At 58.7% G+C, this 56297-nt stretch carries 56 protein-coding genes and 1 pseudogene (2 of these 57 running past the window's edge); 41 read left to right on the forward strand and 16 right to left on the reverse strand.

The features are described from left to right. The 9 genes from ACR3E7_RS20505 to ACR3E7_RS20545 all read left to right on the forward strand — a co-directional run. A protein-coding gene (locus tag ACR3E7_RS20505; RefSeq protein WP_480503869.1) for a trypsin-like serine peptidase crosses the window boundary here: on the forward strand, positions 1 to 413 show its final stretch. 715 nt of this gene lie to the left of the window's left edge; only the last 413 of its 1128 coding nucleotides appear in the window; its start codon lies beyond the left edge, outside the window; it ends in the stop codon at positions 411 to 413. Positions 414 to 534: 121 nt separating this feature from the next. Next, positions 535 to 1221 (forward strand): GntR family transcriptional regulator, encoded by a 687-nt coding sequence (locus ACR3E7_RS20510; protein WP_170771973.1) that lies wholly within the window; start codon positions 535 to 537, stop codon positions 1219 to 1221. Then, positions 1218 to 1520 (forward strand): DUF1330 domain-containing protein, encoded by a 303-nt coding sequence (locus ACR3E7_RS20515; RefSeq protein WP_480503871.1) that lies wholly within the window; start codon positions 1218 to 1220, stop codon positions 1518 to 1520. The genes ACR3E7_RS20510 and ACR3E7_RS20515 overlap by 4 nt, the downstream gene beginning before the upstream one ends. Positions 1521 to 1816: 296 nt before the next feature. Then, positions 1817 to 2419, forward strand: coding sequence for an amino acid synthesis family protein (locus ACR3E7_RS20520; protein ID WP_170771969.1), 603 nt, complete (start codon positions 1817 to 1819; stop codon positions 2417 to 2419). Further along, positions 2391 to 3203, forward strand: a complete 813-nt coding sequence (locus ACR3E7_RS20525; protein WP_170771967.1) for an alpha/beta fold hydrolase — start codon at positions 2391 to 2393, stop codon at positions 3201 to 3203. Before ACR3E7_RS20520 ends, ACR3E7_RS20525 begins: the two co-directional genes overlap by 29 nt. Continuing rightward, the gene (locus ACR3E7_RS20530; RefSeq protein WP_170771965.1) at positions 3200 to 4120 is read left to right on the forward strand and encodes a flavin reductase; all 921 of its coding nucleotides are present in this window, start codon (positions 3200 to 3202) and stop codon (positions 4118 to 4120) included. The genes ACR3E7_RS20525 and ACR3E7_RS20530 overlap by 4 nt, the downstream gene beginning before the upstream one ends. A gap of 4 nt (positions 4121 to 4124) precedes the next feature. Next, positions 4125 to 5162: an LLM class flavin-dependent oxidoreductase gene (locus tag ACR3E7_RS20535; RefSeq protein ID WP_480503872.1), complete on the forward strand. Its 1038-nt coding sequence runs from the start codon at positions 4125 to 4127 to the stop codon at positions 5160 to 5162. 9 nt (positions 5163 to 5171) lie between these two features. Further along, positions 5172 to 6638, forward strand: coding sequence for an aldehyde dehydrogenase (locus ACR3E7_RS20540; RefSeq protein ID WP_480503873.1), 1467 nt, complete (start codon positions 5172 to 5174; stop codon positions 6636 to 6638). Positions 6639 to 6846: 208 nt separating this feature from the next. Next, entirely contained in the window at positions 6847 to 8061 is a 1215-nt protein-coding gene (locus ACR3E7_RS20545; RefSeq protein WP_480503875.1) for a 4Fe-4S double cluster binding domain-containing protein, read from the forward strand. A gap of 22 nt (positions 8062 to 8083) precedes the next feature. On the opposite strand, the gene ACR3E7_RS20550 is transcribed toward ACR3E7_RS20545, so the two are convergent. Further along, positions 8084 to 8746 carry a glutathione S-transferase family protein gene (locus tag ACR3E7_RS20550; RefSeq protein WP_170789277.1) on the reverse strand — a complete coding sequence of 221 codons (663 nt, stop codon included), beginning with the start codon at positions 8744 to 8746 and terminating at the stop codon, positions 8084 to 8086. 468 nt (positions 8747 to 9214) lie between these two features. Here ACR3E7_RS20550 and ACR3E7_RS20555 point away from each other — a divergent pair, with 468 nt between their 5' ends. The 4 genes from ACR3E7_RS20555 to ACR3E7_RS20570 all read left to right on the forward strand — a co-directional run bounded on the left by ACR3E7_RS20555 (position 9215) and on the right by ACR3E7_RS20570 (position 13892). After that, entirely contained in the window at positions 9215 to 10165 is a 951-nt protein-coding gene (locus ACR3E7_RS20555) for an ABC transporter substrate-binding protein (protein ID WP_170771954.1), read from the forward strand. 81 nt (positions 10166 to 10246) lie between these two features. Continuing rightward, a complete protein-coding gene (locus tag ACR3E7_RS20560) occupies positions 10247 to 11284 on the forward strand; it encodes a quaternary amine ABC transporter ATP-binding protein (RefSeq protein ID WP_170771952.1) in 1038 nt (345 codons plus the stop codon). Then, positions 11277 to 12866 (forward strand): ABC transporter permease, encoded by a 1590-nt coding sequence (locus ACR3E7_RS20565; protein WP_170771950.1) that lies wholly within the window; start codon positions 11277 to 11279, stop codon positions 12864 to 12866. The genes ACR3E7_RS20560 and ACR3E7_RS20565 overlap by 8 nt, the downstream gene beginning before the upstream one ends. Positions 12867 to 12917: 51 nt before the next feature. Continuing rightward, a complete protein-coding gene (locus ACR3E7_RS20570; protein WP_170789279.1) occupies positions 12918 to 13892 on the forward strand; it encodes an arginase family protein in 975 nt (324 codons plus the stop codon). On the opposite strand, the gene ACR3E7_RS20575 is transcribed toward ACR3E7_RS20570, so the two are convergent. Both ACR3E7_RS20575 and ACR3E7_RS20580 read right to left on the reverse strand, forming a co-directional pair. Further along, positions 13889 to 14857: an agmatinase gene (locus tag ACR3E7_RS20575; RefSeq protein WP_480503876.1), complete on the reverse strand. Its 969-nt coding sequence runs from the start codon at positions 14855 to 14857 to the stop codon at positions 13889 to 13891. The genes ACR3E7_RS20570 and ACR3E7_RS20575 overlap by 4 nt on opposite strands. Before the next feature lie 69 nt (positions 14858 to 14926). Continuing rightward, complete coding sequence (locus ACR3E7_RS20580; protein ID WP_170771944.1) at positions 14927 to 16447, reverse strand: trimethylamine methyltransferase family protein; 1521 nt, start codon at positions 16445 to 16447, stop codon at positions 14927 to 14929. Positions 16448 to 16629: 182 nt separating this feature from the next. Between ACR3E7_RS20580 and ACR3E7_RS20585 the strand changes: the two genes are divergently transcribed. Together ACR3E7_RS20585 and ACR3E7_RS20590 are read left to right on the forward strand one after the other, a co-directional pair. Then, positions 16630 to 19065, forward strand: a complete 2436-nt coding sequence (locus tag ACR3E7_RS20585; RefSeq protein WP_480503877.1) for a GcvT family protein — start codon at positions 16630 to 16632, stop codon at positions 19063 to 19065. Between the two features lie 90 nt (positions 19066 to 19155). Beyond that, positions 19156 to 20127, forward strand: coding sequence for a LysR family transcriptional regulator (locus ACR3E7_RS20590; RefSeq protein ID WP_170771940.1), 972 nt, complete (start codon positions 19156 to 19158; stop codon positions 20125 to 20127). On the opposite strand, the gene ACR3E7_RS20595 is transcribed toward ACR3E7_RS20590, so the two are convergent. Next, positions 20124 to 21149, reverse strand: a complete 1026-nt coding sequence (locus tag ACR3E7_RS20595; RefSeq protein ID WP_480503878.1) for a LacI family DNA-binding transcriptional regulator — start codon at positions 21147 to 21149, stop codon at positions 20124 to 20126. The two genes, ACR3E7_RS20590 and ACR3E7_RS20595, sit on opposite strands and share 4 nt — an antisense overlap. Positions 21150 to 21286: 137 nt before the next feature. Between ACR3E7_RS20595 and ACR3E7_RS20600 the strand changes: the two genes are divergently transcribed. The 11 genes from ACR3E7_RS20600 (at position 21287) to ACR3E7_RS20650 (ending at position 30297) form a co-directional block, all read left to right on the forward strand. Continuing rightward, complete coding sequence (locus ACR3E7_RS20600) at positions 21287 to 21472, forward strand: hypothetical protein (RefSeq protein ID WP_480503879.1); 186 nt, start codon at positions 21287 to 21289, stop codon at positions 21470 to 21472. 24 nt (positions 21473 to 21496) lie between these two features. Next, complete coding sequence (locus tag ACR3E7_RS20605; protein ID WP_480503881.1) at positions 21497 to 22642, forward strand: TRAP transporter substrate-binding protein; 1146 nt, start codon at positions 21497 to 21499, stop codon at positions 22640 to 22642. Positions 22643 to 22754: 112 nt separating this feature from the next. Beyond that, positions 22755 to 23267, forward strand: coding sequence for a TRAP transporter small permease (locus ACR3E7_RS20610; RefSeq protein ID WP_170771932.1), 513 nt, complete (start codon positions 22755 to 22757; stop codon positions 23265 to 23267). A gap of 11 nt (positions 23268 to 23278) precedes the next feature. Continuing rightward, on the forward strand, positions 23279 to 24607 hold the full coding sequence (locus ACR3E7_RS20615) for a TRAP transporter large permease (RefSeq protein ID WP_170771930.1): 1329 nt from the start codon (positions 23279 to 23281) through the stop codon (positions 24605 to 24607). A gap of 12 nt (positions 24608 to 24619) precedes the next feature. After that, positions 24620 to 25927, forward strand: coding sequence for a histidinol dehydrogenase (hisD, locus tag ACR3E7_RS20620; RefSeq protein WP_480503882.1), 1308 nt, complete (start codon positions 24620 to 24622; stop codon positions 25925 to 25927). Beyond that, a complete protein-coding gene (locus tag ACR3E7_RS20625) occupies positions 25920 to 26681 on the forward strand; it encodes an SDR family NAD(P)-dependent oxidoreductase (RefSeq protein ID WP_480504076.1) in 762 nt (253 codons plus the stop codon). Before hisD ends, ACR3E7_RS20625 begins: the two co-directional genes overlap by 8 nt. After that, positions 26678 to 27658 (forward strand): alcohol dehydrogenase catalytic domain-containing protein, encoded by a 981-nt coding sequence (locus tag ACR3E7_RS20630; protein ID WP_480503883.1) that lies wholly within the window; start codon positions 26678 to 26680, stop codon positions 27656 to 27658. Before ACR3E7_RS20625 ends, ACR3E7_RS20630 begins: the two co-directional genes overlap by 4 nt. 23 nt (positions 27659 to 27681) lie before the next feature. Then, positions 27682 to 28092, forward strand: coding sequence for a universal stress protein (locus ACR3E7_RS20635; RefSeq protein WP_170771922.1), 411 nt, complete (start codon positions 27682 to 27684; stop codon positions 28090 to 28092). Between the two features lie 50 nt (positions 28093 to 28142). Then, positions 28143 to 28649 (forward strand): sulfopyruvate decarboxylase subunit alpha, encoded by a 507-nt coding sequence (comD, locus tag ACR3E7_RS20640; protein ID WP_170771920.1) that lies wholly within the window; start codon positions 28143 to 28145, stop codon positions 28647 to 28649. Next, on the forward strand, positions 28646 to 29200 hold the full coding sequence (comE, locus tag ACR3E7_RS20645) for a sulfopyruvate decarboxylase subunit beta (RefSeq protein ID WP_170771917.1): 555 nt from the start codon (positions 28646 to 28648) through the stop codon (positions 29198 to 29200). The genes comD and comE overlap by 4 nt, the downstream gene beginning before the upstream one ends. Then, the gene (locus ACR3E7_RS20650; RefSeq protein WP_170789290.1) at positions 29200 to 30297 is read left to right on the forward strand and encodes an alpha-hydroxy acid oxidase; all 1098 of its coding nucleotides are present in this window, start codon (positions 29200 to 29202) and stop codon (positions 30295 to 30297) included. Before comE ends, ACR3E7_RS20650 begins: the two co-directional genes overlap by 1 nt. Before the next feature lie 45 nt (positions 30298 to 30342). On the opposite strand, the gene ACR3E7_RS20655 is transcribed toward ACR3E7_RS20650, so the two are convergent. Continuing rightward, positions 30343 to 31053 (reverse strand): glutathione S-transferase family protein, encoded by a 711-nt coding sequence (locus ACR3E7_RS20655; RefSeq protein WP_480503884.1) that lies wholly within the window; start codon positions 31051 to 31053, stop codon positions 30343 to 30345. Then, a complete protein-coding gene (locus ACR3E7_RS20660) occupies positions 31050 to 32222 on the reverse strand; it encodes a CaiB/BaiF CoA transferase family protein (protein ID WP_480503886.1) in 1173 nt (390 codons plus the stop codon). Before ACR3E7_RS20660 ends, ACR3E7_RS20655 begins: the two co-directional genes overlap by 4 nt. A 320-nt stretch (positions 32223 to 32542) precedes the next feature. Between ACR3E7_RS20660 and ACR3E7_RS20665 the strand changes: the two genes are divergently transcribed. From ACR3E7_RS20665 to ACR3E7_RS20675, 3 genes are read left to right on the forward strand one after another with little or no spacing between them, the layout of a single operon-like run. Beyond that, the gene (locus ACR3E7_RS20665; protein WP_480503887.1) at positions 32543 to 33370 is read left to right on the forward strand and encodes an ABC transporter substrate-binding protein; all 828 of its coding nucleotides are present in this window, start codon (positions 32543 to 32545) and stop codon (positions 33368 to 33370) included. Beyond that, entirely contained in the window at positions 33371 to 34231 is an 861-nt protein-coding gene (locus ACR3E7_RS20670; RefSeq protein WP_170771907.1) for an amino acid ABC transporter permease, read from the forward strand. Continuing rightward, the gene (locus tag ACR3E7_RS20675; protein WP_170771905.1) at positions 34228 to 34959 is read left to right on the forward strand and encodes an amino acid ABC transporter ATP-binding protein; all 732 of its coding nucleotides are present in this window, start codon (positions 34228 to 34230) and stop codon (positions 34957 to 34959) included. The genes ACR3E7_RS20670 and ACR3E7_RS20675 overlap by 4 nt, the downstream gene beginning before the upstream one ends. An 82-nt stretch (positions 34960 to 35041) precedes the next feature. Here ACR3E7_RS20675 and ACR3E7_RS20680 read toward each other — a convergent pair whose 3' ends face one another. The 3 genes from ACR3E7_RS20680 to ACR3E7_RS20690 form a co-directional block, all read right to left on the reverse strand. Then, positions 35042 to 35680, reverse strand: a complete 639-nt coding sequence (locus ACR3E7_RS20680; RefSeq protein ID WP_480503888.1) for an RES family NAD+ phosphorylase — start codon at positions 35678 to 35680, stop codon at positions 35042 to 35044. Next, positions 35680 to 36507, reverse strand: coding sequence for a hypothetical protein (locus ACR3E7_RS20685; protein ID WP_170783292.1), 828 nt, complete (start codon positions 36505 to 36507; stop codon positions 35680 to 35682). Before ACR3E7_RS20685 ends, ACR3E7_RS20680 begins: the two co-directional genes overlap by 1 nt. A gap of 242 nt (positions 36508 to 36749) precedes the next feature. Continuing rightward, positions 36750 to 37451, reverse strand: coding sequence for a Crp/Fnr family transcriptional regulator (locus ACR3E7_RS20690; protein ID WP_170783291.1), 702 nt, complete (start codon positions 37449 to 37451; stop codon positions 36750 to 36752). 187 nt (positions 37452 to 37638) lie between these two features. Here ACR3E7_RS20690 and hemA point away from each other — a divergent pair, with 187 nt between their 5' ends. Next, positions 37639 to 38862: a 5-aminolevulinate synthase gene (hemA, locus tag ACR3E7_RS20695; protein ID WP_480503890.1), complete on the forward strand. Its 1224-nt coding sequence runs from the start codon at positions 37639 to 37641 to the stop codon at positions 38860 to 38862. 51 nt (positions 38863 to 38913) lie between these two features. Here hemA and ACR3E7_RS20700 read toward each other — a convergent pair whose 3' ends face one another. From ACR3E7_RS20700 to ACR3E7_RS20730, 7 genes are all read right to left on the reverse strand, one after another. After that, positions 38914 to 39201 (reverse strand): cytochrome C oxidase subunit IV family protein, encoded by a 288-nt coding sequence (locus tag ACR3E7_RS20700; RefSeq protein WP_170789297.1) that lies wholly within the window; start codon positions 39199 to 39201, stop codon positions 38914 to 38916. A gap of 5 nt (positions 39202 to 39206) precedes the next feature. Next, positions 39207 to 39755: a cytochrome c oxidase subunit 3 gene (locus ACR3E7_RS20705; protein WP_480503891.1), complete on the reverse strand. Its 549-nt coding sequence runs from the start codon at positions 39753 to 39755 to the stop codon at positions 39207 to 39209. Further along, the gene (locus tag ACR3E7_RS20710) at positions 39752 to 41668 is read right to left on the reverse strand and encodes a nitric oxide reductase activation protein NorD (RefSeq protein WP_480503892.1); all 1917 of its coding nucleotides are present in this window, start codon (positions 41666 to 41668) and stop codon (positions 39752 to 39754) included. Before ACR3E7_RS20710 ends, ACR3E7_RS20705 begins: the two co-directional genes overlap by 4 nt. Positions 41669 to 41677: 9 nt before the next feature. Continuing rightward, positions 41678 to 42487, reverse strand: a complete 810-nt coding sequence (locus tag ACR3E7_RS20715; RefSeq protein ID WP_480503893.1) for an AAA family ATPase — start codon at positions 42485 to 42487, stop codon at positions 41678 to 41680. Positions 42488 to 42492: 5 nt separating this feature from the next. Beyond that, complete coding sequence (locus ACR3E7_RS20720; protein WP_480503894.1) at positions 42493 to 43860, reverse strand: cbb3-type cytochrome c oxidase subunit I; 1368 nt, start codon at positions 43858 to 43860, stop codon at positions 42493 to 42495. 16 nt (positions 43861 to 43876) lie between these two features. Further along, entirely contained in the window at positions 43877 to 44326 is a 450-nt protein-coding gene (locus tag ACR3E7_RS20725) for a c-type cytochrome (protein WP_480503895.1), read from the reverse strand. A gap of 89 nt (positions 44327 to 44415) precedes the next feature. Continuing rightward, on the reverse strand, positions 44416 to 45597 hold the full coding sequence (locus ACR3E7_RS20730; protein WP_480503896.1) for an NnrS family protein: 1182 nt from the start codon (positions 45595 to 45597) through the stop codon (positions 44416 to 44418). 231 nt (positions 45598 to 45828) lie between these two features. Here ACR3E7_RS20730 and ACR3E7_RS20735 point away from each other — a divergent pair, with 231 nt between their 5' ends. From ACR3E7_RS20735 to ACR3E7_RS20785, 11 genes and pseudogenes are all read left to right on the forward strand, one after another. Beyond that, positions 45829 to 47505, forward strand: coding sequence for a cytochrome D1 domain-containing protein (locus tag ACR3E7_RS20735; protein WP_170771888.1), 1677 nt, complete (start codon positions 45829 to 45831; stop codon positions 47503 to 47505). A 125-nt stretch (positions 47506 to 47630) separates the two neighbouring features. Then, complete coding sequence (locus tag ACR3E7_RS20740) at positions 47631 to 49403, forward strand: NapC/NirT family cytochrome c (protein ID WP_480503898.1); 1773 nt, start codon at positions 47631 to 47633, stop codon at positions 49401 to 49403. Between the two features lie 54 nt (positions 49404 to 49457). Then, complete coding sequence (locus ACR3E7_RS20745; protein ID WP_480503899.1) at positions 49458 to 49859, forward strand: cupredoxin domain-containing protein; 402 nt, start codon at positions 49458 to 49460, stop codon at positions 49857 to 49859. A gap of 189 nt (positions 49860 to 50048) precedes the next feature. After that, positions 50049 to 50810 carry a uroporphyrinogen-III C-methyltransferase gene (gene cobA, locus ACR3E7_RS20750; RefSeq protein ID WP_170771884.1) on the forward strand — a complete coding sequence of 254 codons (762 nt, stop codon included), beginning with the start codon at positions 50049 to 50051 and terminating at the stop codon, positions 50808 to 50810. Next, the gene (locus ACR3E7_RS20755) at positions 50803 to 51177 is read left to right on the forward strand and encodes a c-type cytochrome (RefSeq protein ID WP_480503900.1); all 375 of its coding nucleotides are present in this window, start codon (positions 50803 to 50805) and stop codon (positions 51175 to 51177) included. Before cobA ends, ACR3E7_RS20755 begins: the two co-directional genes overlap by 8 nt. Beyond that, positions 51174 to 52319, forward strand: coding sequence for a cytochrome D1 domain-containing protein (locus ACR3E7_RS20760; protein WP_480503901.1), 1146 nt, complete (start codon positions 51174 to 51176; stop codon positions 52317 to 52319). The genes ACR3E7_RS20755 and ACR3E7_RS20760 overlap by 4 nt, the downstream gene beginning before the upstream one ends. Before the next feature lie 3 nt (positions 52320 to 52322). Beyond that, positions 52323 to 53312 (forward strand): siroheme decarboxylase subunit beta, encoded by a 990-nt coding sequence (gene ahbB / locus ACR3E7_RS20765; protein WP_480503902.1) that lies wholly within the window; start codon positions 52323 to 52325, stop codon positions 53310 to 53312. Next, complete coding sequence (locus ACR3E7_RS20770; protein ID WP_480503903.1) at positions 53309 to 53758, forward strand: Lrp/AsnC family transcriptional regulator; 450 nt, start codon at positions 53309 to 53311, stop codon at positions 53756 to 53758. Before ahbB (ACR3E7_RS20765) ends, ACR3E7_RS20770 begins: the two co-directional genes overlap by 4 nt. Beyond that, positions 53755 to 54237 carry a siroheme decarboxylase subunit beta gene (ahbB, locus tag ACR3E7_RS20775; RefSeq protein ID WP_480503904.1) on the forward strand — a complete coding sequence of 161 codons (483 nt, stop codon included), beginning with the start codon at positions 53755 to 53757 and terminating at the stop codon, positions 54235 to 54237. Before ACR3E7_RS20770 ends, ahbB (ACR3E7_RS20775) begins: the two co-directional genes overlap by 4 nt. A 5-nt stretch (positions 54238 to 54242) precedes the next feature. Continuing rightward, the gene (gene nirJ / locus ACR3E7_RS20780) at positions 54243 to 55457 is read left to right on the forward strand and encodes a heme d1 biosynthesis radical SAM protein NirJ (RefSeq protein ID WP_480503905.1); all 1215 of its coding nucleotides are present in this window, start codon (positions 54243 to 54245) and stop codon (positions 55455 to 55457) included. After that, positions 55432 to 56297, forward strand: a pseudogene (locus ACR3E7_RS20785) (cytochrome D1 domain-containing protein); it runs 687 nt beyond the window's last position. The gene nirJ and the pseudogene ACR3E7_RS20785 overlap by 26 nt, the downstream one beginning before the upstream one ends.

Genomic DNA, 56297 nt, shown 5'->3' on the forward strand with positions numbered 1-56297 from the left:
AGAACGTCAACGGACGGATGATGCGGATCGGTGACATCGTGGGATGGGCGGGGTTTCGTACTTTCGCGCTTTCGCCCAATCACACTAAACAAGTAGGCTACCCGCAGAACCATGACAGCGGTGAGATCATGCATCAGGTCGATAGTGCATGGCATGCCGACGGTCAGGAAGGTGTTTCATTCTATGGGTCAGACATGCGCAATGCGTCTTCCGGCGCTGCCTGGTATGAGAATTTCGGTGTACAGGCGACCGGCCAGGTTGGAGCTCTTTTCGCCAGCCCAAACCGCATCGTAGGAGTGACATCCTTTGGTTTTGCAGAACAGGGAAAAATGATTCAGGCGAGCTCGCAACTCAACGATGAATTTCTGGACCTGCTATCCGTAGCCTGCCAACGCAAGATCGGAAATTGCTGACGATCCCTTTTCAAAGCCACTCTTGTGACCTGTTGATTTGCGAGTTGCCGATGGAACACCATCATACGGTCCATCATTTCTAACTTGTCATATTTGAGACCGGTGAATAGACATTCGGCCCATGACAACAGCCAAGCTCGCAAAAATTGATCACCAGCCCGCCACTCTGCGCGATATGGTGCAAGACAGGATGCGCGAGGCCATTGTCGAAGGTGTGTTTCAACCGGGCGAGCGGCTAGTCGAACGCCCGCTATGCGAACAGCTTGGAGTGAGCCGGACAGTCATTCGGGAAACGATCCGCTATCTTGAAGCCGAAGGGCTGGTTGAGATCTTGCCCGGTCACGGGCCTATTGTCGCCTCCATGAGCTGGGATGACGCCCGTCAGATTTATGATATTCGTCGCCTGCTTGAAACGGCTGCGGCCGAGCAATGCGCGCGCAATATCGACGAAGACATCACCCGCAAGCTGGGGGCTGCGCTGAAGCGATTGCAAAAGGAATCCAAGGGCAAGACGCGGGGGGCTTTGTTCCGGGCAACTTCGGATTTCTACCAAGTGGTCTTTCATGGCGCAGGACATCACATTGCCTGGGAGGTCGTGCAACGTTTGAACGGTCGCATCAGCCGGCTTCGCATGTTGACACTGACCTCGGCTGACCGTACCCGACCCGGCATTTCTTATATGGAAGACATTTTTTCCGCGGTCGTATCAGGCGATCCCGCCGCAGCGCGACTTGCCATTCAGCATCATCTGGACGAGGCGACTTCGGTCGCGGAACGTGTGTTTGCATCGCAGGATAATGGGCAATGACAGATCGACCAAAAGGCTATTGGATCGCCAATGTCACCGTGTCAAACGCTGAGGCCTATTCCGACTATCAAGCGCTTGCACCGGAAGCCTTTGAAAAATACGGCGGCCGGTTTTTGGCACGGGGGGCGGCGGAAACGCTAGAGGGCCAAGACTGGCAACGGCGCGTCATTATCGAATTTGACAGCATTGAACAGGCTCGGGGTTGCTACAATTCGCCAGAATATCGCCTTGCACGCGAAAAACGGGCCCATGCTTGTCAGGCGGATATCGCTCTGATCGAGGGGTTGAACGGCGGCTGAGTTGCCTGGCCAAGCGCCATGAAGGCTCGAACACCTTGTATTCGCCGCAGGCGTATCGGGGCGAGTTTGGAATCAAGACGCGTCGCCGCATGGTTCAAGTCCATAAAACTCCAAACTCATCAATGTCTCGCCGTTATACTGAGCGGTATCTAACCTTATTCCGCTTTCCAAACTTCATAACCTGACTTTTCGCACGCCGCGGAGACGCCCGGCCAAGGTGTTTTCAGGATTGACATCTTGGTCGATGGTATACCATCTTACCTTATAAAACCACGACCTGCGATGGAGCCACAGCAATGCCTGCTGAAATTCGAAAAACACTGCTGCATGTCGAAGAGACGCTGATTGAAGGTGGCAAAACCGCCGAGACCCCGCTGAAGATGATCGCGGCGATTGCAGTGATCAGGAACCCCTGGGCCGGTCAGGGCTTTGTCGAAGACCTGCGCCCTGCGATTCATGATTGCGCACCAGGGCTGGGCGAGTTGCTAACCAGGATGATCCTGGATGCATCCGGCGGCGGTGACAAGGTCGAAGGTTATGGTAAATCCGCCATCGTCGGCGTGAATGGCGAGGTCGAGCATGCCTCGGCCCTGATCCACACGCTGCGGTTCGGCAACCACTATCGTGAAGCAGTGGGCGCGAAGTCCTATCTGGCCTTCACCAACACCCGTGGCCCCGCGAGCGCGCCGCTGCAAATCCCGCTGATGGACAAGAATGACGGCGGCAGACGCAGCCACTACCTGACCATTCAGCTTTCAGTCGCCGATGCGCCCGCGCCGGATGAGATCGTAGTTGCTCTGGGGGCATCGATTGGAGGACGTCCGCATCACCGTATCGGTGACCGCTATCAGGACCTCAAGGAATTGGGCCATGACGTTGACAACCCTGCGGCTGTCTAAGCCTTTCGGGCGCGTTACCTATTGCGAGGCGGGGCGAGGTGCCCCGCTGGTCTTGATTCATGGCGTGGGCATGCAGTCGGCTGCATGGCAGCCGCAGATTGAGGCGTTCTCGACGCAATACCATGTCATGGCGCTGGATATGCCGGGACATGGGGGCAGCGACGCGTTGGGCGGCACGCCAAAGTTACCGGACTATGTGGCTTGGTTGCACGCGGTTGTCGCCGCTCTGGATTTGGGGCCGGTCTGTTTGGCCGGGCACTCGATGGGCGCTCTGATCTCGGGCGGGTATGCCGTAACTCACCCGCAGAGGGTGGCGCGTGTTGCTTTGCTGAATGGCGTTTTTCGCCGCACGCAGGCTGCCCGAGATGCAGTAACAGCCCGCGCGCTTGAGATCCGCAAGGGCAGTTTTGATCTGGAAACGCCGCTAAAACGGTGGTTCGGTGACGCCCCGGCTGAACAGGTCGCCAGCGCCAAAGTGGCTGGTTGGCTGTCTTCGGTGAACCTTAAGGGCTACGCTGATGCCTATGGGGCCTTTGCGGATGGGGATGAGGAATATGCGGACGGGTTTGCCAAAATCCCTTGCCCATTGCTGGCGCTAACCGGCGCGCTGGACCCAAATTCGACGCCTGAAATGGCGCAGGCCATGGCAGATGCAGCTCCGCTGGGGCGCGCCGCCACCATCGAAGGTGAGCGCCACATGGTCAATCTGACAGCGCCCGAACAGGTCAATGCGATACTGGCCGACTGGTTGCAGACCCCGATGGACGAAAGGGAAACCGCATGACGAGTTTTGATCCACGCGCGCTGAGGAACGCGTTTGGGGCATTCATGACCGGCGTCACGGTTGTGACGACCCATGATGAAGACGGCAACCCGCTGGGCTTTACCGCGAACTCGTTCAGCTCGGTGTCGCTGGATCCGGCACTGGTGTCGGTCTGTCTGGCCAACAGCTCGCGGAACTATGAGGCGTTTGCCAATTCCAAGGGCTTTGCCGTCAACATCCTGTCGGAATCGCAAAAGGATGTGTCCAACACCTTTGCCCGCCCGGTCGAAGATCGCTTTGCCGCCGTGGACTGGCACCCCGGTCCTGTGGGGTCGCCCGTGTTCGTTGGCGTCTCGGCCTGGTTTGACTGCTCGACTTTCAAAACGGTCGAGGCCGGGGATCACCTGATCCTGATCGGCAAGGTCGAAGCCTTTGACACCTCGACCGCACCGGGGCTGGGCTATGCCCGTGGCGCCTATGTCACCCCGGCCGCCGAAGCGGAAGCGCTGAGCCAGAGTACAAACCTGATCGTCTCGGCCCTGATCGAGCGTGAGGGCAAGGTACTGCTGATCGGAAATGATCAGGGTCGTCTGACGTTGCCCGAAACCAAGACCGGAAAGAACGGGGCCTCAGCCGCCCTGAGTCGTCTGATCGAGCAATGCGGTGTCCGCGCCGAGCCGGGGTTTATCTATTCCGTCTACGAAGACGAAGCGCGCGAACAACAGCACATCTCGTTCTTGTGCCAGGCGGTCGAGGGGGAACCCACCCAAGGCACCTTTACCGAACTGACTCAAACCACTCTGATGGACATTGCCGATGCCGCGATGTGCACCATGTTGGAGCGGTTCGCTCAGGAAAACCGCATGGGCAATTTCGGGGTCTATTTTGGCAATCAGGTCAGCGGCAAAATCCGCCCGATCTCATCTGAAAAAGAGTGACGCAATGAAGTTTTCGCTTTTTGCACATATGGAGCGCATCGATCCGAAGGATGATCAAAAACAGCTGTATGATGAGTTCGTTCAGCTGTGTCAGATCGCGGATGAAGCCGGGTTCAACTCGGTTTGGACGGGTGAACATCATGGGATGAACTTCACTATCGCCCCGAACCCCTTCATCAATCTGGTGGACCTGGCCAACAAGACCAAGAATGTGCGTCTGGGCACGGGCACAATTATCGCACCCTTCTGGCATCCGATCCGTCTGGCCGGTGAGGCCGCGATGACCGATCTGATCACCGATGGCCGGCTGGAACTGGGCATCGCGCGCGGGGCTTACTCGTTCGAATATGAACGCATGATGCCCGGTATGGGCGCGTGGGAGGCTGGCCTGCGCATGCGCGAACAGGTTCCGGCGATCAAAAAGCTCTGGGCCGGGGACTATGCGCATGACGGCGAATTCTGGCAGTTTCCGAAAACCACCTCTGCCCCGCAGCCGGTGCAGAAAGACGGTCCGCCGATCTGGATCGCCGCGCGCGACCCCAACAGCCATGAATTCGCCGTGTCAAACGGTTGCAATGTGCAGGTGACGCCGCTGTGGAATGGAGACCCCGAGATTGAATCACTGATGGGCAAGTTCAACGACGCCTGCGCCAAATTCCCTGATCAGCCGCGCCCCAGCATCATGCTGCTGCTGCACACCTACGTTGCCAGCGACGCGGACGATGCGAAACAGGCCGCAGTCGAGTTAAACCGGTTCTACAACTATTTCGGCGCCTGGTTCATGAACAAGCGCGAGATTAATCAGGGTCTGATCGATCCGCTGTCAGACGACGACATCGCCGCACATCCGTTCTATACGCCGGAAGCGATTCAGCGCGATTTGGCCATCGGAACCGCCGAAGAGCTGGTGGAACGGCTGAAGAAATACGAGGCCCTAGGATATGACGAGTATTCTTTCTGGATCGACAGCTCAATGCCGTTCGAGCGCAAGAAAGCCTCGCTTGAACGGTTCATCTCGGATGTGATGCCAGCCTTTCAGTAAGGACAGAATATGCAACAGTTTCAGCAGTATATCGACGGTGCTTTCTCGGACGGAGCCGCACAGTTCGAAAGCAGGGACCCGGCAACCGGCCAGCCCTGGGCCTTGATGCCCGAGGCCCGCGCCGAAGATGTGAACCGGGCCGTTAATGCTGCTGAGCGGGCATTTTTGGATCCCGAATGGACCAATATGACTGCAACGCAGCGGGGCAAGCTTTTGCTGCGTTTGTCAGATTTGATCGCGGAAAATGCACCGCGTCTGGCCGAGTTTGAGACCCGCGATACCGGTAAGATCATTCGCGAGACGTCCGCCCAGATCGCCTATGTGGCCGAATACTACCGCTACTACGCCGGTCTGGCTGACAAGATCGAAGGGGCTTTTCTGCCCATCGACAAGCCGGACATGCAGGTCTGGTTGCGGCGTGAGCCTGTGGGCGTCGTGGCGGCGGTGGTTCCCTGGAACTCGCAACTGTTCCTGTCGGCGGTCAAGATCGGCCCGGCTTTGGCGGCGGGGTGCACGGTCGTGCTGAAAGCCAGCGAGGAAGGCCCCGCGCCGATGCTGGAATTTGCTCGAATCTTCGATCAGGCGGGTTTTCCCAAGGGCGTTCTGAACATCATCACCGGATTCGGGCCTGATTGCGGATCGGTCCTGACCAGCCATCCGAAAGTGGCCCATGTGGCCTTTACAGGCGGCCCAGAAACCGCGCGCCATATCGTGCGCAATTCTGCCAACAATCTGGCCTCAACCTCGCTGGAACTGGGCGGAAAATCTCCGTTCATCGTGTTTGAAGATGCCGATCTCGACAGCGCCGTGAATGCGCAGGTGTCGGGGATTTTCGCGGCCACCGGGCAAAGCTGCGTGGCCGGATCGCGCCTTGTGATCCAACGTTCGATCAAGGACGAATTTCTGGCACGCTTGAAAGAAAAGGCCGAGAATGTGGTGATCGGATCACCTCAGGACATGGCGACCGAGGTTGGACCGCTGTGCACCCTGCGTCAGCGCGACCGGGCTCTTGACCTGATTGACCGGTCCGTTGCGCAGGGCGCGCGACTAGTCATTGGCGGGCAGGTGCCCGAGGGTGCGGGGTATTTCTTCCCCCCGACCATTCTGGATTGCACCGACGCGCCCGATGCGCCCTGCGTGACCAATGAATTCTTTGGCCCTGTTCTGTCGGTCCTCAGTTTTGAGACCGAGGCCGAGGCGCTGGCCATCGCCAATGACACGCAGTTCGGTCTAGCCTCGGGCCTGTTCACCCGCGACCTGACCCGCGCGCACCGCATGATGCGGGGCATTCGTGCGGGCATCGTCTGGGTAAACACCTATCGCGCCGTCAGCCCGATTGTGCCGTTTGGTGGCTTTGGCTTGTCAGGGCACGGGCGCGAGGGAGGCGTTGAGGCAGCGCTTGAATACACCAAAACCAAAGCAGTGTGGCTGCGCACCAGCGATGACCCGATCCCGGACCCGTTTGTGATGCGGTAGCTGCGGCTATTCGCGTGCCCGACAGCTGCGAGTTTGTGCATAAAACCATGAAAAGCCTGACCAGGACGACAAAGAGGCGCCAGCCTTAACGCTGTTGAAAATTCCTCATTGGGATTGAATGCTTTTTGAGGGGCGTTCACAGTAAACCCTGATTGGAATGTTGGACTTCAAACCCAACGGCACAACCAAGCAGAATTGGAGCGTCAGCATGGCTTGGCCCAGCAGCCACAGGACAACCGAAGAGGATCGCCAGCGATGGCGTGACACATACGCCGATAGCGACGCTGCCGCAGGTATCGTAACCACGGAAGATTTCGAGCCCTTCAAACAGCTCAACGATATGTTCACCCGCGCATTCTGGGACGATACGGTGCGGTCGAAACATACGGATGGCTTCTTTCAAAGCTACCGAATGAAGGCGAACTATCGCAACGGTGACGGGTTTCGGCAAAAAGATTTTGCCCTTCGCAATGCCAGTTGGCTTATCTCCGATATCATCAGCAATCGCTCGGCTGATCAGGGGCGGCGTGAAGGCTTTCAGGCACCGATCTCGGAAGACACGCCCGTCGCCGAAACCAAGGTTGAGATCGATAATCCAATGGCCATGGCGGCAGAGATCAAGCGTATCGCCCGGTTCTTTGGCGCTGATCTGGTTGGGCTTACCGATTTCGATGACCGTTGGATCTATTCCAGTCGCGTTGACACGCGGGATTTCTCGGACGCCGAAAATACGTTGCCCGTGGGGCTGACCAGCGTGATCGTATTGGGCCACAAAATGGATCAGGAACTGGTGGCAACCTATCCTTCGGCTTTGGCCGGAGCAGCCACTGGGCGCGAATACAGCCACGAGGCCGCAATCGTCATACAGTTGGCTGCCTATATCCGCAATTTGGGATATCAGGCGGTACCCTCAATGAATGATACCGGGCTGGTTATTCCCTATGCAATCAAAGCCGGGCTGGGCGAATACGCCCGCAACCAAATGGTCATCACCCCGGAATTTGGCCCTCGGTTGCGGTTCTCCAAGATTTTCACCAACCTGCCTTTGAGCCATGACGCTCCGCGCCCGCTGGGGGTTCGGGCGTTTTGCGACATTTGCACCGAATGCGCTGATGCCTGTCCGGCAAAGGCCCTGCCCTATGGGCTACCTGAAGTTAGCGCGGCATCCGAGGCATCAGCCATCCAAGGTGTGCGCAAATGGACATCGGACGCCAAAGCCTGTTTCCAGTATTGGGCCAAACTGCAAAGCGATTGCGCGATTTGTATGCGCGTCTGCCCATTCAATCGCGACTTTGACAAATTGACCGACCGGCTTTGGCGAAAACTTGCACTTGGCCGCTGGCGCAAACTGGCCTTGTGGCTGGACAAACGCAGCAACCGAGCCAAACGCCTGAAGCCCAAGGATTGGTGGGACGGCGCATGACGGCAACGCGGTTTGCGCAATCTTATCGCCAGTGAGGTGGATAGGCCGCTTCGTACCCAGGAATAGCCTCTATTCGCCGCGCCCAGTCAGCAAGGTTCGGATAGTGTTCGTCCAGGGGCAGCACCTGAAGATCCAGCCCATCAGCGCCATCATAGTTAGCCCCGCGCAAAAGCTGCATCACGGCGGGAAAGACGATTAAATCGGCGGCCGAAATATCGGACCCGCAGACGAAATGCCGATTGGCAAGGTTCGCCTCCAGAGCTGACAGTTCCTGATACACAGGCTCGATTGCCGTCATGATCTCGTCGGCCTTTTCCGCTGAACGTTTGCGGAAAATTGGCCGGACCAAATTGCCAATCGGCGCTCTGAGGCGATCTCCGGCTTCACAGACGGTCTGCCATATTTCCGCAGTCTGCACCTTGTCGGTTCCGAACAGTGGCGGCTCTGGATAGGCCGCATCCAGATAGGCCAAAATCGCGTTGGTCTCTCGCACCGTTACGTCGCCATCCACAAGCACGGGAACATTTCCACGGGGATTGATCGCTAGAAACTCCGCACTCTTCTGCTCACCTGCCGAGTTGCTCAGGCGTCGCGCGTCGTAAGACAATCCTTTGACAGCCAGAGCGAGCATAATGCTCCAACAAGGCGGGCTTCCGCTTATGAAATAGCACGCGCGATCTGTCATGATGTCCTCCGATGCGTATGGCTAACCCGCCGCGGAGCATCTTGGCAATATGTCTGGCGATCAACGGTTTGTGGGCTTTAGAACATACCTTTGGGCAATAACACGGATAGCCGGGAGCGGAGTATCAAGCTGGGATTCGAGCAACGCAAGCCGTAAGACAACGTCGCGAAGTTGCGTTAAAAAAGGCCTTATTCCACATATTGCCCTATCATTTCTGCATCCAAAGTAGAACCAAATTCGCAAAATTCCGAATCTAATTTATGATAATTTCGGATACGCCAGTTTGTCGTCTCTGACACTTGATGGGCGGCACACCGGCGTGTTTCAATTTTCTGGCCACCCGGCGCAGATGGCCTTTGGCCGCAAACCAAGGAAAGGTCAGCTTTCCCAAAAACCTAAAAGGGCGAAACGACCCTGCTAATACTCATAACAACACCAACAGAAAAACGACCAACGTGGAGAAATCAGATGAAGAAACTTACAACGCTTTTGGGGGGCGCATCCGTGGTGATCGCCGGACCGGCAATGGCCGCAGATATTGTTATCGGCGTTCCAAACTGGGCGTCAGTCAATGCCACAGCCCATATCCTTGAGGTTGTTATCGAAGAAAACCTCGGTCTGGATGTTGAACTGCAGAACGGCACCAACCCTATCGTATTTGAGGCGATGGACAGCGGATCGATGCACGTCCATCCCGAAGTCTGGATGCCGAACCAGCAAAACCTGCACGACACCTATGTCAAAGACAATGGAACTGTCGTGATGAACCAGAACCCCGTGCAGGCTGAACAGGGCATGTGTGTGCCCACCGCCACCGCCGAAAAATATGACATCAAGTCCATCGACGACCTCAGTGATCCGGACAAGATGGCCATCTTTGACACGGATGGAAACGGAACCCCCGAGGTGTGGATCGGTGCGCCGGGCTGGGCTTCGACCGTGGTCGAGAAAATCCGGGCCAAGTCTTATGGCTATGACCAGATTTTCGATCTGACCGAATATGAAGAAACCATCGCTTATGCCAATCTGGCAAACGCGGCGAAGGCAGGCGATCCGTGGATCGGGTTCTGCTACAGCCCGCACTATATCTTTGTCACGCAGGATCTGACTGTTCTGGAAGAGCCCGCGCATGATCCGGCAACCTGGACCATCGTGCAGCCGACAGACGACCCGGATTGGCTGGAAAAATCCGAGGCATCCTCGGCCTGGAACGGGGCCACTCTGCATCTGCACTATGCCAAAGAGCTGGAAGAGAACTTCCCTGAGGTGGCAGCTCTATTCAACAATTATCAGATGAGTGGCGATGACCTGAGCGCAATGGGCAAGGCACTGGCCGTTGACAATATCGAAGCCGCAGAATTTGCCCGTCAGTGGGTAAACGACAACGAAGACACCGTCATCGGGTGGCTGACAAACTAAGTCGCAGATATCCGGGCCGCCGAGATCTTCCCGGCGGCCCTTTGCATATCTGCGGGCGAAACTTCGCCGCACGAGGGACATATGGACGAACCTGTCGTAAAACTAGAAAATGTCTGGAAAATATTCGGCGCGCGCGCCGAGGAAGCCATGGCTGCCGTTAGGGCGGAAGGAATTGGAAAACCCGAAGTTCTGGAAAGATTTAATTGCGTGGTCGGCGTCCAAGGTGCGACGTTCGAAGTCCCCAGAGGAGAGATTTTCTGCATTATGGGCCTGTCCGGCTCGGGTAAGTCGACGCTGGTGCGCCATGTCAATCGGCTGATAGAGCCGACCGCCGGAAAGATCGAAATTCTAGGGCAGGACGTTTCGAAGATTTCCGAGTCCGAGCTGCGCCGTATCAGGGCACAGCAGATCGGAATGGTGTTCCAGCACATGGCGCTGATGCCGCATAGGTCCGTGCGCGATAACGTCGCCTACCCGCTTGAGATCAGAAAAATATCTAAATCCAAACGCTGGGCAGTATCGGACCATGCGCTCGGCCTTGTGAACCTCACCGGTTACGAGGATCGTTTGCCCAAAGAGCTGTCTGGCGGGATGCAACAGCGGGTGGGTATTGCCCGGGCGTTAGCCTCGGACCCCGAGATCCTGCTGATGGATGAACCCTTCTCGGCGCTGGATCCATTGATCCGGCTACAATTGCAAGACCAGTTCAAGGCGCTTGTGGCGCAGTTGCAAAAGACCACCCTGTTCATCACCCACGATCTGGACGAAGCCATCCGCATCGGCCACCGGATTGCGATCATGAAGGATGGTGTGATCGTTCAGATCGGCACTCCGGAAGACATCGTGATGAACCCCGCCGACGATTATGTGCGTGAGTTCGTTCAGGGCATTTCGAAACTCAAATTGGTCAAGGCGCACTCGATCATGGAGCCGATCGACAGCTATGCCGGGCCACTTGATGGCGCCCCGCGCGCGGATGAAGGCTCGGATCTGGATCAGTTGATTGATCTGGCAGTGGGAACTGATTTGCCCGTCGTCATCACGGATGCGGGCAATGACATCGGTGTCGTGACCAAGCCGCGCCTGCTGCGCGGCATTCAGGGGGGCAAAAATGACTGATGCAACCGCCGAGGTAAAAGTAACAGCAGCCTCCGACATCGAAGTCGACCGCGAAGCTTTGGACAAGTCCATTCAGGAATTTGCCGGCCCGAACGGAGATTATTATGTAAACGCGTTCCACAAAATTCACGACGCGACCAGCGCAATGCCCAATACCTTCAACAAATGGGCGGCAGCGCTGGGTCCGCTCTGGTCAGCCTCCCGCGCGATCTGGGGGATGTTCTGGGCGTTTTTGATCCTTGAGATCATCGCATGGGTCCAGATCGGGCGCGGCGCATGGGGCAATCCGGGGGCCGAGTTTTCGGACCGGGCAGCCGGACAGTTGGACCGTGCCGCCGAGTTGTTGGAACGCGCAGCAAACGCAACCGAGCAGTCGGATATCGATCGGTTCACGCGTTTGGCTGAAAACATCCAGAAGGCAGCAGATACCAGTCTGGAACGGGCGGCAGCTGCTCAGGCCGAAGCGACGGGAATCCTGCTCACCGGTCTGGTCATGCTCGTTGTATTCAAGCTGATACAGGGCCTTTACGCTGATCGCATCTATGAAAAACAGTATTCCAGATGGCGCATTGATCCCGACAGTACGGAAAGCGGCCGGTCCACGCGCAACACAGTTCTGGGCGCAGTGCTTGTAGCAGCGATCGCGCCGCTGATCGTCTATAAGTTCACGGTCAATGCGTCGATTGCGATGCTGGACGCATTCCCGGAAAAAGAGGTCTCGGCACTGTTTTTGGGTGAAGATGGCGGCACGTTGTTCTCAAGCCTTGCCAGTTGGATGGAGGCCAAGATCGACGCCGCAGCCCTTGCGGGCGGGGATGTGTTCGACGGGATTGTTGCCGGGGTACGCTCTGTCCTGGATGCGCTGACGGTGGCGTTGATCGGATCGCCGTGGCCGGTGGTGATGTTAGTGATCTGCGTCACCGCGTGGCGTGCGGCGGGGCCGCGCGTGGCGATCTTTACTGCCGCGTCTTTGGCTTACATCGCACTTCTGGGTTACTGGGATGTCGCGATGGAGACTGTGGCCCTGGTTGGTGCTGCCGTGTTGCTTTGCGTGGTAATCGGCATTCCGTTGGGTATCTGGTTTGGCAAATCAGCACGGGCCTACCGTGCGGCTGAACCGGTGCTGGACCTGATGCAAACGCTGCCCGCATTCGTCTATTTGATACCAATCATCGCCTTCTTTGGCACTGGCAATCCGCCGGGCATTCTGGCCACGATCATCTTTGGCATGCCGCCGGTGATCCGCCTAACGGCGCTGGGGATGCGAGGCGTGCCCGACAGCATCAAAGAGGCTGCCGTGGCCTTCGGTGCCTCGAAATGGCAGTTGCTCAAGGATGTTGAGATTCCGCTGGCGCTGCCCTCGATCATGACCGGGGTGAACCAGACCATCCTGATGTGCCTGTCGATGGTGGTGATCATTTCGCTGATTGGCGGCGGCGGTCTGGGCAAGGAAATCCTTGAGGCGCTGCAATATGCGGCCAAGGGTCCGGGTCTGCTGGGCGGCTTTGCCATCCTGTTCTGTGCCATGGTCATCGACCGGATCGTGCAGGGGGCCTTCCGGCGAGAAGACGAGAAAATCTAAACACAAAGCGCCCCCGCCAGCCGGGGGCGTTTTCCTTTTAAGGGGACGCAGATGACCGACCGCTATGAACAGTCGATGATGGATAACCTCTATTGGTGGGGCGTACCGACCCTGTTTCGCTGTCCCAATACAGGGGCCGAGGGTCAGGACATCGCCTTGGTCGGCGTCCCCCATTCCACCGGCAACGGCACGACTGAGCGGGATCAGCACCTTGGTCCCCGCGCGTTGCGCCATGTCTCGGCCGTGCAACGCCGGGTGCATTCGCTATTCGAAATTGACCCGTGGAGCAGCGCAAAGATCGCAGATGTGGGCGACGTGCCCTTTCCGCGCGCGAATGACAACGAGGACTGCATCGAGCGTATCACGGCATTTTTCAAGGACATCGACGCAGCAGGCGCGCGGCCCGTATCAGTGGGCGGAGACCACTCGATCACCGGCGGCATCGTGCAGGCGCTGGGGCGTGGTCAACTGGCTAAAGGTGAGCCGATCAGCTTCCTGCATCTGGACGCACATACGGATGTATTTACCAAGGTCGATCACTTTTTGGGCGCAAAGAAATCGGCCGCCCATTGGGGCGCTTACCTGGCCGATCAGGGGCAAGTTGATCCAACGCGGTCTATGCAGATCGGTCTGCGAGGTCACCCGCGCAGTCTAGACTGGCTGCAACCGTCTTATGACTATGGCTACAACATCGTCACCATGCGCGAATTCCGCCAGCGCGGGCTGGAGGACGTGGTGGCGCAGACGCGCGAAGTGTTGGGCGACCGTCCGGTCTATATCACCTTCGATCTGGATTGCCTCGACCCGACCGTCGCGCCCGCGGTGTCCAATCTGGAACCCGGCGAGAAGGGCTTCGACATTGACGAAGCCGTGGGGATTTTGCGGGCCGCGCGCGGGCTGAATATCGTCGGCGGAGACGTCGTCTGCATGATGCCCACCAAGGACAGCCCCAACAACATCACTGCTTTAACGGCAGCGGCAGTGATGTTCGAAATGATCTCGATGATCGCCGAAAATGTCCGCTAGCGGCGGGCGTCCACGGCTTGCGACAGAACACAGAGCAGTTCGAACATCAATGATATCCCCAGCCACGCGGTGCTGCCCGAAGCGTCGAAGGGTGGAGAAACTTCAACCAAATCGGCCCCTACGAGGTTGATCCCAGACATTTCCCGAATAACCTGCTGGGCCTGAAAGCTGTTTGGGCCGCCGATCTCGGGCGTTCCGGTGCCGGGGGCAAAGGTGGGGTCGACGAAGTCGATGTCATAGGTGCAATAGGTCGGCGCATCACCGACAATACTGCGCACCTCGGCCATCACATCGCCGATGCCGCGGTCGAACAGTTCTTCGATACGGATGATGCGGATACCCTGCTCCTCTCCCCACTCGATATCCTCGGTGTTATAGGCGGTGCCACGAACGCCGATCTGGACAAAGCGTTTGGGGTCCACCAACCCTTCTTCAACCGCGCGCCGGAAGGGGGTGCCATGGGTGAACTTGTGTCCACCGAAATAGGTGTCGAACAGGTCCGTGTGGCTGTCAAACTGGACAAGACCCAGCGGACCGGAACTAGCCAGCGCGCGCAGCACCGGCAGAGTGGTCAAGTGATCGCCCCCGGCCGTCAACGGAGTAATGCCGCGCGCGTGCAAGTCGGCGTAAAACATCGTGACGCGGTTCAGCGTATCCTCAATATCCACTGGGTTTGGCGCGACATCCCCAAGATCAGCACAATTGACCAACGAGAATGGCGCAACACCTGTCACCGGGTTCATTGCGCGGATCATCGTCGAATAGTCGCGCAACTGACGCGGCCCATGCCGTGCACCGGGGCGGTTGGTAGTGCCGCCATCCCAGGGGATGCCAATCAGGCCCAGTTCGACCTCGGCGATGCGTTCGTGATCCAACGTCATGCCCGGCAAGCGCATGAACGTCGGAATCCCTGCAAACCGGGCCAGATCCATCGCCGAAACCGGCTGAAAAAAAGAGTTGGTCATGTGGTGCCTCTACCCTGTCATACTGCGACCCTAGCCGCTGACATCAGACTTGGGAATGGCCGGAACGGTTCAGATCAGAATATCAAAGCGCCCTCGGATTTCGGCGTCTTGCTGAGGTGTGAGATATTCAGGATGATGGGTATCCAATATGCCTTTGGCCTTTTCCCGCGCAGCAGCCCAGGCGTCTGTTGCGCCTTCTTCTTGCCAGGTGCGGGGTTCATTCCGGTCGGCCAGCGACGGATAGAAATAATCGCGCTCCATCGCTGCATAAGTCTCGGCGCTGCCCAGAAAATGGCCGTCCCCAAGCACAGATTGGCATATCGCCTCGAAACCCAGATTTTCTTCGGTTACTTCGATTCCGCGTAAAGCCCTGTATGTGTGGGAATGCATTTCATCATCCAGTACAAAACCCTCGAAGCTGGCCCCCAGCAGGGATGCCGTCATGCCCGAACTTTCATAGATCAAGTTCCCTCCCGCCAAAGCGGCGGCCAAAGACGTCATCGCTTTTTCAACACCGTATTGCGCGTCAATGGCCTTGGCGTCGGTCATTGACGCCGCCACCCCGGATGGCAAGCCTAGCCAGTTGGTGATTTGCGCGGAAGCAGCATTCAAAATCGCCGTCTCGCCACTGCCCCCGGCAAACGCTCCGGTGCGCAGATCTACGACAAAGGGCCAGTTCGAGAACACCATCGGAAAACCGGGACGGATTGTATTGACCATCACCAGACTAGCCAATGTTTCGGCCAGTGACTGGGCCAGAAACCCTGCAAGCGTTGCCGGTGCCGTTGCCCCCGCTTGGGCGGCTGTAATACAGGACATCGGGATGTTATGGGCGACGCACTCATAGACTACGTCCACCGCATCCTCGCCGTAGCGCAGCGGTGAGATCACCGGACTGATATGGGCCTTCAGAAAAGGCCGTTTGGAAAATTCGCCTGGCCCACCAGCCGCAATGTCCAGCATTTGAACAATAGGAGCTACGTTTTCGGCCAGTGTGAAAGAGGTCGCCACAGGTTTAGTCGTGTTGCGCAGCAGCGCATAGGCCGTGTTGATGTCCAGATCGCGCATGTCTGGCACATCCGTGGCCACGCAACAGCGCGTAAACCAGCTGACATTGGAAAGCATGTCTTGCAGACGCGTAAAGTCATGCAGATCGGCCAGGGTTGATGGGCGATACAACCCGGTCTCCAAATCCAGCGTCTGGACGGCTGCGCCACCAGTGCCGAAATACACGCTATCACCGCCTACTTCGATCGACCGCACCTTGTCGCGGCCATGAAAGGTAAATGTCTTGGCGGCCGTCTGAATCGACCGCTGCACCATGGCGCGTGGAAAGACCAGCCTCTCTCGATCTCTCGGCTGGGCACCGGCTGCACGCAAATCCGCGGCAAGACGGTCGGGCACATTGCCCATGCCAAGCGTCTCCAGAAGACGCAAAGCTGTCTCAAAGATCTGGTCCAATTCTATCGGAGACAGAGGTTTGAACGCCCCGCCCCTCTGGCCGGGTGGACAGGGGTCGATAACCGGCCTGGCCGCGCGCTGCGCGTGCCGGGCTTTTCGACCGCTTCGCTTACCGCTTTCTGCTGGCATCGTACCTCTTACTGCCTATCTTTCGGCCAGCCTAATCGGCAATCACAGCCATTCGCAAAAGCGAACTGCGAATATCAATATCCTCAATCGCCGTTTCGATTTTTCCACACTGACAACACCTCTGTTGTCGCGCTGCTTCGTTCTTACGCAAAACTGGCTTTGTACCAAAAGGAGCATTGCCGATGAAGTCTCGCACCAAAGCTGTTGTGATCGGCGGCGGGATCGCCGGGTGTTCAACACTTTACCATTTGACACAGGAAGGATGGACCGACGTTGTTCTGGTCGAACGGAATGAGCTGACATCAGGCACGACATGGCATTCGGCTGCCCAGGTGACGAACTTTGGCATGAACCAGACGATGGTAGGGCTTAAGTCACACTCGATCCGGCTGTACAAGGAGTTGGCCGAAGACCCCGACTATCCGATCAACTACCACCACGGCGATGGCGGCATCCGTTTGGCCAATACCGAGGCGCAGATGCAGGGTTATCGCCACTTTGCCTCGATGGCGCGCGGGATGGATGTGCATTTTGAGGTGATCGATGCGCAGGAATGCGCGCGGCGGCATCCGCTGATCTCGACCGAAAACCTGATCGGCGGACTTTGGGACCCGCTTGATGGCGATATCGACCCGGCGCAGCTGTGTCAGGCCTTGGCCCGTCGCGCCCGAAAAGCAGGGGCCGAGGTCTATCGTAACACACCGGTCACGGCCCTGACCCAGCACAGCGACGACACGTGGACCGTGCACACAGAACATGGCGACATTGACTGCGATGTTGTGGTCAATGCCTGCGGATACCGCGTGAATGAGGTCGGTGCGATGATGGGGGTGCATCATCCCGTCGCCTCGATGGAGCATCAGTATTTTCTGACCGAAGAGATCCCCGCCATCCGTGATGCGGGGCACCGCATGCCCCTGCTGCGCTGTCCGATCAGCGACTATTATTGTCGGCAGGAAAAGAACGGGCTGTTGCTGGGGTTCTATGAACAAAACTGCAAGACGTGGGGCATGGACGGGATCGACCCGAATTTCGTCAATGCGCTCTGCCCCGATGATCTGGACCGGGTGACCGATGTGTTGGAGGGCGCTTTTGCCCGCATGCCAGCCCTGATGGAGGCTGGGGTTCACACCGTGGTCAACGGCCCGATCACCTATACCATCGACGGCGCGCCTCTGGTCGGGCCGATCCCCGGCAAGCGCAACGCATTCTGCATCATCGGCCTGCGGGCAGGTCTGGGCGAAGGCGGCGGCCACGGTTGGCTGTTGGCGCAGCAGATCGTGCATGGTGAGGCATGCTATGACACATGGTGCCTCGATCCGCGCCGGTTTACCGGGCATGCGAATTTGGAACTGACCGCTCTGAAAGCCATTGAAGACTACCAGAATGAGTTTCGCTTTCACTTCCCCCACGAACACCGCCCCGCCGGACGACCGGCGAAGACGACGCCATTGACACCGGTGCTAGCGGCCGAAGGGGCTGAGTTCACGGTGATCAACGGATGGGAAAGGGTGGACTATATCAAGCCATCTCCTGAATTCACCCACGCCCTCAGTTTCGATTTTGACGAAACCTTTGATCTGGTCGCCGCCGAGGTTGCCAGCGTGCAGGCCGGCGTCGGGCTGGCCGAGGTTAACGGTTTCAACCGAATTGAGATCACCGGCGCTGACCGGCACAGTTTCCTGGATCGGATGCTATGCGGCACTGTCACGCGGAAGACTGGCCGGGTCGGTTTGGGCTATCTTCTGAACCACCATGGCATGATCAAGGCCGAGGCCACAGTTGCCAACCTGCCCGCCAGTGACCGCGGGCCCGAGAGGGTCTGGTACGGGTCAGCAGCGGCCAGTGAGTTCCATGACATGGATTGGCTGACCCGCCATATCCGGGCCGATGAAGACGTGCAGCTGCGAAGCCTGACCAATGACCAGACTATTCTGATCCTTGCAGGCCCTAAGTCGCGCGATGTTCTGTCGACCTGCGCGCGGGGCGACTGGTCAGCGCAGGCCTTCCCGTGGCTCAGCCTGCGCGAATGTTATGTCGGGTTCGCCCCGGCCACCGTGATGGCGGTTAGCTTTTCCGGTGAACTGGCCTATGAAATTCACGTCCCTAACGCTTCGCTCTATGCAGCCTATCTGGCGCTACGGCAGGCGGGTGAAGCGCACGGGCTGAACCTGTTTGGCGCCCGCGCGGTTGAATCCATGCGGATGGAGAAAAGCTTTCTGCATTGGAAGGCCGATCTGATCACAGAGTTCGATCCTTTTGAAACCGGTCTGGAGCGCTTTGTGAAACTGGACAAAAGCGACTTCATCGGCCGTGATGCACTGCTGAAACGACAATCTGACGGCCCGCGCAAAAAATTAGTCGCCTTGCAGCTTCAGGCTACTGACCGGCCTGCGCATCCGGGCGCGTCACTGATGCAAGACGGTCAGGTCGTCGGCACTGTCACTTCGGGCGCATGGGGGCATCGGGTTGGCCTGAACCTCGCACATGCGTTTGTGAACCCAGCGCTAGCCGAAGTCGGAACCGAGATCGATCTGGATTCCTGCGGACAGATCGTGCGCGCCACGATCATTCCGCCATCCCCATACGATCCGGGGTTTGACCGGGTGAAGGCCTGATTTCATCCTCTCTGGCGAATTTCCCGTTGCCGTGGGTCGAAAACTTTGCTTGGCTTTGTTTTGAGGAAATCGAAACAACGGGTATTACACGTGTCCAAAGCTCTAAGCCTGCGCTGGTTGGAAGTGTTCCGTCTGGTCGCCAAGTCGGGGTCGATCCAACAGGCTGCGTCCGAGACCGGCTTGTCGATCAGCACTGTCTCCAACCACCTGCGCAGCCTTGAAGCCGCACTGGGGGTTGAGCTGGTCGACCATGGTCGGCGACCAATGGGCCTGACCCCAGCTGGTGAGGTCTTTGCCCGCTATGTGCGCGACGGACTGACCGTGCTGAAACGGGGTGAAGCCGAAATTCGATCCGGTAACTGGAAACACGCAACCGATCTGCGCCTAGCTCTGATTGACGATTTCGACAATCAGATCGCGCCGGATTTGTTCCGCTTTCTGGCTCAGGCGCTACCTCGTTGCAGTTTTCGCCACTACACTCGCCCCAGTCACGAGATTCTCGCTAACCTTCAGGAACACAAATTGGACGCCGGGGTGGCCACGCGGCCGTCGGAACGGACCGAGGGGCTGATCGAATACCCTCTGATGCGCGATCCATTCATCGTGATTTTACCAATGTCCTATCAGGGTGCGCCCGAAAACCTGCTGAAGCCGGACGCGGAATTGCCCCTGCTGCGCTATTCTCGGGACTACATGATCGGCAAGCAGATCGAGATTCAGCTAACCCGCAGCAAATACAACCTGCCCAACCGGTTCGAGATGGAGTGTAATCATTCAATCATCGGGCTGGTCGCCGAAGGCAGCGGCTGGGCAATCACGACGGCCGCATGTTTTCACCGGGCTCAACGGTTCCATGACAGCGTAAAAGCGCTTCCGTTTCCGGGTCGGAACTTTGTGCGGACGGTCTCACTGTTCACGACGGAAGTGTACCCTGAAACAACTTCGAAACTGATCCAGAAGGTCATGACTCAACTGATCCGCCAACACTTTACCGAGCCGATGGCGGGAAGCCATGGCTGGCTAAAGAACGACTTCCGGACGATGGAAGGCGAGGCAGCCTAGCCTTTCGCCGGTGGGCCCAACGACTGACGTTCGACAATATGCGTATCCAGCCTTGATCCGGTTCCGTCTGACTGTTGTTCCAACATCGAAACCAGTTCCATAGCCGCCCTGCGCCCCATTTCCCGATGCGGGACGTGAACGGTCGTCAAAGCCGGTGAGACGATGCGGGCCAGTTCAATGTCATCGAACCCGGTGATGGACACATCGCACGGCACGTTCAAACCCATTTCCCGGGCCCGATGCAGGGCACCAACAGCCAGAACATCGTTTCCACATAGTACTGCGGTGGGCCGAACGCTCTGCGACATCAACCTATCGAACGCCGCGGCGCCATTTTCGATTTCATAAGATGTTTCAATGATCGTCAGGTCCGAATGTGAAATACCATGCCGGGTTGCCGCCTGTTCTATTCCTTCGATCCGAAGTCGCGCCCTGTCATTGCCGGACCGAATGCCCGAAATCACGCCAATCCGCCTGTGACCCAGACCGATCACCCGGTCGGCCAGTTCGGCCATGGCGGCGCGGTTGTCAAATCCAACCGACGGCAATTGTGCGTCCGGCAGAAAAGACCACGCAATCAGGGCCGGGATTTTGCGTCGCTCCAGCTCTGTGTAAATCTGCGGCGCACGATCATGCCCGATCAACAACAACGCATCCGCCCCCCGCGCGATAAGGGTACGGATCTGCTCCTCTTCAATTTCGGGTTTGTAGGCCGAGCTTGAGACCAGCAGTGTATAGCCATGTGTGTGCAGCTCTTCCTGAAAGGCCTGCAGACCCCGCGCAAAGATCGCGTTCTCCATAGTCGGAATGATGGCCCCGACGGTCAGGCTGCGCTTCGCTGCCATGACCCTTGCAGCAAAGTTAGGCATGTAACCCAGCGCATCAACGGCCGATTGCACCCGTTCGCGCGTCGCCTTGACCACCCGGTCGGGGGTATTGAGACAGCGCGAAACGGTTGCGGTCGAAACTCCGGCCATTTTGGCGACATCGTCCAGTGTCGGTGCCGTTCGAAGTTTTGACATTCCCAATCCTGCCATTTGTCTTTGCCAATAAGTCTAGACGCAACGGCCGCCGTAGGAAAGCAATTATGTAAGCGCTTGCAATTTACATGTAAGCGCTTACAAATGATGTTGAACCGAATCTCGAGAAAGCCCAAGACATGTTCCTGACCGCATCCGTTATCGTCTTCGTGATCTACTTTGCGAACGTCGCAATGGGCGCTTTTGCGGGTGGCGCATTTCTCGGCGACGTCGGAGAGATGTTGGTTCTGTTCGCGGCGTCGATCCTGTTCGTTGTCGCAATTCTGAAAAAGGAGGCTGATCGCAACGCAGAACGCGACGGCTGACTTTTTTGCTTGGGAGGGCAAACAATGAACAAGGATAAACTGGAACTGGCGTCGGCCGAGCGCCGCAATTTCCTGAAGCTCAGCGCCACGGGGGCATTCACGGCAGCCCTGGTCGCCGGGGCCGGTGGAGTTTTGTGGTCATCCGAGGCCGCCGCGCAGACCGCAAAGGAAGAACGCGAGCGTGAAAACGCGGCCGATCACGTGATGACCATCGCCACGGCCTATGTGCTGGGTGCGTCGCGCAGCTATCCAATCATGCAGCTGGACCTGAAGGAAAACATCCAGAACGCCACAAACGGCAAGGTCTATGTCAAGCTGGCCCCCGGCGGGCAGTTGGGAGCGGGCGGATCGCTGGTGCAGAAGGTTCAGGGTGGTACAATTCAGGCCGCCCAGCACTCGCTGTCGAACTTTGCACCGTTTGCCTCGACCGTAGACCTGATCAACATGCCTTATCTGTGCGGCTCGAACCAGAAATTCACCAACCTCGTGACCTCGGACACCTGGAAGAACGAGGTGCATCCCAAGGTCGAGGCCGCCGGCTTCAAGGCGCTGTTCTACGTTGTGATCGACCCGCGCGTGGTTGCGGTGCGTCAGGGTGGCAATGCAATCATCACGCCGGGCGACATGAGTGGTGTGAAGTTCCGCGTTCCGGGCTCGAAGATGCTGCAGCAATATTACCGTATGGCGGGCGCAAACCCGACGCCGGTTGCCTGGGGTGAGACCCCCTCGGCCATTAAGCAAGGTGTCGCGGATGCGCTGGACCCGTCAGTAGGCGCACTGTTCGTGTTCGGTTTCAAGGATATCCTCAGCCATGTGACCTTCACGCAGGCGGTGCCGGACAGTCAGGTCTATTCCTGTAACCTGGAGTGGTTCAATTCGATGCCGCCTGACGTTCAGGAGGGTATCATGTGGGGTGCCGAAATGACCGCGCATCAGAACCTGGCCAAAGTGCCCTCGGCCCGCGCCTACGCCATGGCCGAGCTGAACAAGGCGGGGGTCGAGTTCCACTCGCTCAGTTCCGATCAACTGGCCGAATGGGAAAGCGTCGGCGGCTATCAGAACACCGAATGGGATCCGTTTAAGACCGAGCTTGCCGGGTCGATGGACGCGTTCGAAAAGCTGGTCGAGGCCGCTGGCACGCAGGGCAAATACTACGTCCACGACGCTTAACAGACAGGCGGCGGGCGCAGCGAGTGAGCCCGCGATCTTCCAAAGCAGCCGGACCTGAAGCAGGCCCGCCACAGAAGGCTATGGCCCGGTTGCTCTTTTGCCGAGGGAACAGATGACCCTACTTCAAAACATAGACCGCAACGCCGAGCGCTGGCTGCTGCTGGTGTTCTACGTGATGCTGGTCATCACCATGGCCATCGAGGTTCTTCGGCGTGAGATTTTCGCTTTCTCGTCGATCTGGGGCGAAGAGATCGTCCGCTATTCTTTCATCTACCTTGCGTGGATCGGTGCGGCAGCAGCCGTAAAGGAACGCGCCCATATCCGCATCGACGTGATCATGCACTACCTTGGGCCGCGTCCCAAGGCGCTGCTGTATATCTTTGGCGATCTGGTCATGTTCGGCGTGGCGGTCATCGCGCTCTACTGGTCGTATGAGGCGGTGCATGTTTCGGCCAAGTTCGGGTCGGTGACGGACGGGCTGCGGGTATCGAAGGTGTGGTTCCTGATGGCCGTACCTACCGGTTTTGGGTTGATGATCTGGCGGCTGATCCAGTCGCTGATGCGCGACATTAAATGCCTGAGGGACGGCACGCCCGTCTTCGAAGGCGACAAGCTGTTTGACTGAGGGGACACGTAATGCTTTGGGGTTCTCTTAATCAAACCGTTGAACTTGGGTGGGATTTCTACCTGCCTGTGATCCTGTTCGTTGGTCTGATTGCCTTGGCTGTGCCCGTCTGGGCGGCCATCGGCACTGCCGCCATCGTGATGTTGGTCATGTCCGGCGACCTGCCGTTGAGCCTTGTGGGCGAAAGTCTGTTCACTGGCATCGACGCCTTTGCTCTGACCGCCGTACCGCTGTTCATCCTAACCGGGGACGTGCTGGTACGCACGGGGTTGTCGCGAAAGTTTCTGGACGTGGCCGAGGCGTTGACTTGTTTCGCCAAGGGTGGCTTTGGCTCGGCCACTGTTCTGGTCTGCGGCATGTTCGCGGCGATCTCGGGCTCGGACGCGGCGGGCGCTGCTGCGGTGGGCCGAATGACGATCAATCGGCTGGTCGAAAGCGGTTATCCCCGCCCCTATGCCTGTGCGCTGGTCGCGGCTGGGGCCTGTACCGGCATCCTGATCCCGCCCTCGATCGCCTATATCATCATCGGTCTTGTGCTGGGTATTTCGGCCTCGACCCTGTTTCTGGCCGCCCTCATCCCCGGATTGGCCATTCTTGTCTCGATCCTTGTAACCAACATCATCATGAACCGCATCTACGCCTATGAGGGCGGCGGCATGATGACCATGGGTGAATGGCTGGCCAATCTGGGCAAGGCGCTGAAATCCGGCTGGTACGCGTTCATTGTGCCGGGGATCATCTTCTACGGCATCTTCTCGGGCCGCCTGACGCCCACCGAGGCCGGTGCGACCGCTGTCGTCGTCACCATCATCATGGGCTTCATCCTGCGGACGCTGACGTTGGCTGATTTCCCGTCGATGCTGGTCAGTTCCGCCAAGGTGAACGGGGTGATCCTGCCGATCATTGCCTTCTCGGCTCCACTGGCCGAGGCACTGGCGATCATGGGCGTACCGCAGGGGTTCGTGACGGCCGTCACCTCGCTGACCGATGACCCCTATCTGCTGATCCTGCTGATGATCGGTATCCTCATCGCGGCAGGCTGCGTGATGGAGACGACGCCGAATATCGTGATCCTCGCCCCGATCCTGAAACCTCTGGCAGACAATATCGGGATGAACGAGATTCAGTTCTGCATCATGATGATCACCGCATTGGGCGTGGGCTTTATCACCCCGCCGTTGGGTCTGAACCTGTTCGTTGTTTCCGGGATAACCGGAGAATCAATTCTAAAAATCGCGGCGCGCGCCGTGCCCTTTGTTTTGACCATGCTGATCGTGGTAATCCTGATCGCCTATGTACCGGCGGTGTCGACGACATTGCTTCCTGCCATCTACCAATAGGACCTGCTGACCATGCCCCGTGACTATCTGAAAAAGGCGACATTGACGGCGCAATCTCATGCGTCCGAAGTGCACGACACGGTCAAGACGATCCTTGCCGAAATCGAGGCGGGTGGTGATGCCAAGGCGCTGGAATACGCCGCCAAGTTCGACAAGTTCGAAGGCAATGTGCTGATGACACCGGCCGAGATTGACGCCGCCATTGCATTGGTGCCCGAGAAGCTGAAGGCCGACATCCGCTTCGCCCATGACAACGTGCGCCGATTTGCCGAGGCCCAGAAAGCGACCGTGTCGGACGTCGAGGTTGAGATCGTACCAGGCGTGACCGCAGGCCAAAAGGCGATCCCGGTGGACGCGGCAGGCTGCTACGTCCCCGGCGGGCGCTACAGCCACATCGCCAGCGCAATCATGACCGTGACCACAGCCAAGGTGGCTGGATGTCGTCATATCACTGCTTGTTCGCCCCCGCGTCCCGGTGAAGGTGTGGCCCCAGCCATTGTCTATGCCGCCCATATCTGCGGTGCCGACAGCATCTTGGCCATGGGCGGGGTACAGGGCGTGGCCGCGATGACCTATGGGCTGTTCGGCCTGCCGCGCGCGAATATCCTTGTGGGCCCGGGCAATCAGTTCGTAGCCGAGGCCAAGCGCATCCTCTATGGCAAGGTCGGCATCGACATGATCGCCGGTCCCACAGACAGTCTGATCCTTGCCGACAGCAGCGCCGACGCGCATGTGGTGGCAACCGATTTGGTCAGTCAGGCCGAGCACGGCTACAACTCACCCGTTTGGCTGGTGACGGATGACCGGGCTTTGGCGGAAAAGGTGATGGAGCTGGTGCCCGCCCTGATCGAAGACCTACCCGAGTTGAACCGCGAGAATGCCTCGGCCGCGTGGCGCGACTATGCCGAGGTGATCCTGTGCGGCGACCGAGAGGAAATGGCCGCCTGTTCCGACTCTTACGCGCCCGAACACCTGACCGTGCAGGCCGAGGATCTGGAGTGGTGGCTGGATCGGCTGACTTGCTACGGCTCGTTGTTTTTGGGTGAGGAAACGACAGTATCCTATGGCGACAAGGCCACCGGCACCAATCACGTCCTGCCGACTTCCGGCGCGGCCAGCTATACCGGAGGGCTGAGCGTTCACAAATACATGAAGATCGTCACATGGCAGCGGGCCACCCGCGAAGGGTCGAAGCCCATCGCCATTGCGACTGCGCGGATTTCAAGACTGGAAGGCATGGAAGGCCACGCCCGCGCTGCCGATGTTCGGCTGGCGAAATACTTCCCCGATGAACAGTTCGACCTGTCCGCAGATGGATGACCCGCGCGCGCTTTTTGACCTGACCGGTCGGGTTGCGTGTGTCACCGGCGCCAGTTCCGGCCTTGGGCGGCAAGCGGCCAAGGTTCTGGCAGCCGCCGGAGCAAGGGTCGTGGCTGTAGCCCGTCGACACGATGCTTTGGCCGGGCTGGTCGCCGAGATTGGTAACAGCGCGGCCATGGTCGCCGCCGACATCGCGGATAGGGACCAGATCGAAGCGGTGGCGCAAGATATCTCGGACCCTTTCGGACCGCCGGATATTCTGATTCACGCCGCTGGAATCAACACCCGCGAAGCGGCAGATGACGTGACCGGCCAGGGTTGGGATGCAACGCTGGCCCTGAATCTGAGTGCACCGTTTTTCCTGAGCCAAGCGCTGGTGCCTGCCATGAAAGACAAGGGCTGGGGCCGCATCGTCACCTTCGCGTCTCTGCAAACCACCCGCGCCTTTCCCGGCGGCATCGCGTATGGCGCGACCAAGGCCGGGATCGGCCAGTTGACCCGCGCCATGGCCGAGGCCTGGTCGCCCCACGGTGTCACCGCCAACGCCATCGGGCCGGGGTTTTTTCCGACCGAATTGACACAAGCCGTGTTCGACGACGCCAAAAGGGCCGAGCGCAACGCCGCCCAGACCTGTATCGGGCGCAACGGACGGATGGAGGATATCAACGGGCCGATCCTTTTCTTATGCTCAAGGGCCTCGGACTATGTCACCGGACAGGTCCTGATGGTTGACGGGGGGTTCACCGCAAAATGAAAGCACTGGTGTATGAAGGCGTGGAACATGTGGCCTATCGGGATATGCCCGACGCGGCGCCGCAGGATGCCGAACATCTGATCCGGGTCGAGGCGGTGGGTATCTGCGGCTCGGACATGCACGCCTATCTGGGGCACGATGCGCGACGTCCTGCGCCGCTGATCCTGGGGCACGAAGCCGCCGGGGTAATCGTGGGCGGCCCACGCGATGGGGACAGGGTGACTATCAACCCTCTGGTCCACTGCGGCACCTGCACGGCATGCCAATCGGGCCGGGTCAATATCTGCCCCAACCGCCAGATCATCTCGATGCCGCCCCGCGAAGGGGCCTTTGCGCAATACGTCGCCATGCCGGACCGCAATCTGGTGACGGTGCCTGACGACGTGCCGCTGGCCAAAGCAGCATTGGCCGAACCGCTGGCAGTAAGCTGGCACACGGCCCGGCTAGGGCTGGAGGCGCTGCATCCCGCGATGGATCGGCGCGCCTTGGTCATCGGCGGTGGCGCCATCGGGTTGGCCGCAGCGCTGGCGCTGAAGGCAATGGGTGTCAGCGATGTCACCATCACGGAACCCAACGACGCCAGACGCACCTATGTGGCGAGTATTTGCCCCTTTAACCTGCGAGCTGAAACAACCGAGACGTTCCCACTGGTCATCGACGCGGTAGGCTTCGCAGCGACGCGCCAGGCTGCCTCGGCCCTAGTCGAACCGGGGGGTGTGATCGCTCATGTCGGCCTGGGCGACGGGGGCGACGGGTTGGACATACGCCGTATGACCTTGCAGGAAATCACATTTATCGGCACCTATACCTATACGGTCGAGGATTTCCGCCAAACCGCAAGTGCTATTTTTGATGGCAGGCTGGGCGCACTGGACTGGATCGAAATGCGGCCCCTGTCCGAAGGTGCCGATGCGTTCCGTCAGTTGCGCAACGGATCGGTGGCCGTGCCCAAGATCATCCTCACGCCGTGGGAATAGGCCCGGCAGAAACGGAGGCATTCATGTATCAGAAAATTCTTGTGCCCATGGCGCTGGATCACGACATTTCACCCCACACCTTGCAGGTGGCCCGCGCATTGGCCGCCGATGACTGCGAGATCGTGGCCTTGCATGTCTATGAGATGCCGCAGGGTTCGGTCAGCGCGTATCTGGACAAGGATGTGGTAGATGAAGGCTTTCGCGCCGCGCTGAATTTGCTGCGCGACAAGGTCTCGGGGCTCGAGGGCGTGAGGCCGGAAATCATCAAAGGCCACACCGCGCGTACCATCATTGATTTCGCCAATGAACACAGCTTTGACTGCATTGTCATCGGATCGCACAAACCGGGGCTTAGCGACTATTTCCTTGGCTCAACGGCGTCACGAGTCGTGCGCCATGCAGGCTGTGCAGTGCATGTGCATCGCCGAACCTAAACAGCTCATCGCGCTGGCAAAGCGCCCAATACAGGACGGACACACAAGATATGAACATAGACAAGAAGATCACGGATGACCTGGTGGCCAACGATATCTCGTTCGTCACCACCGTTCCGTGCAAGCAACTGGCCGGAGTTATTGCCGAGATTGACGCCCATGACAGCATCTACCACATCCCTTCTAACAAGGAAGATGAGGGCATGGGCCTGTGCGCGGGCGCATGGATGGGTGGCAAGCGTCCTGCGATCATCATGCAGAACACCGCGATCGGGGTAACGATCAATACGCTGGCCACGCTAATCCAGTACTACCGGATGCCCTTGCCCATGCTGATCTCGTACCGGGGCGAGCTGCGCGAACCCATCGCCTGTCAGGTGGAAATGGCCGTGCACACCAAGGCGCTGCTGGCACAGTTGAATATCCCGACCTATCACTTTCACAATCAGGCGGATGTCGAGGAACTGGATGCGATCCTGAAATACACCTTCATGTGCAACAAACCGGTCGCCATTCTGACCGACGCCAATTTCTGGGGAGGCTACGGCGACCAATGATCCGTTCTGACGTTTTGAAAGAAATCGCTCCGATCCTGCGTGATCAGCTTGTGGTCTGCAATATCGGTATTCCCAGTCAGGAATTGCACGCCATCGACGATCAACCCAGCAATTTCTATATGCTGGGGACAATGGGTCTGGCCTCAAGCATCGGCCTGGGCCTGGCGTTGTCGCAGCCCAAACCGGTGATAGTCATCGACGGTGATGGCTCGGTCCTGACCAATCTGGGCACTTTGCCGACCATCGCCAACAACGTAGCCGACAATTACATCCTGCTAATCGTCGACAACGGCTCTTACGGCTCGACCGGCGATCAACCGACCTACGCGGGACAGAAAACCTCGCTGACGAAAATGGCCGAGGCGGCAGGCTGCGAGCGCGTGATCGAGTGTCAGGCCGAAGACACCGGCCGGGTGCTGCAAGAGGCGCTGGATGCCAAACAGATGACCATCATTGTGTGTAAATGCGAAAGCGGAAACGCCAAGATGCCGCCGATCACGATGGACCCAGTCGTCATCCGCGACCGCTTTATGAAAGCCGTGATGGCCTGATGCTAGCCACCATCCACAGTGCCGAAGATGCCCGTCGTCTGGCGCGGCGGCGTCTTCCGTGGATGGTGTTCGACTACATAGATGGCGCAGCCGGTACCGGACAAGGGGCGATACGCAATCGCGCGGCACTGGACGCCATGACCCTGTGTCCACGGGTATTGCGAGATGTCAGCGAGCGGACGTTGGAAACGCGACTTTTTGGCAAGCCCGCGCAGCGCCCCTTTGGCATTGCACCGATGGGCATGTGCAACCTGTCCGCGCCCGGTGCCGATCTGATGCTGGCACGGTTGGCGGCGCGTTATGCCATACCTCTGGGTGTATCGACCGTCGCCTCGACCCCTATGGAGAAGCTGATCGAGATTGCCGAAGGGCACGCCTGGTTTCAGCTTTATTTTAGCGGAGACGGCGCGGGAACGTTCAAGCTGGTCGATCGCGCAAAATCAGCCGGGTACAAGACCCTTGTGCTGACCGTCGATGTCCCCGAAGTGGGTCGCCGACCGCGCGAACTGCGCCACGGGTTCAAGATGCCCTTCCGCATCGGTCCACAGCAGTTTCTGGACTTTGCGATGCATCCTCGCTGGTCCTTGGCCACATTGCGGTCGGGAAAGCCTCAGATGGCCAATTTCCTGATGGAAGGTTACGAGTTCGACCGTACCGAAAGCCGGGCCAAAGCCACGTGGGAAACGCTGGCCCGCCTGCGTGACCAATGGGACGGAAACTTGGTGCTGAAGGGTATTTTACACCCCGAAGACACGCTGGCGGCAAAATCCGCCGGAGCCGATGCGGTTCAGGTGTCCAGCCACGGCGCACGACAGTTGGACAGCGCCCCAGCCGCCTTTGACGCCTTGCGCCTGATACGAGATGCCGTTGGGCCGGAATTTCCGCTGTTTTACGACAGCGGGCTACGCTCGGGTGAAGACGCAGTCAAGGCTATGATTTCCGGCGCCAATTTTGTGTTCTTCGGCCGGGTCATGCAATACGCAATCGCCGCCGCTGGCGAGGCTGGGCTGCATCAGCTCTGGGACGTCTTGAGCGATGAATTCAGCATCACAATGGCTCAGATCGGGGCCACTTCCATCGACGATCTAAACCCCTGACCATTTGGCTGAACTCTTCTGCCCAGGCTTTTTGACCACCAATTTCTAGGTTGGCTTCGTGGGTTCGGTCATCAGATGTGCAGCGGACTGGTTGAACAGGGTGGCGTGTTGCTTGGCCGTGGCCTTGCCCGAGAACTGAGCGTCCTTGTGCAGGTTGATCGCGTCGATCACCGACGGGCGCGCTTTGATACGCTGACGCCAAGCGGCCACATTGGGGAATCCGTCCAGTGAAACCCCCAAGGGTTTCGCAATAAAGGCCCAAGGGAAACACATCATGTCCACGATGGAATAGCGATCCAGCATATAATCCCGACCCTCCAGCCAGGTTTCCATCACCGCCAGCGCGCGCTCGAATTCGCCTTTGTAGCGTTTATGGGCATAGGGCTGATCTTCGGGGCTGTAATTCACGAAGTGACTCAGCTGCCCACCCATCGGGCCTTGGTTGGCGGCCTGCCAGAACAACCACTCGTTAAAGGCTATCCGTTCGGCCGGGGTTTGCGGCCCGAACTGTCCCGTCCGCTCAGCCAGATAGAGCAGAATTGCGCCGCTCTCGAATACGGTTTGCGGCCCATCAGGCGCGTCGTGATCGACAATTGCGGGCATTTTCGCGTTGGGGCTGATGGCGCGGAAGGCAGGCGTGAACTGGTCTCCGGCGCGCAGATTCATTAGGACGGTGCGATGCTCCAACCCCGTTTCGCCCAGCATGATCGCCACTTTCCAACCATTCGGAGTAGGAGAATAGTAAAAGTCGATCATGAGGCGTCTCCTGACTGCGCCTCCGCGCGCACTGCGTCTGTATGTTCGCCCAGCTCTGGCGCCGGGCGCAGATCGGTTGCGGGCGTGCCGTGAAATACGGCGGCAGGGCGGGTTTGACGCAATCGGCCCGCCGCGGGATGGTCATATTCCACGATCATCCCGTTGGCGTGCAATTGTGGATGTTGGCGCATCTCTTGCCGGGTCAGAACAGGTGCACAGGGCACCCCGGCCTTTTCCAGTTCGGCCAACAGGGTGTCACGGTCGATTTCCTGCACGATAGTCTGGGTCAGCTCCAGCCGGGCATGGCGGTTGATGTCGCGCAATTCGGGGGTCTTGAACCGTTCATCTTCCAGAACATCGAGGCGACCCGTGGCGTGGGCCAGCGCCTCCCAATGCTTGTTGAGCATGACCGAGATGCTGAGATACCCACCCTTCACCTTGTAGATCAGGTCGTGGAAAGACTGGCTTTCCTCTTTCTCCATCTCATCGCCAACAAATGTGTGGCCGTTCATATCCGAGGCCCAAAGGAAAGCTGTCACCGTGTCCAGCATCGACAGGGTCACTTTCTGCCCCTGCCCCGTGCGTTCGCGTGCGAACAACGCAGCGGTGATCGCCTGGCTCGCTTGCACCGCCGTCAACTTGTCGGGCAGAATGGTGCGCACCAGACGCGGGCGTTCCTCGTCCGAACCGGCCTGTACCGTGGTCAAGGCCGACAAAGCCTGAATCAGCGGGTCATATACCGGTTTATTCGCCAAGGGACCGTCGAACCCGAAGCCCGAAATCGACATATAGACCAGACGCGGATTCAGAGCGCTTAACACCTCATAGCTCAGGCCCAAACGATCCACGACACCGGGGCGGAAATTCTGGATGAACACATCTGCGGTTTTGACCAGAGACTTGATCATCTCGATATCGTCAGGGTTCTTCAGATCCGCCACTACCGAGCGCTTGTTGCGGTTGTTATTGAGGTATGAGGCCGAATGCCCACCCCGCCGCGTGGCCACATGGCGGGTAAAATCGCCTTCGGCGCGCTCGATCTTGATGACATCTGCGCCCTGATCCGCAAGGATCATCGTGCTCATCGGGCCCGAGACCACAGCCGTCAGATCCACCACCCGGACGCCCGACAGCGGCCCGTTGCGCCGAAGGTTTTCGCTTTGTGTCATCTCCAGATCCTTTTGATCCCCGTGCCGATGCTAACTCCGGCACCGGCCAGAACGTAGAGCAAAAAGCTGGGGTGTCGTCGTCCAATATGCAAGCACCCGCTGCATTTGCACCAGTTTTGTGGACTAAATACTCACCTATGAGGCCGTTTTCTGAAAACGCCTTGGCAACTCATCATGTTACAAGCCTCAGGCGTTCTTCGGGCATCCCTGCGCAGCGCTTCATCTGTTGCGTTCGCGCTGCAAATGTCTTGACGGCCGCTGCACTAGACAAAGCCTTTTACCTGTAGGAACCTGTAGCCAAACAGAAAACAGGGAGACATTTGATGAAACTGCTTTCCAGCACAGCTTTGGCTTTGATGGTCTCTGCGACGGTGGCGTATGCCGCAGGCGGTGGTGCCTGTGCCATGGACAAAACACTTGTGGAAGGAACGCTGACCATCGCCACTGGGAACCCGGCCTATTATCCTTGGGTGATGGATGACGCGCCCGAAAGCGGTCAGGGGTTCGAAGCGGCTGTTGCTTATGCCATCGCTGATAAAATGGGTTTCAGCTCGGATGATGTCACCTGGGTCCGCACCAGCTTCGATGAGGCGATTCAACCTGGCGCGAAGAACTTTGACTTCAACATGCAGCAATACTCGATCACCGCCGAGCGCGAGGAAATGGTCGATTTCAGCCTGCCATACTACGCCTCGGCCATGGCGGTTCTGACAACTCAAAATGTGGTCGACAACGGCGCCCAAGCAACATTGGACAGCCTCAAGGGTTTGAAATGGGGTGCCGTGGCCACCACGACTGCGCTGCCGATCCTCAATGACCTGATCCAACCTGCCAGCGATCCGCTGCTTTACAATGACAATGCCGATGTGAATGCCGCCATTATGGCGGGCCAGATCGACGCCGCACTGTATGATCTGCCCACGGCACTTTATCTGTCGGCCGTGGTGGTGGAAGGCGGCGCGCTCTTGGGTCAGTTCCCGCCGGACAAGTCGGAAAACCCCGATCAGTTCGGACTTCTGATGGAGGAAGGGAACCCGTTGAAGGAATGCGTCGACGCGGCGATATCTGAACTAACGGAAAGTGGCGAGCTTGCCGCCATCGAGGCCCAATGGCTGGCCGAGGCCACGGGTGTTCCGGTCATCGAATAAATGAGCGAAACATCGGTGCAGAACAAGGCGACCGAGCGCTCTGGCTCGGCGCCCACGCGGCGTGAGGTCTATGAGGCCGGGATTCGGCGGCGCTCGAACCGGATCGCGTTGACTTCAACGGCTATCGTGGTGCTGGCCATTGTGGTGCTAGTGCCGCTTGCCCCCGGCTGGGATGCTGTACAGCGCGCCTTTTTCAACGGTCGGGTCTTTGCGGCGACGTTTCCGGGCCTGCTCGAGGCCTTTCTGCTGAACGTGATGATTTTTGCGTGGTCCGCGCCGCTTATTGCCATCACCGGCCTTGCCATTGCGCTGTGTCGTGACACTCGCGCGCCGGCGCTGTTTCCGCTTCGGCTGTTCGGGATTGCGTATACGGATATCTTCCGTGGCTTGCCGGTGGTTCTCGTCATCTATATCATTGGCTTCGGGGTGCCCGGCCTTGGCCTACCGAGACCCTGGAACAGCCCCTATATCTGGGGCACCTTGGCGCTGGTGCTGGTCTACTCGGCTTATGTGGCTGAAGTTATCCGTTCCGGCATCGACTCGATCCATCAGTCACAACGATCCGCCGCAGCCTCCTTGGGTCTGAGCGATCAGGACACCATGCGTTTTGTGGTATTGCCGCAGGCTATCCGCAACGTTGTTCCTGCCAATATGAACCTCTTCATTGCCTTGCAGAAGGACGTGGCGCTTTTGTCTTTCATCGGTCCGGTCGAGATTTTTCGTCAGGCCGGGGTCTACAAATCGCTTTACGCGAATTTTACGCCCTATGTCGGTGCCGCGCTCATCTTCCTAGCCCTGACCATCCCTGCCACACGATATGCAGATTATCTGATGAACAAGCAGAACCGGGCGCGCACATGACGACGAAACTATCCTTGCGAGGGGTACGCAAACGGTTTGGCGATCACGAAGTCTGCAAAGGCATTGATCTGGACGTGGCCGAGGGCGAGATGGTCTGTCTGATCGGGGCGTCCGGGTCTGGCAAATCGACGCTCTTGCGCTGCATGAACCTGCTGGAACCGATTGACGATGGCGCGATTTGGCTGGACGGCGCGGACATATCCGAGCCGGGGCTGGACCCACAGCCTGTGCGCCAGCAAATCGGCATTGTATTTCAAAGCTACAACCTCTTTCCCCACATGACCGCAGCCGAGAACGTGATGCTGGCCCCGCGTCGTGTACGTGGTTTGAGCCGGCAAGACCTGCTTCCAAGGGTAACGCAGCTTTTTGCCCGCTTCGGGTTGGGCGAACGGATGGGGCACTATCCAGATCAGCTTTCAGGTGGCCAACAGCAACGGGTGGCGATCATCCGAGCGTTGGCGATGGAGCCCCAGATCATGCTCTTTGACGAGATAACAAGCGCGCTTGATCCCGAACTTGTGGGCGAGGTGCTGGATGTGCTGCGCGATCTGCGACAGCAGGGCATGACCATGGTGCTGGCAACCCATGAGATGGGTTTTGCTCGAGAACTGGCTGACAAGGTCTGCTTTCTGGATGCAGGTCGTATTCTGGAACAAGGCCCGCCCGAGGTACTTTTTGCTGCGCCGCAAGAAGAACGCACCAAGGCCTTTCTTGCGCGGGTCCTCTGACCATATTGGTCCCGCCCAGTGGGCGTCCGCAACATCCTTTGCTGCATCGTTTCCACCTTTACTGTTGCGCGCAGGCATCTTGTTATGGGTTGATCAAAGCAACTTGGTACTTGTCGAGAATTTCCGCCAGTTCAGCACCGTAAGAGAACAGGGGTTCGCTGCGGACTGATCGGACTTTGGTCATCCCACGTTCAAATACTGCCACATTAGACTGTTCATTCAGGCGGGATGAAAAAATGATCCCGTCGGGCTGATCTTTATGTTCATGAATGGCCAGTGACCAAATCTGTCCCAATTCATGAGACTGTGCCCGGACCGCATCTGTCGGGATCCGATAAGACAGGGTGCCTGACCCACGGAGGTCCAAAAGTTTCAAAGGTTCTGTTGTGGCGATTTGAACTATCGACCATCCTTGCAGATACTTTCGAGAGATGGGGATACCTTCCTTGCCGGCGCCCAGCCCGCTGTCGCGTATGATGGCTTCTAAAACGCAAGTTTCGACACTCGTCCCGAAATAAACAGTCGCGTACGTATCGGCAGTGCCGCTACCAATCCTGGGATCTGAGAAACGGCTTGGAGCGGGGCGAAACCCCAACGGGTTTGGATATCGTGTCTGAAACGCGCGAAAATGCGGCACCTGGTCAAGGTCAACAAGATTGAGATCGCGCGCGTGGAATGCCTCGGTCGGCAGGAATTCATCAGGAAACAGACTGTCTGGCATTAAGTTGTGCTACCGCCAAGTACACCATCTATATGCGCCAGAACTTTTGAGGCTTCTCCACGGCGAAGTTTTTCGTAGACGGGCTCTCCTTGCGCATCCGGAAAAGTTTCGGTCAGCATCCGATAGGCCGTCCAGGCGTCACCGTCCAAACGATCAATGACCTCGCTTAGTCCCTCAATTGTTTCTCCGGTCGGCAAGATTTGCCACTCGGGATATTTGAGCGTCTTCGGCCCCCCGCGCAAAGCAAGAAGCTGTCCCGATTTGCGGCGCTTGTCGATTGCTTGGCGTGTAACACCAATGAGATCGGCCAATTGAGGTGTGGTCAGCATCTCATCACCAGCAAGCACAGCTTTGCTCGCGGCAACGCCGCGTCGTTCAGCGGCGCGCAGTGCCTTCTCAAGCGGGCTATTGACCACGGAACCTGTCGACTTTGAAACTTCGACAAACTTTGCCAAAGTATATGATTTTTCGCGCCGACCGCCTCGGGCGTGTTTACCCTTCGAACCCTTCTTGACACCTGCCGTAAGCGTCTTTGCGGCGGGGATATCGGTATGAATCCTGACACTTCCCTGAACATACTCAACGTTACTGACGGCATGCTCCACGCCATAGAAGGCCTTTTGCGTACTAGGGTTGCCTGTCTGCGGAATGCTCGGCTCGGAACTATGACCAAAGGCCACAACCTCCTCTTCGCCCAGGTTGGACAACATGGTCCTCAAAGCGGCCCCGAGATCGGCATCACTTGCATTCATATCGAACGATGACACCTCAACCCCACCGGGCATCGCGGCGGAAGTTCCTGTTTTCATGTTTGTTTTTCGGGTCATATCGGAAACCGTTTTTGTGAAAGCGTGAGAAGCGATCAGTCCGCACTAGACTTCAACGGACACTACTACGCTCTGCCAATATGGTATCAATTGACAATTTTGTCAACTTGAGCAACCTAGTCAACTTTGCCAACCTAACAAAAGCACACGGAAGATTCCCTGTATGAAACTGACAACTAGCTGAAATGAATTATGAAATGCCTCAAATACGCCACCTCAGCGGACGATTGAGTGCACCTTAGCTACCACGATTTCCCACTAGGAGATTCATCTTCAACATAGCTACGGAGCGCGTCGATATCCGAAATCTCGGCATGGTTTCGATTGATATTCACACCAACTGTTTTGAGCCTGGAAAACGCTCGGCTTAGGCTTTCGGGTTTCATTCCCAAACGACCGGCAATAAGCATCTTGTCGTAAGGTAGCGACACGTCGCAACGACCTTCGTCGCTGTCGCAAAGGTTCAACAAAAACTCGGCGACCCGCTGAGCGCCCGTTTGCGCCTTGAGCTGCTCTAGTTGAGCGACCAACGAATGCAAATGGGTAAACGTGGACGCCAGGATTGATATTCCTATTTCGGGGTCTTCTTTCATCAACGAGATCAGGATCGGGCTGGGGATATGCATCAATTCGCAAGCCGATACCGCTTCGGCTGATACCGGATACGGTACGTTTCGCAGGGCCACAGCCTCGCCAAAACTGTCGCCGCGCTTGAAAACACTGACGACAGCTTCTGCGCCGGTCGGTGTAATGCGAAACAGTTTAATCCACCCCGCCAGTACAACGTGAACAGCCTTCGCAGTTTCTTCCTGAAGGAAAATTGTCTCGCCACGATCATATTGCCGCCATATCGCATGGCTCAACAGCGTCTCGACGTGCTGATCCGGCAAACTGCGCAGCAAAATCGACTGACGTGCGATCGCTTTTTGTGCTTCATGAGGCAAGAATACTCTCCCGGTGTCTTTTAAGCCGCCGAAAAACCACCGTCCGGGCAGACTGTCTTTAAGTTATGTCAAACCCGCAGCGTTCGCATCAATCTTTTGATGCCGGGTCAACTTGACAATAGTCATGTCGAAAGCTGCACGCCTGGCTTACCCTTGGTGCAACGCCAGCAATCCGGGGGAGCACGAAATGGACTACGAGCGATTTTTTACCCAGCGCCTTAATGCCCTTCGGGACGAAGGAAACTATCGTGTATTCATAGACCTGCAACGACGCTGCGGGTTTTTTCCCAATGCAAGGCAAACCGATGGCACCGCAGAACGAGATGTGCGCATCTGGTGTTCCAACGACTATCTGGGCATGGGTCAGCACCCCGCTGTCATTGCCGCCATGCATGACGCGCTGGATCGCTGCGGCGCAGGTGCGGGCGGCACGCGCAATATTTCGGGCACCACCCATGACCACGTGCTGCTTGAGGCTGAACTGGCCGACTTGCATGGCAAAGAGGCCGCGCTGCTGTTCACCTCGGGCTATGTGTCGAACTGGGCGGCGTTGGGGACGCTGGCGGCAAAAATTCCAGACCTGATCGTTTTCTCTGATGCGCTGAACCATGCCTCGATGATCGAAGGCATCCGCCACTCACGGGCACAGAAGGTGATCTGGGCCCATAACGACCTTGCAGATCTTGAGGCCAAGCTGGCCGCAGCCGACCCCGACGCGCCCAAGATGATCGCCTTTGAATCGGTCTATTCCATGGATGGCGATATCGCGCCCATCAAAGAGATTTGCGATCTGGCAGATAAATACGGCGCGATGACCTATTTGGACGAAGTCCACGCCGTCGGGCTGTATGGCCCCCGCGGCGGCGGTATTGCCGAACGCGAAGGGCTGATGGATCGCCTGACCGTGATCGAGGGCACGCTGGGCAAAGCGTTTGGCGTGGTGGGCGGCTATATCGCGGCCTCGGCCGCGCTTTGTGACTTCGTGCGCAGCTTTGCCAGCGGGTTCATCTTTACCACAGCACTGCCACCTTCTGTTGCGGCAGGCGCTGCGGCGTCGATCCGACATCTGAAACAGTCGAATGTAGAGCGCGACCTGCAAAAAGCCCGCGTGGCGCAGGTGCGCGCGCGGCTAGATGCCCAGGGCATTCCGCATCTGCCCAACCCCAGCCATATCATCCCGGTCATGGTGGCCGATCCAGTGAAGTGCAAATTCATCTCGGACACACTGTTGGAGGAGTTCGGCATCTATATTCAGCCGATCAACTACCCCACCGTCCCCAAAGGAACCGAGCGTCTGCGGATCACCCCCTCGCCCATACATACGGATGAAGATATCGACCATCTGGTCGGCGCGCTGTCCGCTCTCTGGCAGCGTTGCCAGATCGCGCGGATGCCGATGGCAGCTCAATAACCAAAGCGCCCCCACGCTTGAAAGGCCGTCGCCCCTTGGGGTGGCGGTTTTTCATATCAGGTAGAGGCCAAACAACACCACTGCAAAGCAGATCAGACCAAAGCTGAAGCCGCGCAGCCAGGCAGGGCTGTGAGCAAGGTCCAAATAGCGGGCCAGGATGAGGCGCGATTTGATCAGCCCAAGCAACAGGATCGCTGCGGCCAGTGCCGATCTGGGGATCGGCAACGGGATCAGCAGGGCCGACGCAACAGTCAGCGCCAGCAAAGCCACCCAGGTGCGTGTGAGCGGGTTCAGGAGCCTCCGGCGGCCGTATTTGGAACAAGAAGAAAGTGCGGACATCGCCCTTATCCCAAAAGGTAAATAACAGGGAACAGCATTATCCAGACCAGATCGACCATGTGCCAGAACTGGGCGCCCACCTCGATGTTGCGGGGGTGGTCGTGCCAGGCGACCAGCAGAAGCACACCCACACCGGCCAGCACATGTGCCGCGTGAAAGCCGGTCAGCAGGTAGTAGAATAGGAAGAACGGGTGTGTTTCGAACGAGATGCCCTGGGCGGCTTTGTCCGCGTATTCGATCCCTTTGATGATCAAAAAGACAACACCCAGAAGGGCCGCGCCGATCAGGCTGAACCGCGCAGCTTTGCCACGCTCAGTCTGCCGCCAATGCAGTGCCATTGCCGCCAGATACCCTGACGTCACCAGAACTGCGGTATTCAGGGCGGCTCCGGCTCGGTGCAGATGCGACTGCGCCTCGGCAAAGCCTGTCGGGTCGGTCAGGCGCACGCCCATGAACGCGATTAGGCCCGCGCCGAAAACCAGCAGTTCCGAGATGATCAATACCCACATCAGCAACTCGCCCGGAAGTGCGTCGATCAGAGAGCTGTCGCTCATGCGCCGACCAATTGGCGGTAGATCTGCGGCAGCGCCATGGTCAGGCGGTGCGGGTCGGGGATGACGGCGAAACCACCCTGGCCAAACATGCGCGGGAACCAGCTTTTGCCGATCTTGTCGATAGTTACACCGAATACCGATTGCCCGGCGCGGCGCGCCTCGCGGATCGCCATGCAGGTGTCCTCGATTCCGTGGCGACCTTCGTAGTGGTCCAGATCGTTAGGTTTGCCGTCGGTGACGACCAACAGCAAGCGGCGTTTTCGGGATTGCGCCGCCAGATCGGCCGAGCAATGGCGAATCGCGGCCCCAAGCCTCGTGTAGTGACCTGGACGCAGCGAGGCGATGCGTTGTTCGACGGTGCAGCCCATCGGCTCATCGAACCGCTTGCAACGTTGCAGAAAGACGCGCTGACGTTTCAGCGAACTGAAGGCGTGGATGGTGAAATCGTCGCCGCAGGCATTCAGGCCCCAAGCTAAGGCTGCCAACGCCTCGCGTTCGATGTCGATTACCGCGCGACCAGTGACGGCACTTTCGGTCGAGCGGCTGACATCCAGCAGGATCGAGACCGCCAGATCGCGCGCCTCGGGGCGGGATTGCATCCAGATGCGTTCATTGCCTTCGCCGCTGGCATGGCGATCGGTCTCGGCACGCACGGCGGCTTCTATATCCAGCTGATCACCGTCCAGATGGCCACGCGTCATGACGCGGCCCGGGCGCAGAGCCTCGAACTGACGTTTGACGGCACGGATGCGGCGGGCGGTGGCCGGATTCTTGCCAAACTCGGCGGCGTCGTCGCGGATATCGGCGTCGGACAGCAAAACGTTCACATGGTCTGGCAGGTACTGACCGGTGCGCACATCCCATTCGGGATAGAGAATTCGGCCCGACAGGCGTTCGCGATTCACGTCCTCGGGGGCCAGGTCCAGATGCAGTTTCAGCTTGGTGGGCGGGGCTTTGGAAATCTGGCCCAGCCCGATCTCTTCCTGATCGTCGGCGGCTTTTTTGGCGTTGTCGGGGTCGTCATCATCGATGCGCCGGTTGATGTTCAGGAACTCGGCCCAGCTAAGGATGGCTTCGAACTTATGCAGGATGAAACTGTCGCTGCGGTTGGCCTGATCGGATTTGCGACGGCGAGCGCGGTGGGTTTTTTCGCCCGATTCCTCGGGTTCTCCTTCGGTGTCGGGGTTCTCGACCTCATTGTGTTCGGAAAAGCCGACGGTGCGTAGCTCTGGCCACAGGGGCACCGGGCGAAAGCGTTGATAGCCGCGCGGGGCCTCAGCCTGAAGGTCCAGATAGGCGCGGGCCCGGTCGGACAGCGGATCGGGATCGCCAAGCATGTTTCGGATGATGCTTTCAACCGCCGCTTCGGCAGGGGGCAGATCGGGGACGCTGCGTTGATGCAGCAAACCCTTGCACAGCTCGGCATATAGCGGGCGCAGGCCGGGGGCGTCTTCCAGGGTGTCCCTGACCATCTGCCGGGCCGCAGCCAGCGCGCGCAGATCAGCGCGCAGCAGGTCGGTTTCGTCTGTGCGGGTTCCGGCATGGGCCGCTGCAGCGGCCAGCCAGACATAAAGCGCACCATTGGCCTCGCGCAGCGGATAGACCGCTAATCGGTCGGGCAGACGCAGAACCTCTCCGTCGAACGAGGCGCGCGGCATCAGCTCGGCCTCGGTCGCCAGTTTGCGGCGCCAGCTTAGACGGTGGCGTGAAATCTCGGGTGAGACCGAGCGCAATTCAACGCCCGGGCTACCCCCAAGTCCTCGAAAGAGGACGGCCAGCCGCCCCGCGACCTCTGAGAGGTCGACCGCGGCTCCATCATGCACCTTGGGTGCATCGAGGCGGCTGGCAAGGGTGTGCCACAGTTTCCCGATCGTTTCTTCGGGTTCCCATGGCTCAAAATCGATCCTGACCATCGGCCGGCCTCACCCAAAGACAGCCGTGACAAGATCGAGGAGCCCGCGTTTGATATCCTCGTCATCTGTCAGAGGTTCAACCATAGCGGCAAGGATGGCGCGGTCGGTGGACATGCCCTGTGCGATCAGTGTCGCGGCATAGACGACCAAACGGGTAGAAACGCCTTCCTCAAGGTCCTGACCCTTGAGTCCGCGTAGCTTGTTCGCCAGCCGGATCAGCGGCTTGCAGCGTTCCAGCGGCAGGCCACTTTCCTTGGCAACAACTTCGGCCTCCATTTCAGGCGACGGGAAGTCGAACTCCAGCGAGATAAACCGCTGCCGGGTCGAGGGTTTCAGGGTTTTCAGGATATTCTGGTATCCGGGGTTATATGATGCGACCAGCATGAAACCGGGCGCGGCCTCAAGCTCTTCGCCGGTGCGGTCGATCGGCAGGATGCGCCGGTCGTCGGTCAGCGGGTGCAGCACGACGGTGACGTCTTTACGGGCTTCGACCACCTCATCAAGGTAGCAGATCGCGCCTTCGCGCACCGCGCGGGTCAGGGGGCCGTCGACCCAGACGGTTTCACCGCCTTTCAGCAGATAGCGGCCGATCAGGTCGGCAGCGGCCAGATCGTCATGGCAGGCCACGGTATAAAGCGGGCGGCCAAGCCGAGCGGCCATATGGGCCACAAACCGGGTCTTGCCGCAGCCTGTCGGGCCTTTTAGAAGAACCGGCAGGTCGTTGTTGTAAGCGGCGCAGAACACATCGCATTCATCGCCTTGGGGCAGGTAGAAGGGGGCGTTTGCCGCCCCCTCACTCAGTTTAATGGAGCCGTCCATATCCATCACTCCGCAGGGGTTTCAGCTGCGCCGGGTTCAATCACCTCTTTCCGGGGGACCCATAGCGAGTAGATGAACAGCAGCGCGCCAAGGACAACGACCACACCAGACCCCAGACGCATCCAGTAGAAGATCGCAATCTGGTCCTGAACATCCATGAAGTAGTCTCCGACCACCCGCTGCATGTGTGTCTGGACGGTGCCACCGAAGGTCAGCACAAAGGTCATGAAGACCATGCCCGAGGACATCAGCCAGAACGATCCCATGTTCAGCACCTGATTATACGGATCGCGGTTTTTCAGGATCGGCATGGCATAGCTGAAGATCGCCAGGTTCAGGCAGACATAGGCGCCATAGAAGGCCAGGTGACCATGGGCCGCGGTGATCTGCGTGCCGTGGGTATAGTAGTTCACCCCGTGCAGCGTATGCAGGAAGCCCCAGACACCGGCACCAAAGAAGGCCAGCGTCGCACAGCCCAGCGACCACAGCAGAGCGGCCTTGTTGGGATGGTCCCGGCGGCCTTTCCAGACCATGACGAAGGCAAAGGCCATCATCGCAAAGAACGGGATCACTTCGAGGCTTGAGAAGATCGACCCGATCCACTGCCAGTAGGCAGGCGTACCGATCCAGTAATAGTGGTGCCCTGTGCCAAGGATGCCAGAGAACAGCGCCGCGGCGACGATGACATAGAGCCATTTCTCGACCACCTCACGGTCCACGCCTGTCAGCTTGAGCATCAGATAGGCCAGGATCGAGGCCATGATCAGCTCCCACACGCCTTCAACCCACAGGTGGACGACATACCACCAGTATTGCTTGTCGAGCGACAGGTTGCCGGGGTTATAAAAGGCAAACAGGAACAGCAGCGCCAGACCCCACAGACCCAACAAAAGGATGTTGGTGATCGCGGTCTTCTTACCCTTCAGAACGGTCATCGACACGTTGTAAAGGAAGATCAGCGCGGCAACGACGATGCCGGCCTTGACCCATTTGGGTTGTTCCAGGAACTCGCGTCCCTCTTTACCCAGCAGCCAGTTGCCTTCGAACAGGTTGAACGTATAGGTCAGCACCACGCCCAGTGTTCCGAGGATCAGGATCGCCAGTTGCGCGTAGGCCAGCGTGGGCGAATGAATTTCGCGTTCCGCCTCTTCGGGGATCAGAAAGTACGCCGCACCAAAGAAGCCGGTAATCAACCAGACGATTAGGGCATTGGTATGCAGCATACGCACGATGTTGAACGGCAACAGATCAGCCAGGAAGTTCGGAAACACATAGATCAGACCGGCCAGCAGGCCGCCGATCACCTGGATCGCGAACAGGCCCATTGCGAATGCGAAATACGCGTAGGCCACTTTTTGGGATTCATATTTCATTGTTCCGGTTCCCTTCTCAGCCCGCCTCGTTGGGCGGCCAGTCCTGAGCGTCAATATTGTCCGTCCAGATCAGGAAGTTCGCCAGATCGCGGATATCTTCGTCGCTGAGGTTGAAATTGGGCATTTGCCGGCGACCGGGAATGCCGGTCGGCTGCGCCTCCATCCAGCCCTTGAGGGACTCAAAGGCCGATTCCGGGTCGTCCAGCACGCCCCAACGGGTCATGACGTTGCCGACTTCGGGGGCATAGTATGCGCCCTCGCCCAGGATCGTATGACAGTTGATACAGGCGTGTTTTTCCCAGACATGTTTGCCCCGGACCACGCTTTCATCCAGCTTGGCGGTGTTTTCCGACCGCAGGATATACAGATGGGAATGGGCCGACAAAGCCAGAAAGATGAGGATAAAGAACAGGGACCCGCCGTAGAATATATTGCGAGCCATGCTCTTGGTCATGACTTCACGCATTGCGCTCTCCTTTGCGCAGATTAGCTAGTATGGGCAGAATGGAGATTGGGCAGGCCCGGCTCCTTAACGAAAGTCAAGCCTGTGGGATTTTACGCGGATCGGGCTGCGCGGGCGCCCGTCAACGCGGGCCACATCGCAAGCAGATACAGGGCAAAAGCCGCAACCCACAGCCCGTCCGACAGCAGCATCGCCACCAGATAGCCCGCGTTCAGATCGGTGCCGATCCAACGGGTCAGCGCGGCGACGGCCATCAGCCCGTAGGCCACCACCATCGGTCCCGGCGCGACCAAATCGCGCCCACTGTGACCCAGTGCGGCGCGACTCATGACGGCCAAGGTCATACCCCCAACACAGCCGATGCCTAATACGTGCAGCGCGGCGACCTCATTGCCCAGGCCAAGCCCGGCCAGACCCCATAGGATCAGACCCAGCGCCAACATGCCCAGCCCCAGATGCAGCGCCAAAAGGATCGGTTGGTGCAGGGTCCAGCGAGTGCGCCAGCGTGCCATGCGCAGAACCTGAACCCCACCCAGCAGCAGGGCCAACGCCGCGGCAACCCGACCTATGCCGAAGACCAACACGCTCAGCGGCAGGGTCAGCGCCAACACCATCCCCGCCCTGTCCAACGCCGCGACAGATACCGGCCACTCCGCCTCGGGAACAGCGGCACGTTTCATGGCGTTGCGAGTAAAAGCTGGCGTAATCCGTCCTCCTAAAATGGCGATCATCGCACACAAAGTCAGCAAACCTGCGCGCAGGCCGGTTTGCAGCGTGTTTTCCGTCACCCCCATCCATTCCAGATGCGTTAACAGATCCGCCACCCAGATGAAGACCAGCAACAGCAGAAAAATCATGTTTTGCGGCTTCGGCCGCCGCATCAGCTGAGTCGCGATCTTGGCCGCCAGTATCGGCAAAAAGGTCAGATCAACCGCCGCAACCAGAACCGGTGATATCATCCCTGAAAACCACATGGCCATCCGCCCTGCCAACCACATTGCGGCAGCCAATGTAATGAACCGCACGCGCGCGTCCGCCGCTCCTGTCCAGTTGGGAACTGCCGTCAGAAAAAACCCACCAAGCGCTGCGGTTGCATAGCCGAAAACCATCTCATGTGCATGCCACATTGGGGGCGTCATCCCGTAGTTCGGTGCCAGATAGGGCACGCTTAACCACAGACCCCAGACCAACCCGACAAATAGGCCGTAGAGCCCAGCAGACAGAAAGAAAACGCGAAACCCTTCCCCAAATACGCGGGTTATGATTGTGGGCATGGCTGCTCTCCTTGACGGTTTTGGTCATCCTATCAAGGCGCTCAACCGCACTGCTTAACCAAAGTCAAAACCCGGCAAACATGCCCGTAAGACTCAGATTTCACTGTCGGATTTTCTGGCTTTTTTCGCGGCTGACGACAAATTGCCTCGGCACTGTTGACTTTCGTCAAGGATCGCCGGTCGCCGATGTCTCAGGCTTGGACCTGCCTCACCAGCAAACGGAGAGTGATCATGTCACTTGGAATCAGCTACAATAAAACCGGTCGCGCCTTTGGGGTCGGTTTGGCGATGCTGCTGGGCAGCGTCGCTGCACCTGCCCTGGCAGAAGAGCCAACCCTGAGCAAAGAAGCCTTTGAATCCTCGAAACAGCTGTACTTTGAACGCTGCGCCGGTTGTCACGGCGTTTTGCGCAAAGGGGCAACAGGCAAAAGCCTTGAACCTGTGGTCGAGAAGAAAAATGACGATGGCACCGTCACCGTATCCGGTACCCTGAAACTGGGTCAGGAACGGCTTGAGAAGATCATCGCATGGGGTACCGAAGGTGGGATGAACAACTTCTCGGACGTCATGACCGAGGACGAAATCCGCGATATGGCGACCTACATCCAGATGGAGCCGCCCAAGCCGCCCGAGATGTCGCTGGAACAGATGATGGCGACCCGCAAGGTCTACGTGGAACCCGAAGATTACCCGACCGAGCCTCTGCATGGCCGCAACTGGGAAAACTTCTTTGTCGTCATTGAGCGTGACGTAGGCAAGGTGGCCGTGATCGACGGTGATACCAAGGAAGTGCTAGCGCATATCCCAACCGGCTATGCCGTGCACGTTCTGAAAGCGTCCGAGCACCATAAACTGGAAGAACCGGAAAATCCGGGCCGCTTCTGGTACACGATGGGCCGGGACGGCAAGATGACCAAGATCGACCTGTGGCAGAACCCTGAAAACATGCTCGTGGCCGAAGTCACCATTGGGTATGACGCCCGCGACGTGGCTGTTTCGGGTGACGGTAAATACGTCATCGGTGGGGCCTATTGGCCGCCGCACTTTGCAATCGTCGATGCCGAAACCATGGAGCCGAAAAAGGTTGTCTCAACGCGCGGTGTGAACGTGGACGGGGATTATGTGGAAGAAAGCCGTGTGGCCGCCATCTACACCACCCCGAACGAGCCCACATGGATTGTCGCCGTCAAGGAACTCGGCCAGCTCTGGCAGGTGGACTACACCGACCTGGACAACCTGCGGATCGACAAGATCGACAGCGCCAAGTTCCTGCATGATGGGTTCTTCGACCCAACCGGTCGCTACTTCCAGATCGCCGCAAACGCGTCGAACAAAATGGTTGTCGTCGATACCCAGACTCACAAGCTGGAAGCACTGATCGACACTGCGCCGCTGCCGCACCCCGGCCCTGGTGCAAACTGGGATGACCCGAATTGCGGTCCTGTTGCAGGCACAACCCACCTGGGTGAAGGCACGGTCACCGTTTGGGGTAACGACCCCGAAGGTCACCCCGATCAGGCATGGCAGACTTGCTATGAAGTTGAAACCGATGGACCCGGTCTGTTCATCCGGACCCACCCGGAATCAGACTATATCTGGGCCGACCAGACCAAACACCCCGAGCCTGAAATTCAGCAATCGGTGCAGGTCATCGACAAGGCCACCGGTGAGATCGTGAAAACAATCCAGATCACCGAAGAGGAAGGCAATGTCGCCGTCCACTTCGAGTTCAACCAGGACGGCTCCGAGGTCTGGGTTTCCAAGTGGAACCGCTCGACCTCGAAAGAGCCTAACGGTGAGATCGTGATCTTCGACGCCAAAACGCTGGAAGAGAAAGCGCGCGTGAAAGGTCTGTTCGCGCCAACTGGCAAGTTCAACGTCTACAACCGGTCGAACCACGTCACCTGACGGGTTCAGCACCAAACACCGGAAAGGGCGGGCCCCTCGCCCGCCCTTTCTTCGTTTGACTTCTCATCAAAATCCACAGGCCTGACACCCAGGGCCAGAAAAGAAAGCCATAACGGAGACTGGATATGACCTCCGAACCGGAAAAGAAAAAACCAATCTGGCGCCGGTATTTCCTGTGGGGAATGCCCGTGGCTGGAATCGCCGCGGCCTTTGTCGGCGGCATCATCTTCTGGGGCGGGTTCAACACCGCCATGGAAGCGACCAACACCAAGGAATTCTGCGTCTCGTGCCACGAGATGCGCGATTTCGTTTACGAAGAATACACCGGAACGATCCACGACGTGAACCGTTCAGGCGTCGGCGCCGTCTGTTCCGATTGCCACGTGCCGAAGGACTGGACGCACAAGATCATCCGCAAGATCAAGGCGTCTAAAGAGCTGTATGGCAAGATGGTCGGTACCATCAACACGCGCGAGAAATTCGAAGCCAAGCGCGTGCACCTGGCGATGAACGAGTGGGAACGGATGAAGGCCACAGACTCGCGCGAATGCCGTAACTGCCATGATTTCGAATCCATGATGCCCGAGTTCCAGAAACCCCGCGCACGGCAGCAGCACTTGAACGCGATGACCGTCGGTCAGACTTGTATCGACTGCCACAAGGGGATTGCCCACTCGGATGCCCGTGATCGGGCGGACGAGGAGTATCTGGAAGAACTCGAAGCCCCGAACCCGGCCTTTATCCGCGAGATTCCGGCCGAATATCTGGCCAGTCTGGAACGGATCGAAGCCAAAGAGGCCGCAGAGGCCGAGGCTGAAAAAGCTGCACGTGTTGCGCAGCAAGAGGCTATCCAGGCGCAGATCGCGGCGGCTGTTGATGCTGCTCTGGCCGAACAGCAAGCCGGCAGCGACGAAACAGCCTCGGCAGGCGGCAGCGATGTTGGCACGAATATCGACTGGAATGCGGTGGCTGGTGCGGACATGAAACTGTTCTACCCCGGCCAGGCCTCGTTCGAATGGGTGCAGAATGGTCGATCTCATGGGGGCGCACGGCCTTTGACCAAGGGCGGCGACAAATGCACGACCTGTCACGCCGCCGAGCTGGACGCGATCGGCAACAAGATTGTTGCCGGGGGAGAGCTTGAACCGACACCGATCCCCGGAAAACGCGGTGTGATCGACGCAACCGTGCAGGCGGCCCATGATGATGAGAACCTCTATATCCGCCTGCAATGGCCGGATGCGGGCCACAGCCCTGCCCCGTTCGTGGATGGTGGCAAGATGGACCCCGACAACCAGATCAAGGTGGCCATGATGATCACCGGCACCGGTATCGAAATGGGCGATCAGGTGGGTTGCTGGGCCTCGTGCCACGCGGACAACACCTATATGCCCTTTGATCCGGGCGCCGAGGAGATTGCAGCAAATGCGGATGTCTCGGGCCGTCTGGCCGCTCAGGACACAGTGACTAAGTATATCAGTGAAAGCCGGACCGAGATCGACACCAAAGGCCGCCGGGGCAAGCCTCTGGGTGGTTGGGACAAGCTGCACGCGGCTGAACAGATCGAGCAATATCTGGCTGATGGCACCTATCTGGACCTGATGCGCGTCTATGCCGATGGCAGCGCCACCAACGGCTATCTGTTGGAACAGCGCGTGGTCAATGACGGCGAGATTGCCGCCTCGGCCAGCCTGGACGGCGGAATGTGGACGGTGGTCTTTGCCCGTCCGCTGAACTCGGGCGCACCGGGGGATGTGCCACTGGACGCAGGCAAAACCTACACCGTCGGTTTTGCAATCCACGATGATTTTGCCGCCGCCCGGTTCCACCACGTGACACTGGATACCAGTCTGGCGCTGGACGACGACAGCGCGTTCATCAACGTGGTTAAACAGTAAACGACAGGGGCCGGACGATCCGGCCCCTTCCCCAAAGAAGAGGAGATTTGGACGATGAAATCCCAACACCTTCTTCCCGTCCTGCTGCTTCTGGCTGCGCCCGCGTGGGCGGATGACACTGCCGAACTCTGCGCCGAAGCCGAAGACCGCTATGTCGAGCTGTTCGGCCAGCCCTCATCCGCGGTCGAGGATGCCGAGGTGGTGTTGATGTACAAATACACCTTCTGCCCGGTCGACCTGACGGTCAAACCCGGGACCACTGTGCGCTGGGTCAATGTGGACAAGCGCACCAGCCATTCGGTGTTGCTGAAAGATGGCAGCGAGCCCGAAAGCGACCGGCTTTTCCCCGAGGAATCGGTTGATCTGACCTTCCTCACCCCCGGCCCGCAGGACTACCTGTGCGGACCGCATTGGGAGACACAGAACATGATCGGAATGATCACCGTCGAACCCTGAGCCGAGGCAACCATGCAGGCAGAACAAAGGAGCGCGGGCGCAAATCCCGCGCTCCTTAACTTTAGTCAAGGCAAGACGGCCGAAAATGCGGGAACCTTGGGGCAAGACACGCCCGGCCTGCCCAGCAACGTCCCATACACGCAGCGCGATTCCGGGTCCCGACTACATTCAGATCAAGCGAGTTTGCACATGAGCGGTAAGGTTTTTCTGATTGGCGCAGGCCCCGGCGACCCCGAGCTGATGACTCTGCGTGCGCTGCGGATGCTGAAGGAAGCGGATGTGGTTGTGTACGACCGTCTTGTTTCGGCCGATATTTTGAACCTGCACGCGGATGGCGCGCGGTTAGTTCCCGTGGGTAAGGCGCCCAAATGCCATACGGTGCCGCAAGATCGGATCAATGAAATCCTCGTCGACGAAGCCCGCGCCGGTCACACAGTCGCGCGCCTTAAGGGCGGCGATCCCATGATCTTTGGCCGTGGCTCTGAAGAGGCCGCCTATCTGATGGACCGTGGCATTCCTGTCGAATACGCGCCGGGGATTACGGCGGCGCAGGGGGCATCGTGCTCCACTGGCGTGCCGCTTACCCATCGCGGGATTGCTACGTCGGTGCAATATGTCACCGGGCACCGGCAGGCCGACAAGGTGCTGGATCTTGACTGGAAACGGCTGGCCGACCCGGACTCGACATTGGTTGTTTATATGGGCGTCGCCAATATCGGCCAGATCGCCATAGGCCTAATGACCGAGAACCTGCCCGGATCAACCCCGGTTCTGGCTGTCGGCAAAGCAACGACCCCGAATGAGCGCCGCATGGTGTCCCGGCTGGATCGGTTGGCGGCGGATGTGCGCGAGGCTGATCTGAAAGCGCCTACGCTGTTCATCATCGGCAAAGTGGTTTCGCTTTATGCCGAAAAGCCTTTGGCGGAGCTGTTGGAGCAAGCACATGGCTAGTCTCGCCCATCGCCGACCAGGGTTTCGCGAGGTCGCGACGACCCGCAGTGCAGGCTGGACCGCGCGCGCCGCTCTGACAACCGCCGTGCTTGTGGCCACAACCGCCTTTGCCGCCGACACGCCGGACCCCAACGCCCTGAAACGGCTGGTCCACCAAGATTGCGGCTCGTGCCACGGGCTGTCGCTAAAAGGTGGACTTGGGCCCGATCTCCGACCTCAAAATCTTGAACACTATGACGCCGAAATTCTGACAGGCGTGATCCTTGACGGCATCCCAGACACCGCAATGCCCCCATGGCGACCCTTGATCAGTGAAGAAGAAGCCGAATGGATCGCCCGTTACCTGTTGCAACAGGAGACCCAATGAAACACCTCATCCTCACCCTTGCCGCGACCCTCTTGATGACCACGGCGCAGGCCGAACCCACAGCCACCGGAGATCTGGGCCTTGTGATCGAACGGGCCAAGGGCTCGGTCCTGCTGGTCGATCAATCCGACCGCGCCGCGCTGGCCCGGATCGAAGGGCTGGGCGATTTGTCCCATGCCTCATTGGTCTATTCGCCCGACGAACGCTTTGCCTATGTGTTCGGGCGTGACGGAGGGCTGACCAAAGTCGACATCGTCATCCGCCAGATCGTGAACCGCGTGGTGCAGGCGGGCAACGCCATCGGAGGTGCGATTTCGGACGATGGCAAGCTGGTCGCCGTCTCAAACTATGAACCCGGCGGCGTGCGCGTCTTCGATGCGGATACGCTGGACATGGTCGCCGACATCCCCACCGACAGCAAAACCATCGGTCTGGTCGACGCGCCAGGCCGCCGGTTCGTGTTCACCATGTGGGACACGGGCGAGACCTGGATTGCCGATTTCTCCAAGGGTGACCCGGCGATCACCAAGATCCCCAACATGGGCAAAAACCCCTATGACGCGCTGATCACCGCCAATGGTCGCACCTATATCACCGGCCTGTTTGGCGAGGACGGTCTGACTGCGCTGGACTTGTGGGCCGAGACGCCCGAACCCATCCGCGTGCTGCCCAATTACGGACGCGGGCAAGAGGAAATGCCAGTTTACAAGATGCCTCATCTGGAAGGTTGGGCGCTGTCGGGCCGCGAATTCGTGCTGCCCGCCGTGGGTCATCACGAGGTACTGTGGATCGACGCCGACACCCTGACCGAGACCGGTCGCACACAGACGCACGGCCAACCGGTTTTTGCCATGGCACGTCCTGACGGGCGGCAGGTCTGGGTGAACTTTGCCCACCCGCTGAACGACACGGTTCAGGTGATCGACAGCGTCAGCAAAGAGATCATCCACGAATTCAAACCAGGACCCGCCGTGCTGCATATGGAATTCACTCCGCGCGGACATGAGGTCTGGATCAGCGTGCGCGATGCCAACAAGGTCATGGTCTACGACACGCAAAGCTTCGAGAAACTACGCGAGATCGAGGCCGACAGCCCCTCCGGCATCTTCTTCACCGCACGTGCGCACAAAACGGGGCTGTAGCCGATGAAACATATCACCGACCCGATTGATCGCCGCCTGCTGGATGAGTTTCAACGCGATTTTCCTGTCACGGAACGTCCGTTTCAGGTTTTGGCAGATACTCTGGGTCTAGAAGAATCTGAAGTTCTGGATCGTCTGGAACGGATGCGTAAAACCGGACGGATCACGCGGGTTGGAGCGACAATTGCGCCGGGCGCAGTTTCGGCCAGCACCTTGGCAGCCGTCGCCGTGCCAGAGAGCCGTTTAGAAGAGGTGGCCGCGCTGATCGACGCGGAACCCGGCGTGAACCACAACTACCAGCGCGAGGATGAGTGGAACCTGTGGTTTGTGGCCACTGGCCCAGACCGCGCGCATGTAGACGAGACGCTGGCACGGATTTCCCGGCGCACCGGGTTGTGCGTTCTGGACCTGCGGTTGGTACGCCCGTTCAACGTCGATCTAGGCTTCCGCATGTCCGGCGCGGAGCGCCAAGTGCCCAGCCCGCGCCACGTTGACTGCTCCGTCATGCTGGATGGCGACCGCTCTGTGTTGCAAGCGCTCAGTTCCGGTTTGCCTTTGGTGACCGAACCCTATGCGTTGCTGGCGCACGCGCTGGGATGCAATCCCGCGCAGGTCATGAACCGGATCAGAGTTCTGCACGCGGCTGGTATCATTTCCCGGCTGGGCGTCATCGTGCGCCACCGCGCACTTGGCTGGTCCGCCAATGCGATGGTGGTCTGGAACATGCCCGCCGAACGGGTCGAAGCAGCAGGGCCCGCATTGGCCGCCCATCCCGGTGTGACCTTGTGCTACGAGCGCAACCCGGTCGAAGGCGTCTGGCCCTATCGTCTTTATTCCATGATCCACGCACGTTCGCGCACCGAAGCTCTGGACATTCTGGCCGGGGCTTCAGCGTTACCCGAACTGTCGGGAACCAAGCACAAAGTTCTGTTCTCAACCCGTTGTTTCAAACAGACCGGCGCATTGATCCAAGCCAAAGAGGTGGCCGCATGATGCTGGATGACACCGACCGCGCGATCCTGAACCGGATGCAGGATGACTTGCCGCTGACCTCGCACCCCTATGCGGCGATTTCTGATGAGTTGGGGATCGAGGAATCCGACCTTCTGAGTCGGTTGAGCCGCATGAAAGAGGATCGCGTCATAACCCGATTCGGCCCTTTCTTTGACGCGGCCGCAATGGGTGGTGCCTTTTGCCTCTGCGCCATGGCCGTGCCACCGCAGGAATTCGAAACCGTCCTGACCAAAGTCAATGCACATCCAGAGGTGGCGCACAATTATGAGCGCACACACCGGCTGAACATGTGGTTCGTTCTTGCGACCGAGACGCCCGAGGGGATCGCAACGGCAGCCGAGACCATTGAACGGGATACCGGGATCACAGTCCTGCAATTTCCCAAACTTCAGGAATTTTTCATCGGCTTCCGGGTAGCAGCATGATTGACGTAAAAGACCGAGAGATTATCGAAGCGCTGCAAGGCGGTTTGCCTTTGGTTCCCGCTCCTTATAGGCAAGTTGCCGACAATTTAGGGTTGGACGAAGACGATCTTCTGTTCCGCCTGGCCGATATGAAATCGCGTGGCGTGATCCGGCGCATTGCGGCGGCGCCCAATCACTACAAGTTGGGCATGACATCGAACGGGATGACCGTCTGGGATGTCGCGGATACGCGAGTTGCCGAACTGGGCCCGCAGATCGGACTGCTGCCTTTTGTGACCCATTGCTATGAACGCCCCCGCGCCCTGCCCGACTGGCCCTATAACCTGTTCGCCATGGTCCATGGATCGGACCCGATCGAGGTCGAGGAAAAGCGCGCGGAGATTGCCGCCATCCTGGGTGATGCCTGCCGGGCGCAGGATATCCTCTATTCCACGCGCATCCTGAAAAAGACTGGACTGCGTCTGAAACAGAAAGGCTGAGGACCATGTTCCGCCTGACCGAATACATGCATCAACTGGTCGCCCCGATCCCGGTACGCCCGCGTCGCCCCGGCCCGGTGAAGCCTGTGGTGATCTGGAACCTAACCCGGCGCTGCAATCTGAAATGCCGCCATTGTTATACCGTCTCGGCGGATGTGGCCTTCCCTGGCGAGCTCAGTCACGAGCAAGCCATGGTCACCCTTGAGGATCTGGGCCAGTTTCGCGTCCCGGCCCTGATCCTCTCGGGTGGTGAGCCGCTGGATCGGTTCGATTTCTTCGACATCTCCAAACGCGCCCGCGATCTGGTGCCGATGCTGGCCCTGTCCACAAATGGCACGCGGATTTACGATGAGACCGCCGACATGATCGCCGATGTGGGGTTCAACTATGTGGGCATCTCGCTGGACGGGATCGGGGCCACGAATGACTGGTTCCGCGGCGTTGAAGGTGCCTTTGCCGACGCCCTGCGCGGTGTGCGCGAATGCAAAAAGCGCGGCATCAAGGTGGGTCTGCGCTTCTGCCTGACCGAGGGCACCCAGCACCATCTGCCCGATCTGCTGCAACTGTGCGACGACGAAGGTGTGGACAAGTTCTATCTGTCCCATCTGGTCTATGCCGGGCGTGGCGACAAGAACCGGGGCGAAGATGCCGAACATCTGCGCACCCGCAAAGGGCTGGATCTGCTGCTGGAGCGCGCGTGGGAGGCGGCGTCTGGCGGGCGTCCGCTGGATATCGTCACCGGCAATAACGACGCTGATGCGGGTTACTTCCTGAATTGGGTGCGCGCGCGGTTCGACGCGGACAAGGCCGCCCATGTGCGGGATCATCTGGCGGCCTGGGGCGGAAACTCCAGCGGGTTGGGCGTGGCCAATATCGACAATCTGGGCCGCGTGCATCCGGACACCTATTGGTCCGATTACACGGTCGGAAATGTGAAAACCAAACCGTTTTCCGAGCTGTGGACCAGCAATGATCCGATGCTCGCCATGTTACGCACCCGCCCGCGTCCGCTGAAGGGACGCTGCGGGGCATGCACGTTGAAGGACGTCTGTGGTGGCAATACTCGTATCCGGGCTTTGCAACTGACCGGCGATCCCTGGGCCGAAGATCCGGCCTGTTACCTGAGCAATCAAGAAATCGGCGTCGAAGAAGCGGTAGAGCGGCTGCAAGTGACGCCATTCCGGGGGAAACGATATGATCCGGCGCATCAATTCTTCTGACACTCTGAAAATCAGCGCGCTGTGCGCCCTGCTACTTGCGGGCACCTCATGGGCTGACGCGCCTTCGGATTACGCGGAATACTGCGCCTCGTGCCATGGCGAGAGCCGCTTGGGCGGCGTTGGCCCGGCGCTGATCCCCGAGACGTTGAAACGGATGCGCGGCCCCCGCGTGGCTGCCGTGATTGCCGAAGGACGCACGGCCACTCAGATGCCTGCCTTTGCCCATGAGCTGGATGCGTTGCAGATCGAAGAATTGGCGGGTTGGTTGAAATCCCCGTTGGAAACGGACCCTGAATGGGGTGAAACCGATATCATGGCCAGCCGTACGCTGGACGATGACTATGTGCCTGTCGATGCGCCGATCTGGGACAGTGACCCGATGAACATCACGCTGGCGGTTGAGACCGGAGACCACCATGTCAGCGTGCTGGACGGCGACACGTTCGAGGTTCTGGACCGGTTTGAGACGCCGTTTGCCGTGCATGGCGGGCCGAAATTCAGCCCCGATGGGCGCTATGTGTTCATCATGTCCCGCGATGGCTGGGTGCAGAAATACGACATCTGGGCGCTGAAACAGGTGGGGCGCGTGCGCGCGGGCCTGAACAGCCGCAACATTGCAATGTCAGGCGATGGCAAATGGGTAGCCGTGGCGAACTATCTGCCCAATTCGTTGACGTTGCTATCGACCGAGAATCTTTCGGTGGCGTCGGTTATCGAAGTGAAAAGCAAAAGGGTGTGCCCAGCCGAGTCTCGGCCGTGTATCAGGCGCCGCCGCGTGAAAGCTTTGTGCTGGCGCTGAAAGACGTGCCCGAAATTTGGGAGGTCTTCTACGGTGCCAAC

Source organism: Ruegeria sp. BK1 (assembly GCF_056535645.1).

Bases quoted from the DNA above. Each gene is read 5' to 3' on its own strand.
- ACR3E7_RS20540 (WP_480503873.1), top strand. From the start codon at position 5,172: ATGCAACAGTTTCAGCAGTATATCGACGGTGCTTTCTCGGACGGAGCC.
- ACR3E7_RS20660 (WP_480503886.1), bottom strand. From the start codon at position 32,222: ATGACACAAAGCGAAAACCTTCGGCGCAACGGGCCGCTGTCGGGCGTC.
- ACR3E7_RS20555 (WP_170771954.1), top strand. From the start codon at position 9,215: ATGAAGAAACTTACAACGCTTTTGGGGGGCGCATCCGTGGTGATCGCC.
- ACR3E7_RS20510 (WP_170771973.1), top strand. From the start codon at position 535: ATGACAACAGCCAAGCTCGCAAAAATTGATCACCAGCCCGCCACTCTG.
- ACR3E7_RS20565 (WP_170771950.1), top strand. From the start codon at position 11,277: ATGACTGATGCAACCGCCGAGGTAAAAGTAACAGCAGCCTCCGACATC.
- ACR3E7_RS20615 (WP_170771930.1), top strand. From the start codon at position 23,279: ATGCTTTGGGGTTCTCTTAATCAAACCGTTGAACTTGGGTGGGATTTC.
- ACR3E7_RS20730 (WP_480503896.1), bottom strand. From the start codon at position 45,597: ATGCCCACAATCATAACCCGCGTATTTGGGGAAGGGTTTCGCGTTTTC.
- ACR3E7_RS20680 (WP_480503888.1), bottom strand. From the start codon at position 35,680: ATGCCAGACAGTCTGTTTCCTGATGAATTCCTGCCGACCGAGGCATTC.
- ACR3E7_RS20710 (WP_480503892.1), bottom strand. From the start codon at position 41,668: ATGGTCAGGATCGATTTTGAGCCATGGGAACCCGAAGAAACGATCGGG.
- ACR3E7_RS20745 (WP_480503899.1), top strand. From the start codon at position 49,458: ATGAAATCCCAACACCTTCTTCCCGTCCTGCTGCTTCTGGCTGCGCCC.
- cobA (WP_170771884.1), top strand. From the start codon at position 50,049: ATGAGCGGTAAGGTTTTTCTGATTGGCGCAGGCCCCGGCGACCCCGAG.
- nirJ (WP_480503905.1), top strand. From the start codon at position 54,243: ATGTTCCGCCTGACCGAATACATGCATCAACTGGTCGCCCCGATCCCG.
- ACR3E7_RS20550 (WP_170789277.1), bottom strand. From the start codon at position 8,746: ATGACAGATCGCGCGTGCTATTTCATAAGCGGAAGCCCGCCTTGTTGG.
- ahbB (WP_480503902.1), top strand. From the start codon at position 52,323: ATGAAACATATCACCGACCCGATTGATCGCCGCCTGCTGGATGAGTTT.
- ACR3E7_RS20585 (WP_480503877.1), top strand. From the start codon at position 16,630: ATGAAGTCTCGCACCAAAGCTGTTGTGATCGGCGGCGGGATCGCCGGG.
- ACR3E7_RS20705 (WP_480503891.1), bottom strand. From the start codon at position 39,755: ATGAGCGACAGCTCTCTGATCGACGCACTTCCGGGCGAGTTGCTGATG.
- hisD (WP_480503882.1), top strand. From the start codon at position 24,620: ATGCCCCGTGACTATCTGAAAAAGGCGACATTGACGGCGCAATCTCAT.
- ACR3E7_RS20595 (WP_480503878.1), bottom strand. From the start codon at position 21,149: ATGTCAAAACTTCGAACGGCACCGACACTGGACGATGTCGCCAAAATG.
- ACR3E7_RS20610 (WP_170771932.1), top strand. From the start codon at position 22,755: ATGACCCTACTTCAAAACATAGACCGCAACGCCGAGCGCTGGCTGCTG.
- ACR3E7_RS20715 (WP_480503893.1), bottom strand. From the start codon at position 42,487: ATGGACGGCTCCATTAAACTGAGTGAGGGGGCGGCAAACGCCCCCTTC.
- ACR3E7_RS20545 (WP_480503875.1), top strand. From the start codon at position 6,847: ATGGCTTGGCCCAGCAGCCACAGGACAACCGAAGAGGATCGCCAGCGA.
- ACR3E7_RS20655 (WP_480503884.1), bottom strand. From the start codon at position 31,053: ATGATCGACTTTTACTATTCTCCTACTCCGAATGGTTGGAAAGTGGCG.
- ACR3E7_RS20720 (WP_480503894.1), bottom strand. From the start codon at position 43,860: ATGAAATATGAATCCCAAAAAGTGGCCTACGCGTATTTCGCATTCGCA.
- ahbB (WP_480503904.1), top strand. From the start codon at position 53,755: ATGATTGACGTAAAAGACCGAGAGATTATCGAAGCGCTGCAAGGCGGT.
- ACR3E7_RS20570 (WP_170789279.1), top strand. From the start codon at position 12,918: ATGACCGACCGCTATGAACAGTCGATGATGGATAACCTCTATTGGTGG.
- ACR3E7_RS20650 (WP_170789290.1), top strand. From the start codon at position 29,200: ATGCTAGCCACCATCCACAGTGCCGAAGATGCCCGTCGTCTGGCGCGG.
- ACR3E7_RS20520 (WP_170771969.1), top strand. From the start codon at position 1,817: ATGCCTGCTGAAATTCGAAAAACACTGCTGCATGTCGAAGAGACGCTG.
- hemA (WP_480503890.1), top strand. From the start codon at position 37,639: ATGGACTACGAGCGATTTTTTACCCAGCGCCTTAATGCCCTTCGGGAC.
- ACR3E7_RS20630 (WP_480503883.1), top strand. From the start codon at position 26,678: ATGAAAGCACTGGTGTATGAAGGCGTGGAACATGTGGCCTATCGGGAT.
- ACR3E7_RS20725 (WP_480503895.1), bottom strand. From the start codon at position 44,326: ATGCGTGAAGTCATGACCAAGAGCATGGCTCGCAATATATTCTACGGC.
- ACR3E7_RS20535 (WP_480503872.1), top strand. From the start codon at position 4,125: ATGAAGTTTTCGCTTTTTGCACATATGGAGCGCATCGATCCGAAGGAT.
- ACR3E7_RS20600 (WP_480503879.1), top strand. From the start codon at position 21,287: ATGTTCCTGACCGCATCCGTTATCGTCTTCGTGATCTACTTTGCGAAC.
- ACR3E7_RS20575 (WP_480503876.1), bottom strand. From the start codon at position 14,857: ATGACCAACTCTTTTTTTCAGCCGGTTTCGGCGATGGATCTGGCCCGG.
- ACR3E7_RS20525 (WP_170771967.1), top strand. From the start codon at position 2,391: ATGACGTTGACAACCCTGCGGCTGTCTAAGCCTTTCGGGCGCGTTACC.
- ACR3E7_RS20625 (WP_480504076.1), top strand. From the start codon at position 25,920: ATGGATGACCCGCGCGCGCTTTTTGACCTGACCGGTCGGGTTGCGTGT.
- ACR3E7_RS20740 (WP_480503898.1), top strand. From the start codon at position 47,631: ATGACCTCCGAACCGGAAAAGAAAAAACCAATCTGGCGCCGGTATTTC.
- comD (WP_170771920.1), top strand. From the start codon at position 28,143: ATGAACATAGACAAGAAGATCACGGATGACCTGGTGGCCAACGATATC.
- comE (WP_170771917.1), top strand. From the start codon at position 28,646: ATGATCCGTTCTGACGTTTTGAAAGAAATCGCTCCGATCCTGCGTGAT.
- ACR3E7_RS20635 (WP_170771922.1), top strand. From the start codon at position 27,682: ATGTATCAGAAAATTCTTGTGCCCATGGCGCTGGATCACGACATTTCA.
- ACR3E7_RS20685 (WP_170783292.1), bottom strand. From the start codon at position 36,507: ATGACCCGAAAAACAAACATGAAAACAGGAACTTCCGCCGCGATGCCC.
- ACR3E7_RS20755 (WP_480503900.1), top strand. From the start codon at position 50,803: ATGGCTAGTCTCGCCCATCGCCGACCAGGGTTTCGCGAGGTCGCGACG.
- ACR3E7_RS20675 (WP_170771905.1), top strand. From the start codon at position 34,228: ATGACGACGAAACTATCCTTGCGAGGGGTACGCAAACGGTTTGGCGAT.
- ACR3E7_RS20735 (WP_170771888.1), top strand. From the start codon at position 45,829: ATGTCACTTGGAATCAGCTACAATAAAACCGGTCGCGCCTTTGGGGTC.
- ACR3E7_RS20670 (WP_170771907.1), top strand. From the start codon at position 33,371: ATGAGCGAAACATCGGTGCAGAACAAGGCGACCGAGCGCTCTGGCTCG.
- ACR3E7_RS20770 (WP_480503903.1), top strand. From the start codon at position 53,309: ATGATGCTGGATGACACCGACCGCGCGATCCTGAACCGGATGCAGGAT.
- ACR3E7_RS20530 (WP_170771965.1), top strand. From the start codon at position 3,200: ATGACGAGTTTTGATCCACGCGCGCTGAGGAACGCGTTTGGGGCATTC.
- ACR3E7_RS20700 (WP_170789297.1), bottom strand. From the start codon at position 39,201: ATGTCCGCACTTTCTTCTTGTTCCAAATACGGCCGCCGGAGGCTCCTG.
- ACR3E7_RS20760 (WP_480503901.1), top strand. From the start codon at position 51,174: ATGAAACACCTCATCCTCACCCTTGCCGCGACCCTCTTGATGACCACG.
- ACR3E7_RS20605 (WP_480503881.1), top strand. From the start codon at position 21,497: ATGAACAAGGATAAACTGGAACTGGCGTCGGCCGAGCGCCGCAATTTC.
- ACR3E7_RS20515 (WP_480503871.1), top strand. From the start codon at position 1,218: ATGACAGATCGACCAAAAGGCTATTGGATCGCCAATGTCACCGTGTCA.
- ACR3E7_RS20560 (WP_170771952.1), top strand. From the start codon at position 10,247: ATGGACGAACCTGTCGTAAAACTAGAAAATGTCTGGAAAATATTCGGC.
- ACR3E7_RS20580 (WP_170771944.1), bottom strand. From the start codon at position 16,447: ATGCCAGCAGAAAGCGGTAAGCGAAGCGGTCGAAAAGCCCGGCACGCG.